Below are 47729 nucleotides of genomic sequence, written 5' to 3'. Positions count from 1 at the left end.
AACGTCGTCCAGGATCCTTTTATCGCTCTGAGCATTTATCGGGCCCGCAACATTGTCGAACAGAGCTTCCAGCAGTTTAAGAATCAAACTGCTGGAGATCGTCTCTACGCGACCTCAAGCACCTACATGGGCAAGCTGTTTGTCCAGGTATTGGCCCAGTCACTGCGCCTGATGATGCGTATGGCATGTCGGCGCAACGAAACGGCAACGAACCGTTTGCCCAGCAATTCTTTGACGAAGGCCTTTATGCAGCTGCGTTATCTGAAGGCCAATAAACCAACTGATCGCAACGCTTGGAAAACAAAAGAGATCCCGAAGAAAATCCGAGATCTCTTTACCCTGTTAGGTTTGCCCTTGCCACCGCGAGTGTTCCGGGACTAGGTGCATCCCCGGGAGTTTGGGTGCAAGCGGCTTTACCGGCCGCTATTTCTGCTGCGCCGCTTAATCAATGCTGACGGCGCTTGTCGGCTTCCTCAACTACGCTGCGGCGGATCGTATCAAACGATTCCGTAAGGGCAGCCATGACGTCCTGATTCGTGCGTGTAACGATCAAATTGCGCCCGGATGCGACGAGATCCACACGGATGGTGAAAGGTCCCATCGTTTGGTGCCCTTCCTGTGTCACCGTAACCTTGCAAGGTCCGATTTGGTTGTCGAACTTTGCGAGCCCTTCGAGCTTTTCATTCACAGCCGCTTCAACGGCAGCAGAGCGATTGATGCCATGAAAGACGATCTGAGCGGTCATATAGGAACCTCGCTTTTGGTTATTGTTTTCTGCAGAAGATGGAATCGTATTGCTTGTGTAATGCGTTCCTTCCTCTTGCTTTAAGTGTATAGTTTTCCGCCTGCTCTGAGATAGGCGGATGATTGGAGCTTATCCCAAGTCGACAGGTGGCCGAATATTCCATGTATGGTCAAGTGCAATCGGGTAAAATAGCGCTCGCGCACGATAGGCCAAGCATGCGGCCTGTTTATGCGGGTTGACCGTTGATGACGGCTAAGAGACAACTTTTCAAATGCATACTAAAGATGCTCTGAGCCGTCGTTGAAGATTTTTGATTCGTGCGTTGCCGATGTTCATTAGCAGTGCGTAGCATTTCTAATGGGGTTCTTCGGCCGGTCTCCGCCCAGCCAGATTGTTTTGATTGAATGCCCGGGATGAACCTGAGGCAGCGTGTGCCTGAATAATGAATGGTGCACGTGGATTTATTCGTTTCCACTCTTTCGACGGCCTTGTCGTTTTGAGGCGTCGAGTTTTTTTAACGTGCAGTTGCAGCACGCAGTGCAATCACCCGCGAAACCGACCTGTCCAGCCTGAGCAATAAGACGCTGATTTTTTTGAAACCATAAATGCGCTTTGACCGGCATGCTATTGAATGGAAAGCGCGAATTTTTTTTGATATTTAAAGGAAAAAACATGATGGATCGTAAGCCCTGGCAGGACAAAGGTCTGCGCCGTTCTTTTGATGGCGATGAGGGCGGAGAACGCCGCCGCTTTGGCCGTTTCGATCGCTTCGATCGTGAAGAACGCTCCGATCGACGCGAGTTCGGTGATCGCCCGCGTCGCGACTTTGGTGACCGTAAGCCTTTTGGCGACCGTCCGCGTTTTGATCGCTTTGACCGCTCGGATCGCAGCGACCGCTTTGACCGCTCTGAACGGCGCGACTTCGGCGATCGTCCTCGCCGCGATTTTGGCGACCGTCCGCGTTTTGACAACAAGAAGCCTTTCCGCAATCGCTTTGACGGACCGCGTCAGGATTTCGGCACTCGTTCGGGACCGCGCGCCCGTGCCTACGATACGCGCCGCTTTGCCGAACGCTCTGAATTTGCCCGCAATGCCATGGTCAAGATTGATTCGGACATCGCCGATTTCTTTGGCAGCCCCGAAGCAGTCAACCAGGCTCTGCGCCTCTTGATCGATGCTGCTCGCACAGTGAAATTCCCGCAGGCCGCCGCAGAGACGCCGAACGCAGAGCTCGAACCCGCTACTGCCGCTCAAATCTTTGGCGAGACCGATATCGATGACGACGATGTAGAAGATTCCGAATACGGTGACGGCGCGGCCGACAGTGCCGATGATGCCGACATGGAAGGCTGCGATGAAGTGTCTGTGGAAGAGGACAAAGCCGACAAGTAAGTTTTGTCGGTTGGATTTTGGCTGAAGTGCCCGTTAATGCTTGATGCAGCTTTCCATTACGTCGGAAAAGTTCTTAAGGGGCAGCGGCCCTAATCACTCTTAGAATGGGATACGTATTGTCCCGTTCGTTCCAAGAAAGCCCCGGGATCTCTCGGGGCTTTCTGTTTTTCGCTCCATTTACATGCCTCAGTACATTCTTGCGCTCGATCAAGGCACCACCAGCTCCCGCGCACTGTTATTTGATGCTGCGGGTGAGGTGGCTGCCCTTGCGCAGCAGGAGTTCCGGCAGAACTATCCTCGACCGGGATGGGTCGAGCATGATGCACGTGAAATTTGGTCTGCGCAGTATGCCGTTGCCCGCAGGGCGCTTGAGCATGCCGGCGTGGATGTTAAAAGTGTTGCGGCAATCGCCATTACCAACCAGCGTGAAACAACAGTTCTGTGGGATCGCTTTACGGGAGAACCCATCGCCCCCGCGATTGTTTGGCAGGATCGTCGAACGGCCGAACGCGTTGAAGCTCTGGAGGCTCAGGGGCTTGGTCCTTTGGTGAGCGGCAAGACCGGCTTAAGGCTGGACGCTTACTTCTCTGCCACGAAAATCGAATGGCTGCTCGATCATGTGTCAGGTGCCCGCCAGCGAGCGGAAAAAGGCGAAATCCTTTTTGGCACGATAGACAGCTGGCTCATTTGGAATTTAACGCGCGGTGCGGAGCACGTCACCGATACGACCAATGCTTCCAGAACGCTGTTGTGCGACCTCCGCAGCGGTCAGTGGGATGACGAATTGCTCGACATCTTTCGTATTCCTCGAGCCATGCTGCCGCGCATCGAACCGAGTTCCGGTGTGGTCGGCTTTACGCATCCATCGCTTTTCGGTGCCGCTGTCCCGATTGCAGGCGTTGCCGGAGATCAGCAGGCTGCGGCCTTTGGCGAAGCCTGTTTTGCACCGGGATCCGTGAAAAACACCTACGGCACCGGTGGATTCCTGCTGATGAATGTCGGCGGGGATCCTCGCCCAAGTGAAAATAGGCTGATTACCACCGCTGCCTGGAAGCTTGGCTGCGCACCGACTCAATATGCGCTCGAAGGCAGTGTTTTTATTGCCGGTGCAGTCGTGCAATGGCTTCGCGACCAAATGGGCTTTATTGAATCCGCTTCGGAAATCGAAGCCCTTGCCCGCGAAGTGCCTGACTCGGGCGGTGTATGGTTTGTCCCGGCGTTTGTTGGCCTGGGCGCCCCTTATTGGGATCCGGATGCTCGAGGCATGCTTATTGGGCTCACTCGCGGAACCAATCGGGCACATATTGCTCGGGCAGCATTAGAGGCGATTGCTTTTCAAAGCGCTGAAGTGCTCACGGCTATGGCCAAGGATGCAACACGCCCAGTGCGGGAACTTCGCGTTGATGGGGGCGCAGCAAGAAATGATCTCCTCATGCAGATGCAGGCTGACATTGCCGGCGTCCCTGTTATTCGACCGGCTCAGACGGAAACGACGGCATTAGGAGCCGCGTTTTTGGCTGGACTGGCGTCGGGCTTTTGGCAAAGTACCGACGAAATTGCCTCACTCTGGCGGGCTGAGCGGGTCTTTGAACCTGTGATGAATGAAGATCAGAGAGGATTTTTGATGAACCAATGGGCTCGAGCCGTCGGCCGTGCCCGCAAATGGAACCAGTGATATGGCAGCAGCAGAAGTAAAACCGACCGTCAAAGGGCTCAACCGCACAGAAGCTCTGGCATCGATTATGCAGGACCCCGTTTGGGACGTCGTGGTTGTAGGCGGCGGCGCTACCGGCGCCGGCGTTGCGCTTGATGCTGCTTCGCGCGGGCTCAAAACGCTGCTTCTGGAAGCGCAGGATTTTTCCGCAGGAACCTCGTCGCGCTCGACAAAGCTGATCCACGGAGGCGTGCGTTATTTAAAAAATCCCAGAGACTGGGGATTGGTGCACGATGCGCTGGTTGAACGCAAGCGTCTGATTGACAACTGCCCGCAGCTCGTGCATGCCGAACCTTTTGTGCTGCCCTGCTTTAAAAAGTGGGAGCGTGAGATCTACATGGCCGGTCTTGGTTTTTACGGCGCAATGGCTGGGAAGGATCAGATTGGCCGTACGCGGATGCTTAAGCCCGAAGAAGCTGAAAAAGTGCTCCCCGGCGTCAAAACCGAGGGGCTCTTAGGCGGCGTGGAGTTTTTCGATGCTCAATTCGATGACGCGCGCCTCAACATAGCGCTCATTCGTACAGCAGCCACACACGGAGCCGTCTGCCTCAATTACATGCCGGTGGTCGGACTTGAACGGATCGGCGGTCTGATTCAGTCGGTGATGGTCGAAGATAAGCACACCGGTGAATCGCACCGCATCCGCACCAAGATGGTTTTCAATTGTGCCGGTGTCTGGGCGGATCAGATTCGCCGTCTCGCAGATCCGCAGGCTGCGCAGCTTCTGCGATTCTCCCGCGGGACTCATGTTGTCGTCGACCGTTCATTCCTGCCGGGAGATGCAGGCATGCTGATCCCGAAAACACGGGATGGCCGCGTGTTGTTTGCTATTCCTTGGCACAACGCAGTACTTCTCGGCACCACAGATGTTGAGGTCCGCGAGGCGGAGTTCGATCCGCAGCCGTCAGAAGACGAGATTGCCTTTATTCTCGAGACGGCTTCCGGGTATCTGGCAAAGCCTCTTTATCGCAGCGACGTGCTTGCTGCTTTCGCTGGTCTGCGTCCGCTTCTGCGGGTGCCGGCAGGTCAATCCTCAACCGCTCAGGCTTCGCGAAGCCATTCCGTCATTTCGGAATTCGGCAATATGATCACGATTGCCGGCGGCAAGTGGACGTCGTACCGTCGAATGGCCGAGGATGCCATGCTCGAGGCGACGCTGCGTCATCTTATTGAGCCTCGGCTTTGCATCACTAAGGATCTGCCGATTCTCGTGGACGAAACGTTTAATCCCGAAGTCATTGAAGAAGCTGCTTGTCAGGGGTCTGAGAATGATGCCAAGGTGATTGAATATGCACTCTATGCGCGTGACTTTGAAGGAGCCTGTACTGCCGAGGATATTCTTTGGCGCCGTTTGCGTGTAGGTGTTCTCAATGCCGTCCGCGCTCAGGAACTGCTTCCTAAAGTGGCTGCGGCGCTAGAAGGTCGGGAATATGCTGCACCTGCCGCATCAGTTGCCAATGAGGCTGAAACGCATGCTGAAGAGGCTGCTGTGCAGTGTTCGGGAAAAGCGGCGGATGAGGTGGCAGAAGTGTCGACGGAACCGTCTTCGAAGAGTGTAAAGCCCGAGGTCTCGGCGGAAGCGCTGGAAACGCCGACGGCTGCTGAAGAAGTTGTCAAGTCAGCTGAAGCGGACGCAGAGGTGCTTGCGGAACCATCCTCGAAGAGTGAAACACCTGAGGTCTCGGTGAAAGCGCTGGAAACGCCGACGGCTGCTGAAGAAGTTGTCAAGTCAGCTGAAGCGGACGCAGAGGTGCTTGCGGAACCATCCTCGAAGACTGAAACGCCAGAGATCTCGGTGAAAGCGCTGGAAACGCCGACGGCGGCCGAAGAAGTTGTAAAGTCTGCGGACGCAGATGCAGAGGTGCTTGCGGAGCCGTCCTCGAAGAGTGAAAAACCCAAGGTCTCGGTGAAGGCGCAGAAAACGCCGACGGCGGCCGAAGAAGTTGTAAAGTCGGCAGATGCGGACGCAGAGGTACTTGCAGAGCCGTCTTCGAATCGGAAGTCAAAACGGTTCTGGCATCGCTAACACTCTTTATGAAAAATGGCGCTTGACGGCAAGAACCGCAGCGCAAATAACCACAGCCGGCATGGAGCGTTAAGTACCGTGCCGGTTCCTTAATTCTGAAATACGCGAAAACAAGGCTCCCTTTATGGAATACAGTTTTTGGGGTGGACTCATGCTGATGGTGCTGATGGCAGATCCTCTCGGCAACATCCCGATCACCATATCCTGCATGAAGAATGTGCCGAATAAGCGGCGGACCTTTGTACTCTTTCGAGAGTGCATGATCGCAATGGGGATGCTTCTGTTGGCGATGTTTTTCGGCAGACCCTTCTTGGCTGCCATTGGACTTTCCGATGCGGCATTGAGCATCGGCGGATCCGTGATCGTCATGCTGATGGCGATTCGTATGGTCTTTCCGACTCAAGAAGGTGTCTTTGGTCAAACGCCTGGCGGAGAGCCATACATTGTTCCCATAGCCATACCAGCGATTGCCGGCCCTTCAACGCTCGCTACCATCATGATGCTTGCTGCGAGCGAGCCCAACAGACTTTTTGAGTGGGGCGCGGTTGTTGTAATCACCTGCGTGGTGAGTTTCTTTGTGCTGGCTTCCGCCGACTGGTTGGAGCGACATATGGGGGAAAAGCTCACGCTCGCTTTTGAGCGCTTAACAGGACTTCTTCTGGCAATGATGGCCACGCAGATGTTCTTGGGCGGGGTGGAGGCATTTCTGGCCAAACTGCCGCACTGAATCGAAAGAAATTTTGACTTTTTAGTGGACGAAGTTCGGCAAAATGCGTAAAATCCGCTTCCTTGACTGGAAAGTGTCGGCGGTTTGCTTACCCCATCGTTTCCACTGGCGCCGCCCTAAAAAGCGCTTTTCGGTTGAGTTTTAAGTGCGAGGCGGTTCGGGGAATCCGCGCCGCCCGATTCTATTTTTATTCTGAGCAGCAGCGATTGCACCGCGTTCGCCCGTAAGACGGCGGACGGAGTCTGCCGTCGGCGCCATCCGGCGGAACGTGTGCTTTAAGGGCATGAGCTGAGCTCGCAGTAACCATTAGGTGAACGCAATGAAGACCTTCTCGGCCAAGCCGCTTGAGGTTAAGCGCGACTGGTTCGTGGTCGATGCCAGTGATAAGGTGCTCGGCCGTCTGGCCAGCGAAATCGCGCTGCGCCTGCGCGGTAAGCACAAGCCCGAATTCACGCCGCACGTCGACACGGGCGATTTTATCGTCGTGATCAACGCCGACAAGCTCGTTCTCTCCGCTGAAAAAGCGGGCAAGAAGACGTACTATCGTCACACCGGCTACCCCGGCGGCATCATCGAAACGACGTTTGCTCAGATGCAGGAAAAGCATCCGGGACGCGCTCTCGAAATCGCCGTCAAGGGCATGCTTCCGAAGGGCCCCCTCGGCTACGCAATGATCAAGAAGCTCAAGATCTACGCCGGCGCCGAACATCCGCATACGGCTCAGCAGCCCAAGGTTCTTGACCTCTAATAAGGTGTGACAAAGATGATCGGCAACTACAATTACGGCACCGGCCGTCGCAAGAGCTCCGTCGCTCGCGTCTTCATTAAGCGCGGCACGGGCAAGATCGTTATCAATGGCCGTCCGCTCGACCAGTATTTCCAGCGTGAAACGGGCCGCATGATCGTCATGCAGCCGCTGCAGCTCACCGAAAATGTCGAAACGTTTGACATTATGGTCAACGTCGTCGGCGGCGGTGAATCTGGTCAGGCTGGCGCTGTCCGTCACGGTATCACCCGCGCCCTGATCGACTACGATGAAGGCCTCAAGAGTGTTCTTTCGAACGCCGGTCTCGTCACTCGCGATGCTCGCGAAGTCGAACGTAAGAAGGTTGGCCTTCGCAAGGCCCGCCGCGCCAAGCAGTTCAGCAAGCGCTAATACTGCGAAGCAGAAAGATTCCCGTGTACTGGCGGCTTCAGAGAAGTCCGCCGGTTTGGCGGGGGTCAGGCAGACCGCCCTGTGGTGCTTTACGGCATCCGGGCGGTTTTTTCATGCCTGGGAACTGTTAATTAGGAAAGATATTAAGGAAATCCCTTGCATTTCGGCGCTTCTGGTGTAGGATGATCGCTTCAAAAATGAATGCGATGAGCGTACGTCTACCCGGAGCAGGTTCCCCGCCGGGGCCCCGCGTGCGCGGCAGAATTCCAGAAAGAAAAAAGGATTTTTAGTCATGACTGAAGCGACTACGACGGCTCCTGTTGAGACGAAGAATGAAGCTGTTCCCGAGCTGATGCCCGATCCCATTACCTTTACCGATGCTGCGGTGGCTAAGGTGAAGAGCCTGATGGACGAAGAAGGCAATCCTGACCTGAAACTTCGTGTTTTTGTTCAGGGCGGCGGGTGTGCTGGCTTCCAATACGGATTCACATTCGATGAAACGCAAAACGATGATGATGCCGTGATGCAAAAGGGCGGTGTGACTCTGCTGATTGACTCGATGAGCTACCAGTACCTGGTGGGCGCGAAGATCGACTATAAGGAAGGTCTTTCGGGCGAACAGTTTGTGATTGACAATCCCAACGCTGTGACAACCTGCGGCTGCGGATCATCTTTCTCGGTCTAAGCTGCCTGAAGGGCTCGATAGCCGCGGCGTCGATGGCGCCGCAAGCAAAAGGCCGCGCATATGAGAGTGCGCGGCCTTTTGCTGGTTAAAACCGATTGAAATCAGCTGGCAGGGTAGAGACATCCTAATCGACGAGGGCCTGCGGCATGGGTTGCTGCCGGCAGGTTCCCCGGCTGCCTGAGGAACCACTGATGGGCAAGCCAGGCAAAGGCTGCGCCTTCCACAGCCATAGGGTCGATCCCGCATGCAGCAGTAGAGCAGAGCGCTACGGTATGAGCGCCTGCTGCATCGAGTGCGATGCGGATGCGTTCACAAAGAAAGCTGTTTAAGGCACCGCCTCCGCACAAATAAAGCCGTTGTACATCAGGCAGCCACCGAATGAGGGCGTCGACGGCTGACCGCGCCGTCAGTTCCGTGAGTACAGCGGCGATACTGCGCCGCCGTTCATCAGGCATGTCCGCAGCACAGCGGAATTCCCCCGAGGCATGAAACTTCTCATCAAGCCATGAGGGTGAAAAGTATTCTCGTCCAGTCGATTTGGGAATGGGGCGATCGAAATACGGATCAGTAAGCATCAGCGCGAGAAGCGCTTGATCGATTGAGCCGCTGCGCGCATAGCTGCCGTCAGAATCGTAGGGGAGCCCTTGCGCGGTCTGCATCCAATGATCGAGGAGCATGTTCCCTGGACCGCAATCAAACCCCAGCACATCAGCGGCGAAGTCCTGCGGAATCAATGTGAAGTTAGCGATACCGCCGATATTGAGTACTGCTGTACTGCACTCGGCGCTGCGAAAGCAGGCAGCATGAAAGGCCGGCACGAGCGGTGCGCCTTCGCCACCGGCGGCAACATCGCGTGAGCGGAAGTCGGCAATGATGTCAATGCCGGAGAGTTCGGCAACGAGTGCAGGGTGATTGAGCTGCAGCGTAAAGCCGCGTTCCGGGCGATGGCGAATAGTTTGACCGTGAACACCGGCAGCAGCAATAGGCTCGCTAAGCCGCTGCTGCAAATCTTGGAGCGTCCACGCATAAAGATGCGCGAGTGCAACAGACGCATCTCCCATGCGTTCAATTTCATGGTCAGTGCCAAGAGCAAGCGCAAGTAGTTCGCTGCGAAGGACGGATGGCATTGGCAGGGAGGCCTGGCCGACTACGCGCATGCCGCCGTCGTCGGCAAAGTCTACGGCGACGGCGTCAATACCATCGAGGCTGGTGCCGGACATCACGCCCGCGACAATCACGAATGACCTCCGGTTCGTACGATGGAGGCACGTCCAACTTCTTGAGTGCTGGAGTCAGTCAGATCATCAATTTTTACTGGACGCAAACGCACGCGACCGGCGGCGTTCGCCGCCTGATCGGCCTCTTCATCGCGCTCAGCGGCACTCTTTTGAGCCTGCTTGGCCATGAGTGCTTGCGGGGAAGGACGTCCCTCGTCGAGCGCAGCGCGTTCGAACCGTTCAATGAGCGGCTGTGCCGAGGCTCGCAGCTGCGCGAGCTGATACGCTGAAAGATTTTCTGTATCAGGGAGATCAGCCGTAGCCGGGTTAATTTGTACGCCGTCGATTTGCAGCTCGTAATGGAGGTGTGGGCCCGTGGCGAGCCCCGTCATGCCGACATAACCGATCTCATCGCCTTTCTTGACGATGACGCCCGGGCGAATGCCCTTGGCAACACGGCGCATGTGCGCGTACAGCGTGGTGCGATTAAGGCCGTGGTCGATCTGCACGTAGTGCCCGTAGCCTCGAGCTTCATAGGCAACGCGCGTGACGCGTCCGTCAGCGGCGGCAAGAATACGCGATCCCGATGGCGCCCGGAAGTCGGTGCCGTTGTGGGGGCGCAGTACGCCGGTGACGGGGTGGCGGCGAAGCGGCGCAAATTCTGAGCTGACGTCTTTGAAATCAAGCGGAACGCGTAAAAAGGTTTGAGAGGCGGAACGTCCGTCAAGCGTATAAAAACTGCCCGCACCTCGTCCATCGGAAAACCAAAAGGCCTCGTGAACACCGGAGGCATCGACGATTTGTGCGGCAAGGAGCTGTCCATTGCGGACGAATCGACCGTCGGCATACTTTTTCTCATAGACCAGCCGCAAAGAACTGCCTGCAGTGAGATGTTCAACGGGATCGTCGGCACCGACCCAAACTGCGCGAAGCTGATCTGTGACGCTTTCAGGAATGTGAAGCTCGCGGGCGGTTGCGTCAAGATTCCCAACGGCGTCTCCCGAAACGAGCGTCTCCATTGTCGAAAAAGTAAAGGGAAGCACATTGCTGATGAGTTCTCGGCCGATGCGCGAAACTTCAATTGTGCGGGAATTATCCTCACGTGCGCCGTCGAGATAGAGCCGCATGTATTCGAGTTGTCCAGCATTGGAAACGCCTGCCGTTACATGCTGTCCCGGCTGCGGAGCAAGGAACGGTGTCAGACGCTGCTGAGTGAATATGTAGTCGCGGGCTTGGTCGTCATGAATGCCGAGTTTTGCAAAAAGCGAGAAGATTGTGTCGCTTGACGATATTTCGTAGTGTTTCGGTGTATAGGTACCGAGTCTGGATACAGCGCCGATTTCCCCGGAGAGATCGGGAGCGGCAACCGCAATTTCCATGGGATGTGCCTCTACAGTGTGAGGCGCAAGGGCTGGACCGAGGGCGGCGAGAAGACTCACAGAAAGCGCAGTTCCAACGGTCAGCAGACCGGCGGCAAGGGCTCTGGAGCGGACGGCTTCAGGTTTAAGACCAAGGCGCACAGCAATACTTCGAGCGAAGGTGAGTGCTGCACGGCCAAGTCGGGCAAGTGCGCCCGCAACGAGTGTTTGTGCCGGCATGGATGCAAAGAATCAGTAAAAACCGGAAAGTTTTTTTCGAAAACCCCTTATTTTAGGCTCGCGGCAACCCTGCATGTTAAAGTTTCCCCCTTGAACTTATTCCAAATTCGGCGCGGCGCCGAGACAATGCTCCCGCCGGCCACGGCATCAGACGCTCCCGCAGACCGGGTACTTCACACTTTCCACTTTCGTTTTTTGCAGAACTCCGGATGATGTTGAAGTTCGCCGCCGACGGGCGGGCGGGGCTCCCTGATGCACCTGTCGTTTTACTGCATAGCACTTCAATCATTTCCAATGACGCAAAACAACTCACAGGCCGCAGAGGCTCAGAAACAATTTCCCGTGACCGACGATATTCGCGAAGCCATGGCACTTATCGCGCGCGGAACCGACACGTTCCTCATTCAATCCGAGTTTGAACAAAAGCTCGCGCGTTCCAAGGCTACCGGTGAACCGCTTCGCTGCAAACTCGGGCTTGACCCGACGGCGCCGGACATTCATATTGGTCACACGGTAGTGCTCAATAAGCTTCGCCAGCTTCAAGATCTCGGCCATACCGTAATCTTTCTGGTGGGTGACTTTACTGCTGCCATTGGGGATCCTTCTGGCCGCAACACCACCCGTCCGCCCCTGACGCGCGAACAGATTGAAGCCAATGCTCAGACTTACCTGAACCAAGCCGGCATGGTGCTTGATTTGGACAAGACGGAAGTTCGCTACAACTCTGAGTGGAGCAATGCGCTGGGTGCGACCGGTCTCATTCAGCTCGCGAGCCGCTACACGCTCGCCCGTCTCTTGGAGCGCGATGATTTTGCCAAGCGCTTCAAGGAAGAACTGCCGATCGCGATGCACGAACTCCTGTACCCGCTCATGCAGGGCTACGATTCGGTCGCCCTGAAGGCTGATCTGGAACTCGGCGGATCCGATCAGCGCTTCAATCTGCTCGTCGGGCGCGAACTGCAGCGCCAGTATGGTCAGGAGCCGCAGTGCATTCTGACGATGCCGCTTCTGGTGGGGCTTGACGGCGTACAGAAGATGAGCAAGAGCAAGAAGAACTACATCGGCATTACGGATCCGGCCAACGATATGTTTGGCAAAGTGATGTCTATTACGGATGATCTGATGTGGAATTGGTACGACCTTTTGAGCCTGCGCAGCAATGCCGAAATCGCGCAGCTTAAGAAGGAGTGCGCTGAAGGTCGAAATCCGCGTGATGCAAAGGTGCTGCTTGCCCGCGAAATCATCGAACGTTTCCATGACAAAGCTGCCGCAGATGCAGCCGAAGCGGAATTCAATGCACGGTTTCAGAAGGGAGCCGTGCCCAATGACATCAAGGATGTGACCGTTGCCGCCCCAACGGGGGAAATTGGCATCATGCAGCTCATCAAGGCAGCCGGACTTGCACCTTCCAATGCTGAGGCTGGCCGCAACATAGATCAGGGCGGTGTACGCATTGACGGCGAATCGGTGCGTGACCGCACGCTTAAGATCCAGGCGGGCGCCGAGTTTGTGCTGCAGGTAGGCAAGCGCCGTTGGGCGCGCGTTAAGGTGACCGCGTAATGATCGTTCTGCTCCAACGCGTCCTGGAGGCGCAGGTCGTGCGACGAGCCGAAGGCGGGCAAGCCGAAGAGCCTCTTGGGGCAGTCGGACGAGGACTGCTGGCCTTCGTCTGTGCCGAACCGGGCGACAGCGCAGCAGTGATCGCTAAAGCGGCACGCAAAACGGCTCGTCTGCGGATTTTTGAGGATGAGAACGGCCGCATGAACTTGTCGGCAGCAGATATTGGCGGTGGTGTCCTTGTCGTGTCGCAGTTCACACTCGCAGCAGACTGTACGGGCGGGAGTCGTCCGAGTTTTTCAAACGGCGCATCCCCCGCGGAGGCACAAAAGGCCTATCTTGCCTACGTTGAGGCGCTTCGTGCCGAAGGGCTGAAAGTTGAAACGGGGTCATTCGGCGCACACATGCACGTGCGGCTTACGAATGACGGTCCGGCAACTTTCTGGCTGAAGTTTTAAGGGTTTGACATTTTTGCTGGAGCCGGAATGCATGCGTTGACGGCTCTTTCATCAATGAGGTAGGAGGTTCAACGATGGACATTTCATCACGTACGTTTTCTGAAGGAGAAATGATTCCTGAACGCTGCGCCTACGGGCGCATGGGCGAAGGCGGACAGACGGTTCGTTCTGCCAACCTCTCCCCGGAACTCTCGTGGTCGGGCGCCCCGGCAGGCACAAAATCATTTGCGGTGCTCTGCATCGATGACGATGTGCCGACGGATCTGAAAGCGCGGGATGCTTTGGGCGAACTCCCTGTTGATCAGCCCCGCCGCCGCTTTGTGCACTGGGTGCAGATTGAGGTGGCTGCTGACGTATCGAATTTCCCTGAAGGTGTTTTTGCGCAGAAGAATGTACCGGCGGCTTACGGTCGGCCAGGATTGAATGACTACTGCCGCGGCGAAGGAAAGCCCGAAGCCGATGGTACGGGACTGGGCTATGACGGTCCATGCCCGCCTTTTTTTGATGCTCGTCGGCATTACTATCGCTATCAGGTATTGGCGCTCGATTTAGAAACGCTGGATCTCGATAAGCACTTTACCCTGGAAGATTTTGAGAAAACAGCAAAAGGACATGTGCTGGCAACCGCTGAAGTAGTCGGCCGCTATACACTGAATCCTCGCCTGCGGAGCGCATAATGCAGCAACACTCAGAGGCTCCGCTTCCTAAAAATTTCTTTTGATTAATGCGTTGGCGCGGTCTTTGCTTCTTCTACAAGGAGAAAAGACTGCCGGCGCTCCGGCATGACTGCCTGTGGCTAGTACGTGTCACAGCAGACTCTTCCCTATAAGTATTCTTCACGACAGAAGGAAACAACCCATGTTCAATTTGTCCGAATGCCCCGCCAAGCGCGATCCCGAACTCTGGCAGTGGATTGATGCCGAGGCTAAGCGCCAGGAGCAGAACATCGAGCTGATTGCGAGCGAAAACTATGCTTCGCCGGCAGTGATGGCTGCTCAGGGGAGCTGCCTCACCAACAAATATGCCGAAGGCTATCCGGGCAAGCGCTACTACGGCGGCTGCGAATTTGTTGACGAAGTTGAACGTCTTGCCATTGAACGAGCCAAGAAGCTCTTTTGCGAACCCGCCGGTGTTGAAATGGCGGTTAATGTGCAGCCTCATTCGGGTGCGCAGGCTAACTCGGCCGTGTTCTTTGCGGTTCTCAAGCCCGGTGATACTTTCATGGGATTGTCGCTTGCTGACGGCGGGCATTTGACCCACGGCATGCATCTGAACTTCTCGGGCAAGTATTTCCACTGTGTTCCTTACGGCCTTAATGACAAGGAAGAGATTGACTATGACGAAGTCGAACGCCTTGCCAAGGAAAATAAGCCGAAACTCATCGTCACCGGCGCTTCTGCCTATTCGCTTAAGATCGATTTCAAGCGTTTTGCTGAAATTGCCCACTCTGTCGGCGCGCTTTTGATGGTCGACATGGCTCACTATGCCGGCTTGATCGCTGCGGGTGTCTATCCGTCGCCCTTCGGCCACGCCGACATTGTGACGACAACTACCCATAAGACCCTGCGTGGTCCGCGCGGCGGCATGATCTTTGTGCGTCCGGATCTTGAAAAGGCAATTAACTCTGCCGTCTTCCCAGGGATGCAGGGGGGGCCGCTTATGCACGTCATCGCCGCCAAGGCCGTGGCGCTCGGCGAAGCGCTGCAGCCGGAATACAAGACCTATCAGGAACAGGTGATGAAGAATGCGCATGTGATGGCCGAGCAGCTGATGGCGCGCGGTCTGCGCATCGTTTCCGGCCGTACGGAAAGTCACGTCATGCTCGTCGATCTTCGTCCCCTGAAGATCACCGGCAAGACCGCTGAGACCGTGCTTCATTCGGTCGGCATCACCGTTAACAAGAACGCCATCCCGCACGATCCCGAGAAGCCGTTTGTCACGTCGGGTATCCGTCTCGGCTCGCCGGCAATGACGACACGCGGTTTCAAGGAAGATGAAGCCCGTCTCACGGCCAATCTGATTGTTGACGTTCTTGAGGCGCCTGAAGATCAGGCGGTTCTTGACCGCGTTCGCGGCGAAGTCGCGAAGCTCACCGCTAAATTCCCCGTCTACGTTCACGATTAAGGCTTAATCCCTCAAGGCAATCCTTTAATCGATGCCTTGGGTGCTGTCAACATAAAGCAAAAGGGTCTGCAGCCAAAGATGCAGACCCTTTTGCTTCTTGTTATTCGGCTGCTGATCATTTTTCTCGTTTGGCGTACACAGTTCACCAGACCGTGGTGCATACCAGAGATCGGCTAAAATCATCTCCACTCATCAATCTATTGGAGAACAGCCGTCGATGCGCTGCCCCTTCTGCCGTCACCCCTCGACGAGTGTCGTTGATTCACGCGCTCCAAAGCCCGGTTTCGTCATCCGCCGCCGTCGGCAGTGTCCAGCCTGTGGCAAGCGCTTTACGACCTTCGAGCGTGTAGCCATTGCTATGCCTTGGATCATCAAGCGCGGCGGCGGTCGTGTGGAGTACAACCGGGCAAAGCTTCGCGGCTCTATGCAGCTCGCGCTGAGAAAGCGGCCGGTTTCTTCTGAGCGTATAGATGCCGCAGTAGGAGCTATTGAACATAAGCTTTCTGCCATGGGCGAACGCGAAGTGCGTTCTTCAAAATTGGGCGAACTTGTGCTCGAAGCCCTGCGCGGCATGGATACGATCGCGTGGATCCGTTTTGCGTCTGTTTATCTCAACATCAATGATCCGAAGGCGTTTGCCGAGATGATTGAGCAAGCACTGCGCGAAGCCCCTGCTGCCGCAGATGAGGATGCTGCAGGATTGGAAACCGGAGAGTTTTACGGTGTTCCTGAAACCGACGAATCCGTCGAAGTGGCAGATTCGCCGATCGAACTGAGCGATGACTCTGATCCTAAGGGACAGCTTGCTTCAAGTGATCCCGACGGATACATCCGGAAGTATCGCTGATGACGACATCTGCATCCTCTTTGAGCGAAGACAACGCTCAGAATACTTCGTCTGTGCTGCCGGCCATTGAAACGCTGGTCGACCCGGAACGCCTTGCCTGCGCGCAGAAACTTGAAGCTCACGCTGCAGTCTCGAACTCAGAAGCGGCACGTTCCGCAGCAGACGACGCATGGATGGATCTTGCTCTCGCTCAAGCGCGAAAGGCCTGGCGGATTTCGCCGCCTAATCCGTCAGTGGGGGCGGTGATTGTGCGCAACGGCCGGCTGGTTGGTGCGGGTCATACGCAGCGTACCGGCGGACCGCACGCGGAAGTGATGGCTTTGAGAAGTGCCTTCGAGCGCGGCTTATCTGTTGAGGGCGCCACCGTATATGTGACATTGGAGCCCTGCTCGCATTATGGCCGTACTCCGCCTTGCGCTCTTGCACTCATTCAATCCAAAGTCGGACGTGTGGTGGCCGCCGTCGGAGATCCAAATCCTAAAGTACACGGCCGCGGCATTCGTATGCTCCTTGAAGCTGGAATTCCGGCTGAGCTTGGTGTCCGAGAAGCAGAGGCCCGAGAGGTCAATATTGCTTTTTTAACGCGGATGACGCGGGGGACGCCGTGGGTACGAATGAAAACTGCTGTGACGCTCGACGGCCGTACAGCATTTCCAGACGGACGCTCTCAGTGGATTACCGGTGAAGCGGCTCGTGCCGATGTGCAGTTTTGGCGCGGTCGAGCCGGCGCAGTACTGACCGGTATTGGAACGGTTTTGGCCGATGATCCGCAGATGAATGTGCGGCTTCCTGATCAGGAGCGTCAGCCGTTGCGCATCGTAATTGATCCGCGCATGGAAACGCCGCCCGCAGGAAAACTCTTGACGTCGAAGGGCGGTAAGGTATTCATTGCGGCGGCGGCCGAGTATCCGACCCGCCGAGCAGCTCTGGAAGCAGCTGGCGCAGAGGTATGGGTGCTCCCTGATGCGGCAGTGCCCGGGCGGGTAGATCTTCGCGAACTGATGCGTGAACTTGCCAAACGTGAGGTGAACGAAGTTCATGTTGAAGCAGGTCCGCGGCTTTCAGGGGCACTCTTTGCTGCAGGGTTGATTGACGAGATGCTTTTCTACTATGCCCCCTGCCTTTTTGGTGCGGGGATGGGGCCAGCGGCTGTGCCGCTTCCGGCCGAACCGGGTGCGGCATATCGCTGGCGCCTTCAGTCGCTTGACCAGATCGGCGGCGACTTTCGAGTTCTTTTGAGGAGATAGTTTATGTTTACTGGCATTGTGCAGGCCGTCGGCAAGGTTCGTGAACCGGAGAAGCTCGGCAATGGCGTTCGTCTGACGATTCTTGCTCCCGACCTTGGCTTAAACGAAGTGAAGGTGGGCGATTCGATCGCTGTCAATGGCGCCTGCATGACGGTAATTGAGGTGGGCGAGCGTGAATTCAAGATTGACGTTTCAGCCGAAAGCCTCTCGAAAACAACGGGACTCGACACCTTTGGTGAAGTGAATCTGGAAAAGGCTATGCGTCTTTCCGACCGCATTGACGGGCACATCGTGAGCGGCCATGTCGACGGTGTTGGACAGGTTGAGTCAATGGAGCCTGTGGCGGAGTCCTGGCGTTTGGTGGTGCGTGTGCCGCGCGTGCTTTCTCCCTATGTCGCCTACAAAGGCTCCATCACCATCAACGGTGTATCCCTCACGATCAACAAGGTCGAGGATACGGCGCTCGATACACTTGTTACCATTAATCTCATTCCTCATACGCTTGAAGTGACCACCTTGAAGCATCTCAAAGCGCAGTCCTACGTTAACGTCGAAATCGACACGATTGCTCGCTATGTCGAGCGCATAATGTCGCTCAAGAACGAAGACTCGCTCTTCTGAGAACGCCCGCTCCCCTGAAGGCCTGCCGGAGAAAAGAATCCGCAGGCCTTTCTTGATGGATCAAAGATGCTGCTGAGCATTGCCGGTGTAGTCTTGAGGAGCTTTTGAGCAGGAAATTTTCAACAATGAACACAATGCTCTTTACGCCGATTTCGATCGGCCCCGTAGAACTGCCTAACCGTATTGCTGTGCCGCCGATGGCTATGTACAGTGCGCGTAGCGGCGTGGTGCAGCTTTTTCACAAGATGCACTATGGTCACCTTGCCGCTTCCGGCGCCGGCCTCGTCTGCATCGAATCGACCGCAGTGTCGCCGGACGGCCGCATTACCAACTACGACTTGGGTCTCTGGTCCGATGAGTGTGAACAAGGGCTTAAGGAGCTCGTCGACCTCATGCATGAGATCGAACCGGAATGTCGGGTGATGGTGCAGCTTAATCATGCTGGCCGCAAGGCAAGCTCGGTGCGTCCGTGGCGCGGGCCTGCCCGCACGTTGCCGCCGATGGAAGGCGGATGGCGTGTGCGTGCGCCGAGTCCGATACCGTTCTCGGACACCTACACGACGCCGCGTGAAATTGAGTTTGGGGATTGCCGGCAGATTGCTGAGGATTTTGGTGCTGCCGCTGCTCGTGCAGCGCGTGCCGGTGTGGATGCGGTGGAAATCCATATGGCACATGGCTACCTCATTCATCAATTTTTGTCGCCGCTCTCGAACCATCGAATTGATGAGTATGGCGGTGCGCTCGACAATCGCTGCCGCTTTGCCAAGGAAGTGATGAATGCCGTGAAAGCCGCTGTTCCGGCTAATGTCGCAGTGGGCCTTCGCGTTTCCGCCACCGATTGGGTGCCTGAAGGCTGGTCGATTGAAGACACCATTCACCTCGTTAATCTGGCTAAGAAAGAAGGCTGTACGTTTGTCGATGTATCGACGGGCGGCAACACGCCGGATGCGCCTATCCCCGTCGGGCCTGGTTATCAGGTTCCGTTTGCCTCACGCGTGAAGGCTGAAACGGGTATGACGACTTTTGCTGTTGGACTTATCCGTGATGCTTGGCAGGCGGAAACTCTGCTGCGCGAAGGTGCGGCAGATGTGATCGATATTGGCCGCGCAATGATCGATGATCCGCATTGGGGATGGCATGCAGCTAACCGGCTGCATGTTGAGAAGGTGCCGAAGCTTGTCGTGCCGCCGCAGTATCTGAGAGGCTTAAGCTATTGAGCGCAAGCGTTGCGGATGGCATAGAAAAATCCCTGAAATAGTGAGCAGTTCACCGTTTCAGGGATTCCTTTTTTGGCTGTTGGCAATCCTCAGCAGCTAACTGAGTTTCATGCGGCCGGCCAGCCAGGCCGGGAGCAATGCGCAGACCGCTCCGGCGGCAAGTGCCGTCAATGCGAGCCAGATTTCTCGCATGGAAAAGCTCGGCGTGATGCGCGCTCCGGTTTCGAGTTCCAGAGCTCCGGCGCAGAGTTCGGCAGCACCCCATCCAAGGATTAGACTGCCCAAGATGCCGGCAGTCGCCGCTGTCATGACAATAGACCAGGTGAGTGCTGCTGCATAGCGGCGAGGAGCTCCCAGTGTGCGCAGCAGCAAAATCGTTGGCAGTCTCAGGCGGCCGAGCAGAACGCTCGCCAAAAGCACCGCAGCGAGCGCGACGATGCTCGTGAGCAGACATACAAAGGCGAGCGCCTGCGATGCGCCGCCAAAAGCGGCGTAGAGATTAACGAGCACCTCAGCAGAAAAGACGCCCATGAGCGGCACGATCTTGCCGTCATGACCTGCAGCATCGATCTCATTGAAGCGCTGACGCAGTCGATAGGCCGAGGAGACTGAGGCGGGTTTCACAATGACAGCGGAAAAGCCCGGCAGTTCTTCAAGATGTGTTTTGTTGGACAGCATCCAGGATTCAAACAAATGCGCGGATGGCTGCTCACGGTCATGTGCTTCCTCGGCTTCGTGGTCATGATCGTGATCGCCGTGCACATCTGCATGTGCTGCCCAGACACTTTCGATCGGTACCATTACCGCACGGTCCCATGGCGTTCCGGTGGGCGGCAGGATGCCGACTACTTCGTAAGCAATGCCCTCATGTGCGTGGCCAGCGCCATGAACTCGGCCGTGCATAGGGGAAAATTTGTCTCCGATGACATAGCCTGAGGAGGCGCCCGCAACGGCTTCAGTCGGCTTTGTGAAAAATCGTCCGGCAGCGGGTTCGCGGCTCTTGCCGCGGTCTAAAAAGGAGCGTGTTGTGCCGACAATCGTGCGGCCGGAGGGTGTGCGGTCGCCGAAAGCAACTGGAGCAGCCCAGCGGATGCTGCTTTTAGCCGTTTGAGCCTCTCGGATATTCGCCCAAGCGGATGCCGGCACGATCGGCAGCATTTCATCGCGCAAGAAAACCGTGCCGAGCAGGAGCGCCGAACTGGATCCGCGAGCACCGATCAACAGATCGAAATCGTCGGCAGACTGTGCAGCGGAAGCCTTTACCATTCGTTCGCAGATGCCGGCAGCAACAGCGATCGAGAGTGCCAGCGCAATGATGAGCGCCATTCCGGCCAGGATGCCGGCGGAGCGTCTGAGTTCGCTCTTGAGCAGCAGTGCAATATTCATGGCGCAGCTCCAATCAAGGGATGGATCGTGAAGGGGTGAGTTCGTCCGGCGTGATAAAGCGTCCCGCGCGGATTTCTGCGGTGAGCGGCAGGCGTTTGAGGACGCGGTCGCTGTGGCTGACGAGAATGAGTGATGCCGAAAGACTTTGTGCAGCTGACATCAGGTCATCAACCACGATGTCACCGCGAGCTTCGTCAAGATTGGCAGTAGGTTCATCGGCCAGAATGACGGCAGGACGGCCCATCAGAACTCGCACGAGTGCGGTGCGCTGCATCTCGCCGCGTGAGAGGTCTCCTGCACGGGTATTGGTGCGGATGCCGCGAGCAGCAAGCATTTCGCGGGCGGTTTCGCGGTCATGCGCGGCAATGGTGCCGCGGAAGGTGAGCGGCAGCAGAACATTGTCGAGTGCTGTAAGGTCTTCAAAAAGCCGAAAGTCTTGAAAAAGAAAGCCGCAATGCTGTCCTCGCCAGCGGTCGCGAACCGATTCCGTGCACTGCGAAAGAGCAAGTGTGCCCCAGCGCACAACACCTTCTGTGGGCGTGATGATTCCCGAAAGACATTTCAAAAAAGACGTTTTCCCAGCGCCTGAGGGGCCGCGGATGCCAAGCATGGCGCCTTGAGGCAGCTTGAAGTCAAAGCACGAGAAGATTGTTCTCACGCCTGTGCCATCAGGAACATCGAGTCTGACGGTTTCCAGTGATAAATCGAAAGGCTGAGGATCCGCGCAGCAGCCGGTATCACTGCTGCATTTGCGTCCAACATCGGCAGTGGGGGAAGCAGAGTTCATGACGACGGGTTCTCCAACCGGGGAATGAGAATTGCGGTGAAAAAAGTGTTAATGCACGATGCATCCGGCCCGCAGGTCAGCTCACACAACCTCAAAACGGGCGTTTACGATTCGTACGAGACTGACGAATCCGGTTTCCTCATCCATACGGCTGCCGACTTCGAGCGTACCGACCACTTCAATGAGGCGGTTGGCCTGTACGAACTCCTGTTTGTCGCTGAGAAAGACGACGACGATGTTGTCTGGCCAGTCAGCATCCGTGCTGCAGAACGGACAGAGACTTACCGGTGATTCCGTGAGGACGAAGAAATGGGCATCGGCTTTTAGTGGCGGCGCCATGAAACCCTGCATGCGAACCCTTTTCCCGGCGAGCGACTTGAGTTTGTCGGAAAAGGTGAGCCCGAGGACGGAAACGCCCGAGTACATTTCGGGAAAGGCAAGCTGCGGAAGATCCGCAGCCAGAGCTGCCGATGAGGCAAGGGAATAAAGCGTCGGGAAAAGTATTCCGGCAGTAAGTACCGTTCTGCGATGCATGAGAGCTCAAGCCTGGTGGCAAATAAGGAAAACTTAAAAGGGCGTCTTCCCTTGGCGGGGAAGACGTCCTTTGCAGGCGGATCGCAGGTGTCAGAGAGAAGTCCTGCGGTCAATTCGCTTAGTGGCCAAGCGCGAGCGCTTCAGCCATGACGCGGAAGATTTCAGTCGAATTCATGAAGCCTTTGATTTCTTCAGACTTCGGCCCGCGGGCAGTAACGACCAGGTCATCGACGGTGTGAACGCCCTGGCTTTCATTGCGGGGCAGGTTTCCTTCGACGAAGTGACCGCCCTCGACCGACTTGTAGGTTTCGTCAGCCACATACTCGCCCTTTTCGTTCTTGACGGCCGGATTGAAGGTTTTATCCGGGTAGGCGCGATAGGTTTCGTAATAATCCGGGTGTGCGCCGAAGAAGACGGCCAGACGCTTGGAAGGTGCGAAGTCATCCGGGAAGCCGTCCTTGTCCGCATCAACGTAGTTGGGATAACCCGCATCGGCATAAACGCCCACTTTCTCACGCATGTCCTTGCCGGGCTTATTGTCGTCGACCGTACCGGCAACCGAGATGGAGTGCGTGTGGTCACCCGTTACGATCAGAAGCGTATCGGGATGTTCGTCGACATACTTCTGAGCACGTTCAACCACCTTATCGAAGGCAATCGTGTCGCCGACGGAGCGCGTCCAGTCGAGCGGGTGCGAGAACTTGTCGACCAAGCCGGCTTCAAGCATCAGGAAGAAGCCTTCCTTGTTCTGGCCGAGCACTTTGACGGCAGCATCAAACGCATCCGTCAGGTCGGGCTGATTCGGGAACTTCTTCACCGTGTTGCCCTTCCACTGGTGGCGGTCAATCCAGCCGTCCATATTGCCGGTATGGAAGAGCCCAAGGAGCTTTTGCGGCGCCTTGCCGTCAACGGCGGCAAGCAGTTCGGTACGGTCAGAGACGAACTTGTAGCCGTCCTTCTGGAAGAGTTCAAGATAGTTGGTTGAATCCTTGCGCTTGCTGCCAGGCGTACCCTGCGGGAGGAAATAGGCAGAGCCGCCGCCCAAAATCACTTCCGGACGAACTTCGTAGAACATGCCGACGATATCGGCCTTGTCGGAGCGGCGACGGGTATGCGCGACGACAGAAGCGGGCGTTGCATCTTCAATTTCAGCATCGGACACGACGCCGATGGCTTTGCCAGTCTTGCGGCGGAGCAGTTCGGCAATCGTTTCCTGACGCGGATCGTCTTGGCTGGCCTTGGTGCGGTCTGCGTAGACGCCGAGCGCATTAACGGAAGACTTGTGGCCGGTCATATAGGCCGAAGCTGTATTCGCACTGTCAGCGGCGATCGTGTCAACTGAACTCGTACCGAGGAGCGCCATGTGCGGCATATTGTCCATGGCAAGCGGCGCCTGATACATGCCGTTCTTTACGCCCTTGGAGAGAATGCGGGCTGCAGTGCGGTGTCCGACGGAAAGACCGTCAGCGAGCAGAATGATCACGTTCTTGGCCGCGGCTTTCTTGGGCGTAGAGTAAAGATCCCAATCTGCGCGCATTTCACCTTCGGGCGACTTCACTACAACGGTGTACTTGCCGGGCTTCTTGATTTCGACGTCACGCATGATGAGTGCGGAGCCTTCGGAATCGATTTCTTCGGGAACCCAGATTTCCGAACCCTTGAGCACTTTCTTATAGTCGGCGCCGTTGATTTCGACGACGACGTTCTTGCGGTCGGCCTTCTTGTCAAGTTCAATCTTGAAGTCGAATTTGGCATTGGTCATGAAACGTGCCTGATCGACAGGATAGATCTGCGCGGCAGAGACCGGTGCGGCAGCGAGTGCACTGAGAACGCCGACGGCAGCCAGTGCGGCGGATGCGGTGCTCAATATGAATTTCTGCATGGTGATGTGGTGTTCCTGTGGGGGAGAAAATTGGCGCGTGAGAGTGCGTCTACAAATAAATGGACAAATGGCGGACGGGAAAGGTGAGGATTCCTTTCGGCCGCTGCGGAGCAGTCTAGGAAGTACATGTGACGGGTTTGCAACGCGGCTGCGGCAAAGTGATGTCAGTTGTATGACGTTTTGGTGAAGCGGACGTCAGTTTTAAAGAAGGGCGGCGGCTCGTGCCTTTGAGATGCCCTGAAAACGGCGTTGGTGAAGAAAAGGCAAGCCTGTCATGAGTGAAGAAGATTTTCCGTAAATGCCCGTTCGCAAAGAGCTGAAGTTTGGACACGTTGATGCGCTAAAATGATCCCTTCAAGATTTAGAAGGGAGATTCGGACGCCGCCCCTCATAGATGAGCAGCGGCCGAACCGCTTTCTCGTTCTGCCCAGTACCAAGGAGCTAAGCAAATGGCAGTTGACATCATCCCGACCTCTACCGACGGCACGGATCTGCGCATCGGCATCGTCGTATCCCGCTTCAATGAATACGCCGGCCGCGGCGAATTCGAGGCCTGCATGGATGAACTTCGCAAGCTCGGCGTGATGGATGAGGATGTGACAAAGGTCTCCGTTCCCGGCGCGCTTGAAATTCCGTTCGCGCTGATGAAGCTTGCACAGACCGAGGAATACGATGCCCTGATTGCGCTCGGCGCTGTTATCCGCGGTGAAACCTATCACTTTGAACTCGTCTCGAATGAGTCCGGTGCCGGCATTACCCGTATTGGTCTTGACTATGAAATTCCGATCGCCAATGGTGTGCTTACGACGGAAAATGACGAGCAGTGTCAGGAACGTATTGAGATGAAAGCCCGCGACTGCGCTCGCTGCGCTGTTGAGATGGCCAACCTCGCCAAGGAATTCGTTTCGGCTGACGATTTTGAGGAAAATCCAGAAGACTAATTCCGATCGGTCAAGGCAGAGGATGAAAAGGCGCGCTAGAATGCGCGCCTTTTCTGATTACTCTGAACAAATAAGAGCATCCAGGCGGCGTGCGCCGCTTGGGTTTCTCAATATCAGGCTCTCTTTATAGAGAGCGGACAGGACAACTATGACTGAAGCCCATAAGCCCGGCCGCCAGGCGCATGCACCGCGGCATCTCGCCCGCGTCTTTGCGCTGCTCGGCTTCTATCAGTGGATCGCAGATCCGACGCTTAAAGCCCAGAAAATTGAAGAAAATCTTCCTGCGCTCCTTGCCGATGATGAGGAAGGCACGCCCGTTGAAGATCTCGGTCTTACGTCTGAAGACTGGGCGCGCTGCGACCGTGAGCTGCTCACGACACTGCTTTCTGGAGCGATCGGCGAGCACGCTGCGCTTGAAGCTGAGTTTTCGCCTTTTGTCGACCGCGACCTGAAGCGCGTATCGCTCGTTGAGCGTGCGATTCTTTTCATCGGGACGTATGAGCTGCTGCGCTGCCCGCAGACGCCGTACCGCGTCGTTCTCAACGAGACGATTGAGTTGGCCAAACATTTCGGCAGCGGCTACCGGTTCACTAATGCTGTTCTCGAACGCGTGGCCGCTAAGGTGCGCGCAGCTGAGTTTGCAGCGGATCACGCCCAGAAGAAAGCCTAATCAGCAGCAGTTTTGTTGCAGCTGTTGGATCGAGCCGCTTGTGAGGAAACTCTGGGCGGCTCTTTTTGCAGGACTTTAAGAAAACAGGATGCGTGTTTAGACATCCTCTGCATGCTTTGGTGCAAAGTGCAGTGAGGATCTTGAAATCTTGTGCTTGAAGGCAAAGTTAGGCGCGTTCGTTGGGAGCGCTGCACAGGATAATTCGCAAAATGGAGGCTTCTTTATGAAGCGCAGAGACATCAAGGAGGTGTGTTGTGTCTGAGGCTGGTGAATTTCAAATCATTGAGCAGTTCTTCACGTATCCGTCGTTCGGAGCCTGGAAGAGTCAGGGGGTGGGTGACGACTGCGCCATCATTGATACCGGTGCGGGGCGTCTCGCGGTGACCTGCGACATGACTGCATTAGGCACGCATTTCTTTCCCGATGCCGATCCGGAAGATGTGGGCTATAAGGCGCTCGCTGTGAATCTTTCGGATCTGGCAGCAGCGGGAGCCGTTCCGCGAGCCTTTTTCCTGTCCATCGGCCTGCCGCGTCGAGACGACGGATGGCTGGCTGATTTCTCCCGCGGTCTGATGGCGCTTGCACATGAATCGGGCTGCGCGCTGCTTGGGGGAGATACGACACGGACGCCAGAGATTGACGGCAGACATGCTCCTGCAACGATCAGCATTACGGCGATGGGCGACTTGCCGGCCGGAATGGGGCTGACAAGAAGCGGCGCTCAGCCCGGTGACGATATCTGGGTGTCTGGTACGGTGGGCGACGCTTATGCGGCTTTGATGTGCCGGTGGGGTCGCTGGCAGGTGATGCCCGATGCGGAACCTCGGCTCTTTGCTCGGATGGATCGGCCGACACCGCGTATCGCGCTCGGTCAGGCGCTTCTGGGCGCAGCGACAGCCTGTGCGGATATTTCAGACGGTCTCCTTGCCGATCTGGATCACATCCTGACGAGAAGCGGTGTTTCCGCAGAAATCGAATGGGAGCGTATACCGCTCTCCCCAGTATTGTCGACGCTCACCGTTGCACGCCAGCATGAGGCAGCGCTTGCCGGCGGTGACGACTACGAACTGATTTTTACGGCGCCTCCAGCGGCAGCCGAGCGCATCTTTGAGGCCGGACTGCTCTCCAATACGCCCGTTTCCCGCATCGGCCGTATTTTAGAAAGAGAAGAAACGGCTGTTGTGGTGCGCACGGCAGACGGCCTGCCTGTTGCAGTGCCGAGCACTGGTTACGATCATTTCAACGCGGAAGATCCAGAATAATGGAGTCTGTCTGGCGGCTGCAGTGCAGCCGCGCGAAGATTCATTCGCCTTAGGACGACATGTTTGAAAAATACGCTCCAGATGCGCCCGCCAATCGCGTGCGCATCACCCGAAACTTTGTTCTTTCTCATCCTGCGCACTGGATTGCCACGTTTTTCGGCGTCGGTGCTCTGCGGCCTGCTCCCGGTACATGGGGAACGCTTGCGGGAGTGCTCGTCTACGGGCTGCTCGATCCCTTCATGACGCGCGAAGGCTGGGTAGCACTCACTGCCGCTCTTTTTATGCTTGGCGCATGGGCGTGCGAACGTTCGGGCCGCGACATCGGCGTTGTCGATCACGGCGGTTTTGTCATTGATGAGGTTGTAGCTGTTTGGGCCGTATGCATCATGCTGCCCGCCGGCTGGGGCTGGTGGTTGGCCGCATTCCTTGTGTTTCGACTTTTCGATATTGTGAAAATTTGGCCAGGCTCCTGGTTCGACCGCAGGATGAAGTCGGGTTTGGGGGTGATGCTCGACGATATCGCCGCTGCGGTCTATGCTTGGGCACTCATCGTTTTGCTGTCAGCAGCCTGGCAACGGTGGGCCTAACGAAGAATATTGATGGGTGAGGAATTCTCATGAGCACACTGCTTGAGCAAGCTGAATTGGCAGCGGATCTGCTTGGGGCTGCCGCACATGAAAACGGACGTATTGTCTGCACGGCAGAAAGTCTGACGGGCGGCATGGTGAGTGAACTCATTACGAGTGTCGCCGGATCGTCGGCATGGTTTGACCGCGGTTATGTGACCTATCAAATCTCCGGCAAAGAAGAGATGATCGACGTGCCGGCAGAAGTTATTGCAGAATTCGGCGTTGTGAGTGAACCCGTTGCTGAAGCCATGGCGCGCGGTGCACTCGCCTGCAGCCATGCGGATTTGTCTGTCGCCCTTACGGGGGTTGCAGGGCCGTCCGGCGGCACTGCGCAAACGCCGGTCGGCACGGTTTGTATTGGGTGGGCAGAACGCGATCCTTCCGGAGCGATCGCAACAAGTGTGCGTACCATTCACGTCACCGGTGATCGCCGAACAGTGCGGCTGGCCGCTTCTTTAACGGCGCTCCAAGGTCTGATCGCCCTCATTCGCGGCGGCGATCCGATGAGAATGCCGTCGCCCTTTGACTGATGCAATCTTTCGCATTCATGCAGTTTAGGCCGGCCTATTCAAACTGCGGCTGGTCCCGCATGTGATAATAAAAAATTCTTCTGACTTTTTTACTAAGTCGGATTATCTGGCGATCTGCGGCTGCAGATCGCTCATTTCATTTTTTTGACCCCTTTCAGATTTTTTATGTCCAGTTGGTTAGATGTGGCGCTTCTCGCCGTTCTGATCGTTTTGAACGGCGTTTTCGCCATGAGTGAAATTTCGCTCGTTACGAGCCGTCGTGCTCGGCTCCAGCGTCTTATTGATGACAAGGTTGCTGGAGCAGAGCGTGCTCGTGAGCTCAATGCGGATCCGAACCGTGCACTTTCAACGATTCAGGTGGGTATTACGTCCATCGGCATTCTTTCGGGCATTGTGGGTGAGTCGGCGCTCGCCCGACCGATGGAGGCGTTTCTGGTGATGGTTGGACTGTCGCCGGAAACCGCTAAGGCTATCGGTTTGTTTGTTGTTGTTGTGCTGATCACCTACTTTTCGATTGTGATGGGCGAACTGGTCCCCAAGCGCATCGGGCAGATTTCGCCCGAGCGCATTGCCTGTCGTCTCGCGCCTCCTATTCACTGTCTTTCCATTATTGCCGCTCCTTTTGTCAAACTCCTGTCGGTCTCGACGCACCTGCTTTTGAAGCGTTTGGGCATTTCGGAAACACAGGGGAGTTCCGTGACGGAAGAAGAGATTCACGCCATGATTGAAGAAGGGCAGGAATCCGGCGTTATCGAAACGGCAGAGCGCGATATGGTGCGCAACGTCTTTCGTCTTGATGATCGGCAGGTTGCCTCTTTGATGACGCCGCGCTCCAATATTTCTTGGATCGATCTTGAAGCGCCGGATGAGGAAAATATTGAACTGATCCGAACGTCAAAGCGATCGCGGCTGCCGGTCTGCGTTGGCAGTCTGGACAATGTGAAGGGCGTCTGCTCAACCAAAATGCTTCTGCAGCAGATTTTGGATTCTGGCAAACCGGACTTTGCTAACAATCTTATGCCGGTTTCTTATGTGCCAGAGTCGCTTACTGGGATGGAGCTTCTTGAGCATTTCCGTAAAACCGACGTGCCGCTCGCGCTTGTCGTGGACGAATACGGCGAAGTGCTCGGTCTGGTGACGCCGCGTGACGTACTGGAGGCTATTGCCGGTGAATTTAAGCCCGAGCAGCCCGATGACAGCTGGGCCACTCGACGCGAGGATGGTTCCTGGCTGCTCGACGGCATCATTCCGATTCCCGAAATGAAGGATGTGCTTTCTCTCAAGCACGTTCCTGAAGAGGAAGCCGGCCGATACAGCACGCTTGCAGGCATGGTGATGCTCCTTCTGGGAAGGTTGCCCAAAGAGGGTGATGCGGTCGAGTGGCTGGGGTGGCGTTTTGAGATTGTCGATATGGACGGTCGGCGAGTCGATAAGGTGCTCGCTTCTCGTTTACGCGCTGCGCACGGCATGGCAGAAGTTGTCCCCAAGGGGGAGGAGCTGAGCCCTCAAATTGAGAGGGGAGTGGTCGACAATCCGCATGATGGTGCGGATTCTAAGACGATTAAGTCTGTGGATAAGTCTGTTGGCAACTAATAGGCCGCTGCGGCACACTTGTGAACAACTTTAGAAAAAGCGGCATGGGTACTCACGGTATTGTGAGCATTCAAAATAAATTCAATCACTTCTAATTAAAGCAGGAAGGAAGGCATGGGAGCAAAAGTGTGGGGTACGGCCGCAGTCGTGATTGCGGCCGCCGCAGCAGCAGGTGCGGGCATCATCACTTGGGAGGGACGTGTTTGGGACGAACACGCTCAGGATCTCGCAAGTTACAAGGAGGCTCCGGTAAAGACGGTCATCTTTACGGAGACGGCTCGTACGTGGAGAACGCGCGCCTTTACGGTGGAAGTGGAACTCCTCAATGGCCTCAAAATGGTCTGGCAGGGCGGTGCTGAATTTGGATTAGGCACCAAAACGAAGGCGTCGCTTGATCTTACGCAGGGGATCGGAGCACAGATTGCGGCCGATAAAAGTGTGGAAGGGTTCGGCGACGAGCTCGTGATTGAAACTTCAATGACAGGAACCGTCAAACCTGTGGTGTGGCGGCTGAATCCAATCACCTATCGCGCTCCCGAAAACGCATTTGTTTGTCAGGCTGAGGTGGCGAGCATTACGGGCGAAAAGATCGGGCAGGATATTGTCGCTCGCTTCGTTCTGGGCGGCTGGAGCTGCCGAACGGCGGAAGAAATTGCGGCAAACGCTCCCTCCACGGAATCCATGAAAGATTTACGGGCTGAAATTCGCGTGGGAGAGAAGCCCATTGCGGACTTTACTTTTACGAGCGGGCCTTTTGTGAGCGGGGAGCTCTCCGGCGACGGAACGCGTGCGGCATTTATCTCAGCACGGTCGGCCGGACCGGCGCCAGAGGGTAAGGACGGAAAAGCGGCTCAGCGCTGGGATGAGCGGGTTGAGCTTTCCGTTACGAACCCGAAAGCGGGTGGGGAGTCAGCATCAGAAATTGGTTTGGATTTGACGATTACGAATCTTTCGGAAGCATTCCTGACGGAACTCCAAACGGCCACGCAGGAGACGGCAGTGAATCCGGACGCTGCTTTCCGGGTTCTCGGTATTTGGAGCCGCGCCTTTACGAAGGACGGCATTGCGTTGAATCTGACCGATGCAAGATATGTGCGGGGAAAGGATTCGGCGCATTTGAAGGGGGCATTTGCTTACAAGGCGGCGGATCCGAATGCGCAGGGTCAGGAGCTCGCTCGAGGAGCAAGCTGGGGCAGTTTTGAACTGGCTATTCCGCAAGCTTTGATTGCCAAACAGACAGCAGCTGTTTATACAGCGTCGGGTGATCTTCGGCTCATTGACGGCGTTTACCAATCTAAACTCGAAATTTTTGAGAATGCCTGTTTTGTGAATGGGAATTACAAAGGGAATCCGATTGCACTATTGAGTCTCTTCTGAGGCTGCAGCAAAAGACTGTGATAGAAAGCGGTTCGATTAAAGATTCGGACCGCTTTTTTTGAAACGAATACGGCAGATATTTGAGCGGATCAGCACTTTTTTCGGCGAGTACATCATAGAAAATGAAATGGACTCAATATTTTTCGGAGAATTCAGATGCACAAGCCGGTCAAACATCTTGCTGTCGCTGCGGCTAGTATCGTCGTCGCAGTAGGGAGTCCAGCCGCACAAACCATCGACATGGTTGTCGACGGTGCAATTTATGCCATTGAACTGAATGCCAGCGCAGCAGCCGAAAATTTCGCCAAACGCCTGCCGATGAAGGTGGTGTGGGAGGATTTTGGAAAGCTTGAGCGAATTGCAAGACTTTCTGAGCGGCTCGATGTGGGACGCGATCCTGTCGTCAAGTCGCCGGTAAGAGGTACATTCGCCTACTACGTTCCGTGGGGAAATCTTTGCCTCTTTCGCATAGGCGGAAATGCGCCAAGCCGAGATTTGGTGGAGTTGGGGGCCGTGGATGAGACAGCGCTTCAGGCGGTCATCCAAAGCGGCGGGCGCGAAGTGGAGCTCCGCGCCCGCTGAGTCAAGCAGCCCCAAAAATTAGAGTTCGCGGGCGCTGTTGATGGCGTCGCGTGTGGCAATCGCAGAACGGCGGGCTGCTTCGCGCCAGTCGGCACCGCTGCTGGCGTATAGGATTGCGCGGCCTGAATTGATGACCATACCGGCCCCTTCCGTGTCCATACCGGCTTTGACAGCAGCATTAATGTCGCCTCCCTGGGCGCCGATGCCGGGCACAAGGAGCGGTATGTCCGGCGCAATGCGGCGTACCGCAGCAAGCTCATCGGGGTAGGTTGCGCCAACAACGAGGCCAAGCTCGCCCGTACGGTTCCACTCATGTGAGACCAAGCGGGCTACGCGTTCAAAAAGACGTTCACCGCCGCCGAGGTCGATCATTTGCAGATCATCGCCGCCCTTATTCGAAGTGCGGCAGAGAACGAAAGCGCCTTTCTCGGCATATGCCAGATATGGATCCAGCGTATCGCCGCCCATATAGGGAGAGAGCGTCACACAATCGGCACCATAGCGATCAAAAGCTTCTTCGGCGTAGTGCTTGGCCGTCGAACCAATATCGCCGCGCTTGGCATCAAGGATGACAGGAATGCCGGGATGATTGGAATGAATGTAGGCGACGACACGGTTCAGCGCGTCTTCCGCGCCTTCGGATGCGAAGTAGGCAATCTGGGGCTTAAAGGCACAGACAAGGTCTGCTGTTGCATCAACGATGCCGGTACAAAAGGAATAGATGGCATCGGGTTTGCCGGCTAGTTCTTCAGGAAGGCGTGCCAGATCGGGGTCGAGACCGACGCACAGAAGCGTGTCGGCATTGCGCCAGCGGGCGCGCAGCATCTCGGTGAACTTCATGTCAACTCAGTTTTCTTTAGAGAGGCCGGCAGACGTCCGTGAAATCATAGCTTTGGGCGCCGCCGAGCGGTAATCAAGGAATAGACAACATTGTCCTTGCCGGCGTGCGGGCGGTCAAGGAATCTTGCCGACAAAGGCACAGAAACGAGAAGCTTTAGCTCAATTCATCGCTCGGATATCGTTTCAATGATGGCAATACCGCAAAATAAATGCTCAACAAGTGTGTCGAAACATTTTTTCTGCGCTTTGCTGTTCAAGCACATCGGTTGCGGTGGCGTAGGATGGAAAATGGACTTCGCGGGTTGTTGACCCTCGATCAGTAAAAAAGGAAAAGAGACAGGAGGAACATTTATGACTGGACTCTGCAGCCGCCGCACACTTTTGACGATCGCCGGCGCCGCCGCCGTTTCGTCAATCACCGCCGCCCATGCAGCTGACGGTAAGACGAGTAAGCCGGCTAAGCGTACCTGGCCCGACATGCCGACAGTGCCGACGGACTTCAATGCCGAACGCTGCTTTGTTGAGCTTCAGGATGCCGGTGACGGTGTTGTTTTCCAAGGACCGAAAAACGGACCGGTGGTTCGTCTGGCATTTGACACGCAGTGCCCGTGGTGCGTCTGGCAGTATGAACAGCTTAAGCCTTTCCTTAAGCAGGTGACCTTTATCTGGCATCCGGTCGCGGTGCTCAACCCCTGGAGTGAGCTTCAGGGCGCAGCAATTCTCTCTGCTAAGGACCGCAAAGCGAAGTTCCTGGAGCATGAAGCGCATTTCCACGACAAGGATTTCCGAGGGCTCGATGTCCGCAATGTCGAATTGCCCTTTGATGCGCGAAAGAAGGTCTGGGACTACTCCAAAGCCTTCCGTCGTGCGTGCGGTATCTCGGTGCCCTTCGGTGTCCTGAAGACCACCGATGGACGCTATATCCCGGTGCCTCAGGTGACCACGGAAGAGTTTGCCAAACTTTCGGGGCTGAAGCCCGAATAACGAGGAAGCGGATGTCCAATCGACGCTGCGTTTGAACGCGGCGCCGGTTTTGCGCGATCCTGAATAAAAAATCCTCCGCAGCCGTGCACGCTGCGGAGGATTTTTGCATTGTCTGCGGCCACGTTTGAGCGGTTTGTTCAGCCGCCCAAACGTGTCAGGGCATTCTGCAGTTGATTACATCATGCCGGGCATGCCGCCCATGCCGTCCATGCCGGCGGGGACAGCCTTGTCGTCGGCCGGAAGGTCGGCAACCATGCAGTCGGTCGTGAGGATCAGCGAAGCGACAGATGCTGCGTTCTGAAGTGCCGTGCGGGTCACCTTCGTCGGATCGAGTACGCCCATTTCAACCATATCGCCGTACTTGGCGGACTGAGCGTTGTAGCCGAAGTTGCCTTCGCCCTGAGCGACGGTGTTCACCACGACGCTCGGTTCATCGCCGGCATTGGCGACGATCTGACGCAACGGCTCTTCCATGGCGCGCAGAACGATGCGGATACCAGCGTTCTGTTCGTCATTGTCGCCCTTGATGTCCTTGATGGCGAGTTTGGCGCGGATGAGCGCGACGCCGCCGCCCGGGACGATGCCTTCTTCAACGGCAGCGCGAGTGGCGTGCAGAGCGTCTTCCACACGGGCCTTCTTTTCCTTCATTTCAACTTCAGTTGCGGCACCGACCTTGATCAGTGCAACGCCGCCGGCGAGCTTAGCCACGCGTTCCTGAAGTTTTTCACGATCGTAATCGCTCGAGGCGCCTTCGATCTGCGTGCGGATGTTCTTGACGCGGTTTTCAATGGCCGCGGCATCACCGGCACCGTCAATGATGGTCGTATTTTCTTTCGTGACTTCGACTTTCTTGGCACTGCCGAGCTGGGCAAGCGTAGCCTTATCGAGCGAAAGGCCGACGTTGCTCGAAATAACCGTACCGCCCGTAAGGACTGCGATGTCTTCGAGCATGGCGCTACGGCGATCGCCGAAGCCCGGAGCCTTGACGGCCACAACCTTCAGGATGCCGCGGATGGAATTGACGACCAACGTGGCAAGGGCCTCACCGTCGATGTCTTCAGCGATGATGACGAGCGGACGAGCAGCCTTAGCGACCTGTTCAAGCACCGGCAGAAGTTCGCGAATGTTGCTGATCTTCTTGTCGTGGAGCAGGATGAACGGGTTCTCAAGAACTGCAGCCTGCTTTTCAGGCTGGTTAATGAAGTAGGGCGAGAGATAGCCGCGGTCGAACTGCATGCCTTCGACGACTTCGAGTTCGTTCTTGAGGCTCTTGCCGTCTTCAACCGTAATCACGCCTTCCTTGCCGACCTTATCCATGGCTTCGGAAATGATCTGACCGATTTCTTCATCGGAGTTGGCCGAAATGGCGCCAACCTGAGCGATTTCCTTGTTGGTCGTAGTGGGCTTGGAGAGCTTCTTGAGCTCAGTGATGGCGGCGGCAACAGCCTTGTCGATGCCGCGCTTAAGGTCCATCGGGTTCATGCCGGCGGCAACGAACTTCATGCCTTCATCAACGATGGCCTGAGCGAGAACCGTAGCAGTGGTCGTACCGTCACCGGCGTTGTCGCTCGTCTTCGAGGCGACTTCGCGGACCATGGCGGCACCCATGTTTTCAAATTTATCTTTGAGTTCGATTTCTTTGGCGACAGACACGCCATCCTTCGTGACCGTCGGGCCGCCGAAAGAGCGTTCAAGCACAACGTTGCGACCCTTCGGGCCGAGCGTTACCTTGACAGCATTGGCGAGAACGTTGATACCGCGAACCATTTTCGTGCGGGCATCATCACCGAAAAGAACCTGCTTAGCAGCCATTTTGTAATTCCTTAATTATTTAGAAATCTGTACGTGGAGTGCTTTCGGGGGCGGCTTATTCGAGCACGCCCATGATGTCTTCCTCGCGCATCACGAGGAGCTCTTCGCCGTCGACCTTGACGGTCTGGCCGGAGTACTTGCCGAAGAGGACGCGGTCGCCGACCTTAACGTCCATCGCCACAAGGCGGCCGGCTTCATCACGTTTGCCGGGACCGACGGCGATCACTTCGCCCTGATCAGGCTTTTCGCCGGCCGTGTCAGGAATGACGATGCCGAAGGCGGTCGTCGTTTCGGCCTCAAGGCGCTTGATGATGACGCGGTCATGCAAAGGACGGATCTGCATCTGGGAAATCTCCAAAAGATTCTTTGAAAAGCTTGGATGCCGTGCTCAAATCGCACTGCCTAATTGATGGCGGAGAGCTCGGCATGCAACAAATTCATACGGGCGGAATGTCCTTAGAGGCACATCCGCTACCATTACTTGCCTATATGGGGACGGCTCTTTCGATTTCAAGGGCTGGAGATAAAAATTTTTTCATCCGCTGCGAGGATCCATTGATGTGTGCAGGGAAATGCTTGAGTGAAAGCGCGAAGTTGACGCTGAATCGCCGGGTGCAGCTGTTTGCTGCAAAAGCGCTGACGGCTGCAGCACTGCTTTCGTTTACGATTGCGCTGCCAACGGCGTCTGCGGCAACTTCGGCTGCGGGCCGAACTGCCTCGCAGTCGCAGTTGCCGGCTCCGCTCGCAGCAGCGGCCAAGCGGCTGAGAATCAATCCTGACGATATTGTGATTTCAGTAGTGCCGGTTGAATCGCCGAAGACCGCTGTCTTCGCTTGGAATGACCGCCGCATTGATCGACCGGCCTCGGTGGCCAAAGTTGTGACGACTCTGGCTGCGCTCGAAACGCTGGGGGCTAATTATCACTGGTATACGGGTTTTTATACGCTGGGAGAACCAACCACAAAGGGGCTTTTGAAGGGCGGTCTCTTTATTCGCGGAGGCGGTGACCCCTCCTTCGTGGTTGAGGATTTTTCCATGGCGGTAGACAAACTCGCTCAGACCGGCATCAAGCGGATTGAAGGCAACATCGTCATTGACCGTTCCTACTTCAATATTCCTCAGGTGGATCCAGGAGCGTTTGACGGCCGCAGCTCTCGTCCTTACAACTTGCAGCCCGATCCGGCGCTCATCAATTTTCGAAATCTAAGCTTCGAATTTATCCCCGACAAGGAGACCCAAACGGCCCGCATCGTGACTGTGCCAAAACTGGCTGGTATTTCTTTCCCAGAGACAATCCCGCTCGGTCGAGGCGGATGCGGTGATTGGAAGACGTCAATTGGTTTCCAGCTGAAGGATCTGGGCAAAGGCCGCAAGCGTGTGACCTTTACCGGCAAGCTTCCGGCAGCTTGCGGGCCGAAAAATTTCAATGTCATCGCCTTAGAACCCAACGAATACCTCGAGCGGCTCTTTCGTGCGCTCTGGGAGCGCGACGGCCGCACCTGGACGGGGCATGTGGTGTCAGGAAACGTACCCAAAGATGCTCAACGGCGTTTTTCCCGTGTTTCGCAGCCTTTGGGCGAAGTGGTGGCGCTCACCAATAAGTGGTCTAACAACTTAATGGCGCGGCATATCTTCCTTTCCTTGGGGGCTGATCGGGTTCGAGAGGCTTTTAATGAAGCGCAAAAGAATGAGCCTTCGACAGGAAAGCTTAAGTCCGCGGGAAAGGCTGCCGCACGGGCGGAATTGGTTTTCCCAAGAGGCGCAACCCTTGAAGATGCGCGTGCGGCGCTCGACGAATGGCTGCAGTCGAAAGGCATCACGTCTCAGGAGATATGGATTGACAACGGATCGGGACTCTCGCGTGAAACCCGTGTGACCGGCCGAGCAATGACCCAACTTCTGGCGGCCGGGTGGTCCGGTCCCTACATGCCGGAATATTTGGCTTCAATGCCGATTAGCGGCAGAGATGGGACCATGGCCAAACGCAAGGTGGCAGAGGAACGCGGCCGCATCAAGACGGGGTTCCTCTCTGATGTGCGAAGCATCGGCGGATTTATTCAGGCGCAAAACGGTCAGCGCTATGCTGTCTACGCAAGTGTGCGGGGCGCTAAAAACGTGCCCAACGGGATTCCCTTCCTAAACATCGTTATCGATTGGGTCTACGACTATTCCGAAAACAAGATGCGATAAATAAGAATCGGGCCTGCAGAAGAAACGCTTCGGCAGGCCCGATGGATCTTATTAATTAATCTTTTGGCATACGCCGAACTGCGGCGGCAGTTGATTTATTTCAGTGCATCCAAGACCGTGCCGGTTGTGAGGAGTTCAGGGAGCACTTTGACCGTGCCGTCCTTATAAATAAGAACGTAGAGCGGTACGCCGGTGCGGCCATACTTGGCCAGTTCCTTGGTGATAGCAGGATCCTTATTAGTCCAGTCGGCGAGAAAACGAACGTAGCCGAGTTCACTCATTCGTGAAACGACTTCCTCACGGTCGAGCACAGCAAGCTTATTGGCTTGACAGGTAATGCACCAGGCAGCAGTAAAGTCGATGAAAACAGGGCGGCCTGCTGAGGAAGCACTCTGTACGGCTTCGGCACTCCACGTACTCCACCCCTCCTCTGTTGAAACGGAGTGGCGGTCGAAAATGCCGCAAGCTGTCAGCGCCAGTGAAGCCGCCGTAAGTGTTCCGAGTGCGGCCATAACAATGGTGCTCGAGGACCGTCCAAACTGACGTCTTCCTAATAACCAGCAAAAGGCGGCAAGCGCGGCGAGTCCCAGAAGTACGATCAAGAGACCTCGATAGTCAACCTGCTTGGTAAGCACCCAGGCGAGCCAAAGGAGTGCGAGCAGCATGGGGACAGCCATCACCTTCTTGAAGGTGTTCATCCAAGGTCCCGGTTTGGGGAGCTTTTTGGCCCAGGCGGGGAACAGGCACAAAAGCAGCCAAGGCGTTGCCATGCCGAGACCCAGCGAGAGGAAGACGAGCATTGCTTCTGCGGCGGGCTGGGTGAGTGCATAGCCGATCCCGGCCCCCATGAAAGGAGCGGTGCAGGGACTTGCCACAATGACCGCCAAAATGCCGGAGAAAAAGGACGAGGTGATTCCGGATTGCGGCAGGCTGCGCACGACTTTGAGATCTGCGGCACGGCTTCCGAAGGTGAATTCATAAAGTCCCAGAAGGTTGCAGGCGATGGCTCCAAATAAGAGAATCAGGGCCGCAACCACCCAAGGCGACTGCAGCTGAAATCCCCAGCCTACGGCATGACCGGCAGTGCGAAGCGCCATCAAGGTGCCTGAAAGAAGCACCATAGAGAGCAATACGCCTCCCGTGAAAGCCAAACCGTGCCCAATGAGACGCTGCGACTGGTGGGCGCCTTGGACGAGGTCGAGGAGTTTGAGCGAAAGAACAGGAAAGACGCAGGGCATCAGATTGAGGATCAGGCCGCCCAAAAATGCAAAGAGAAGCGCGGCGCCGGTTCCTGCCGTCATCTGGCCGCTGTTATTCAGGTCGGCCGATGCCGCCTTGGCCTGTGCAGTATTGACTGCCGGAGGCGGTGCTACCGATCCGGTTTGCAGCGGCATGGACGTGTCAATCGCCCAACCGCCTTTGGCTGGGCCGCCATCAGCGACCAGGACGCCTTCGAGTGCGGGCTGAGGTGTTTTGGCAAATCGTTCAGTCGCGGCAAGCCAGAGTGAGGCAGAAGGCGGTTCGTTGCCTTGCGTGATGCCAACAACGGTTTGCGGGGCCTGACGCAGATCGATTACATTTTTTTCGGACGGAAGAAAATCAAGCGACCTGCCGACAATCGCGTTCCCCGCAACATCAATGCGAATTCGATTGCCGTCAATGGTCGCCTTGATGCTGCCGTCGTTTTGAACACGTTCAGGGATGGCGCGTACAGCAGCAGCAACGGCCGCTGCGTCATCTGAATCTTTTCCTTTGATGTCAATTGGAATGGAGAACTTGACGTCGGCCGACTCAGGAACGCACATGTCCTTACAGGCCAAATATTCGACGTGCAGCGCGATTTGAGCGTGTCCGGATGCACCGCGCGGCAATTCCACATTAAAGGGGAAAAGCGTTTCGCCGCCATAGCCAAAGGTGATGAGCCCGGAGGTTACTGTTCGCTCTGGCAGCGGGAATAGCGGTGCTGAGGCTTTCAGTTCACTCGGTGAGAGCGTGAAGGTAAATTCTGGCGGCAGCCCGGCATCCCCCGGCATCTTCCAGTAGGTATGCCAGCCCTCTTGATGACGGAAACGAACTGCAAAGCGGTTGACCGCCTGCGGTGTCAATGAGGTTTTTTCGGCAATGATGTCAACCGTGACATGCGGACCGGCTTTCTTTTCTCCGCGGCCGGCGTCAATGGCGGAGAACCAGCCGTCATCGCTTGCTGCAAGGGCGCAGTTCGATGTCAGCGCTCCGGCAGAAAGTGCGGCGGCGATAACGAACGCAGTTCCCAGACGCCCAAAGGCAACAGAAAATTTGGCATGTTTCAGGAATGCGGACAGCAGGGACATGGGACGGATTGACAAGATTGGATCGAATAAGTGGAAGCATTCCCTCTCTTTGGTTCTGCGGCTTGAGGCTTTGTCAGTGCACGCAGAACCAAACGGTGCGAAGCAGCGATATTTTATTTCGCCATTGAAGCGAAGACTTCGCGGGCGTCGGCGATCGTCTTGTCGATCACTTCATCCGTGTGTGTGATAGAGACGAAGCCCGCCTCAAAAGTGGACGGCGCAAAGTAATGGCCGCGGTCGAGCATGCCGTGAAAGAACGTGTTGAAGGCATTTTTGTCGGCCTTCATTACGTCTGCAAAGCCCTGAGGACGCTGCGGCAGGAAGTAGAGACCAAACATACCTCCGACACTGTCGGCGGTGAAGGGCACGCCGGCGGCTTGAGCGGCAGCCTGAAGTCCCTCGACCAGACGCTTGGTCTGAGCGCCGAGACGATCGTAGAAGCCAGGCGCCTGAATTTTCTTCAGGGTCGCCATGCCGCAGGCGACGGCAACAGGGTTGCCCGACAGGGTGCCGGCTTGATAGACCGGGCCGCAGGGCGCAATCTTTTCCATGATTTCACGACGCCCGCCAAAGGCGGCGACCGGCATGCCGCCGCCGATTACCTTGCCGAGCATGGTGATGTCGGGCGTGACGTTGAAGAGCGACTGAGCTCCCTTCAAAGCGACCCGGAAGCCTGTCATGACTTCGTCAACGATGAGGAGTGCTCCGTGCTTCGTGCAGAGGCGGCGCATCGTATCAATGAATTCTTGTGTGCCGCGAACGAGGTTCATGTTGCCTGCGAATGCTTCAACGATGACGCAGGCGATTTCGTCGCCGTACTTGGCAAACGCATCTTCAAGCTGTTCGGGGTTGTTGTATTCGAGCACCATTGTGTGTTCGGTCACTGAAGCCGGAACGCCCGCAGATGAAGGATTGCCGAAGGTGAGCAGACCTGAGCCGGCCTTCACCAGAAGTGCATCGGAATGACCGTGGTAACAGCCCTCAAACTTGATGATGCGGTTGCGGCCGGTATACCCGCGGGCAAGACGAATCGCCGACATGCCGGCCTCCGTGCCGGAGGAGACGAGACGAACTTCCTCCATTGCAGGAAGAATGTTCGTGATCATTTCGGCGATTTCAACCTCAGCACGCGTGGCAGCGCCGAAAGAAAGGCCGCGATCCACTGCTGCATGAACCGCCTCAACGACTTCCGGATCATTGTGGCCGAGAATCATCGGCCCCCAGGAGCAGACATAGTCCGTGAAGCGCTTGTCCGTCACATCCCACATATAAGGGCCCTTGGCGCGCTCGATAAAGCGCGGAGCGCCGCCGACAGAGCCGAAAGCTCGTACGGGGGAGTTGACGCCGCCCGGAATGACGTGTTGGGCGCGTTCGATGAGCGCTTGATTGAGATCCATGACTGCTTGTCCTTTGGGAAATGAAATGTGGGGTGAAGCCGAAGTGCGGAAAACGCTCATCCGTTTTGGATCAGAGAGCGCTTCCGGGCACAACACAAAGGCGCCGCCGCAGGCTTTGCAGGGCGCCCATTAAATTGGGTCAGAGTGAATTGTATGGAGTTGGCCTTTTCTAAGTGTTAAGCCGGAAAAAGAAACCGTCTGGAAATGTGATTCCAGACGGTTTGTAGACGGTGCTGAAAGCGTGGCCGTTCGTCAGAACGCGAAACCGAGGCCGAGCGTGAAGGCGGTCGGCATGGACTTCAATACATATTCGCTGTCGCGGTCGGCAAGCACGCCTTTGTAGCGCGGGAAGTTCGTATCCATCGACCCGGTGAGCCAGAAGTGGTCTGTAAGGGCCCAGGTACCGCCGAGCGTGAGCGCAGGGAAGATGCTGGTGTCAGAGTTGTAGGGCCCTTCGGCTTTGCCGTAGCCCACACCGGCGCCGGCAAATAGGCGCAGTGATTTAGTCACGTCGATGTTGTAGGAGATGGTGAGTGTATAGGTGCGGAAATCGATGGACTGTTTGCCTGAGCCGTCGGCATAGGCGACATCGTGCTGAGCCCGAGAATATTTGAGATCCGTCTGCCAGCTGCGCCCAGAGTAACGGCGCAGACCAACATTCCAAATCGTATCGTTCTTTATCAGGCTCTTGGAATACTCTTCCCCATTGTCGACATACTGCCAGCCATAGGACCCGTAGAGCAGATTAGGCGACTTCACCCAAGGACTGTCAGATGCGAGCGGCATCTTGCGGCCTTTCGCGTCGTCGACGGTAATCGTCGAGTAAAAGAAGAAGACGTTGGTGAAAGGAATGAAGGTGCCATAGAAGGACACTGTATCGGTGCCGATCTTGGCGACGGGCAGCGGCAGAGGCAGCGGCGCCCACATATAGTCGCCGCGCATCGTGATGCCTGCGAGATAGCCCGCCCCTACATGGAGTCCGGTAGAGCCGATCGGCCATCGAGCGAGCCAGGAGTAGCCCACCATCGGCTCTATGCGGTAGTTGGAATCCACAAAGTTAACGGCGAAAAGCAGGCGTTCATTGCCGCGATTGTCAATCACTTGCCGTGCGTAGCCCATGCCGAAGGGATAACCGTTTTCTTCATGCCGTTTTTTCCAAGCCCAGGTTGGATGGTTGGTATAGGTTGGAACGATCCAGACCGAGTTGCCCTCCTCAAAGATACGCTTGGTTCCTTCCTTGGTGTCACTCCAAAAAGAGGCCCAATCGCCCGGACGTTCAGACGACTGACGGGCGTAGCCTGCCGGCGTCGTGTCTACTACGGCTTCCCAGAGGCCTGCCTGAGCAGTGCACGCAAACGAAACGGCTGCGGCAAAGACTGCGCGGGCCAGAAACGTGGGACGAAAGAGTTGAGGGTGTTGCATGACAATGAGAGGGATCGACGAAAGCGCTCAATTTGCTCCGCCGGCAGAGACCTGTGTTTGCGGCTAAGCAGCCGAGAGGTCTTTCCTGCGTGGCGGTCGAGCGAGATGGATAGAGCCGAAAGCCGACATTGTCCCACAAGGCGCAGATGTCTATGTGCAATTAGACCTGCCGACAAAAGTTTTGCTGAATGCGGTTGGGTGAAAACCTTCGGAATCCGGCTTGCCACGCTGACGCATAGTCGGTAAAGTAGCGCCTCGCTGCAGTTCGACGAGAAGTTTTCCGGGCGGTCGTCGGCGGTTTTAGGCCGCGGGAGGAAAGTCCGGACTCCGCAGGGCGCCGTAGGAGGTAACGCCTCTCCGCCGTAAGGCGCGGATTAGAGCAACAGAGACGAGCCGGCCTCGGGCCGGGTGAAACGGGCAATCTCTACGGGGAGCAACATCAAATAGGCAGCCAATGGGCGGGCCCCGTCCGGCTGCGGGTAGATGGCTTGAGGCGGCGCGTGAGCGTCGTCCTAGATGAATGACCGCCGCCGAGGTCCTATAGGACTTCGCGCGACAGAATCCGGCTTACAAGAGAACTTCCGCCGAATTGCAGCAACAGCTTCCGCTGTCCCTATCCTTGTTGGACAGTACATACATCCAGACCCGCTCGTGCGGGTTTTTTCTTATGCGTTCCCGCAGACTCCTAAATAGGTCTGCGGTTGATTCAAGCTTCATTGGATTTTTACGCTTTAGACAAGATCTTTTGCCTATTTGGTACTGATTTTCATGATCTGACTATTGGCAACTGTGGGAAAATGTGGGAATTGGTGGGAGCGTCTCTGCGGGACGCTGGCCCAACGGGAATGAAGGATTGAAGACAGTTTGAGGATAGGAAAGTGTTTCAAGGCACTACGCTCATCACGCTCGACGACAAGGGGCGGCTTGCGCTTCCTAAGCGTGCGCGTGATGAAGCGGCCGCTGACGGCGTGATCGTTGCTGCGCGTCATCCGGACGGGTGCCTGGTGCTTTATCCCCCTTCTGCCTGGGCTCCTAAGCGCGATGCTCTCCTGAAGCTTCCTTTCTCCGCACGCGGTTTTGTCCGTTTAGTGCTGGGGAGTGCTGAGGAACTGAAGGTTGATCGTGCCGGGCGCGTACTCATCCCCGCGGGGCTGCGTGAACTCGCTGGACTTGAACGCGAAGCAGCTCTTGTCGGCTGGGGTGATCATTTCGAGCTCTGGGATCGTGCACGCCTGACTGCTGCCGAGGCGCAGGCCGTCGCGCAGACCGTTGAGGATCTCGACTTCACGTTCTGAACCCGCTTTCTGCCAAAGAAAATATTTCCAAAATTTTGGGAGGCCCGCACAGTGCTTCCCTGGCGCGTCGTCCGCAGCGGCGCTGCTTGACAGCAGAAAAAGAAACAAGCCATGTCCGCCTTCGTCCATCTTCCCGTTCTGAGCCGCGAAGCACCTGAAGCCTTGGTTGCTCGTCCAGATGGACTCTACGTGGACGGCACTTTTGGCCGCGGCGGCCATAGTCGACTCATTCTTGAGCGGCTTGCGCAGCAAGGGCGGTTGATTGCTTTCGATCGCGATCCAGAGGCGGTGGCGGCGGCAGCTGCCATTAAAGATCCTCGCTTTCAGATTGTCCATGCGCCGTTTTCCGCTATGAAAGAACGTTTGGGAGATCTCGGTATTCGACAGGTCGATGGGATCTTTCTCGACATCGGCGTATCGTCGCCGCAGATTGACGATCCCTCCCGCGGTTTTTCCTTCCGCTTCGAGGGGCCCCTCGATATGCGCATGGACACGAGCTGCGGCGAAACCGCAGCGGAGTGGCTTGCCCGAGCATCGGTTGAGGAAATTGCCGAGGTGCTTGCGGATTTCGGTGAAGAGCGCTTCGCACACCGCATTGCACGGGCAATTGTTGAAGCAAGATCTCGTGCGCCAATCACTACAACCGGAGCGCTTGCAAAGCTCGTAGAAGCGGCAGTGCCGAAGAATCGCCGCGATGCTGCTCAGCATCCGGCGACGCGTACGTTCCAGGCGGTGCGTATTCAGGTCAACCACGAGCTCGATGAACTCAAGACCACTCTGGAAAGTGCTGGGGCTCTTTTGGCGCCGGCCGGTCGATTGGCCGTCATCAGCTTCCATTCGCTTGAAGACCGCATTGTCAAGCGCTTTTTCGAAAAGCGCCTTCATCCTGACCGAGATCTCGATCCGCGGCTCCCGATGCCGGCGGGTTTCAATGCGCAGCCGTGGTTCTGCGATGTGATTCGTATTCTGCCGACCAAGAGCGAAGCAGAGTCCAATCCGCGTGCACGCTCTTCCGTACTCCGTGTTGGCACGCGTACTGCGCGTCTCTGGGAGGATTAGGCCATGCGTCCCGTCACGCGTGCGGAACTGCTGTGGACGGTCGTTTTAGGCATCGTCCTGGTGGGCAGCGCGTTTTGTCTGGTAGACCTTCATTTCCAAATGCGTCAGCTCTTTGTGGCTCACGAGCATGAAATGGATGTTCATCGCCGACTGCTCGACGACCAGGCCGAGCTGGAAATGAAAGTTCGCCGGGCTTCGCTTCCGGGGAGCATCTCAGCAGGTGCGGCCATGCTCGACTTGTCCGGGGCAACGGGTGCGGATACGGTGACGCTCGTGGAGGCGCCGGACGGACGAATCGACTTTTTGCCGGAAGTGCGCCGCGAACTTGATGCGCTGACGACGAATGGGGATGCTCAGAAGAGTAAGGCTGATCCAAAGAATGCTCAGCCTTCGGTTCGCGGTGCTGGGGCTGGAGGCCGGTCATGACAAACTTCATGAAGCGCGCGGCTGACGCAGTGGTCGATAAGCTCCTCGAGCTCATGCAGCGAGATCGGGCTGCACAAGAGGCCAAACCCAAAAGCGCCGAAAGTCCGCTCATCGTCATTCCGATTCCGAAATGGCGCACGTACTTTGCACTTGCCTTCATTACGGTCTTTTTTCTCGGACTCGTTTGTCGTGCGGTTTGGCTGCAGGCAGTGACGACGGATTTTCTTCAGGATCAAGGCGAGGCGCGTTATGCCCGGACGCTCACCATTGCCGGTGAGCGCGGGGAAATTCTGGACCGCAATGGCGTGGTGCTTGCGGCCAGTCAGCCTGTGCGCAGCATCTGGGCGGATCCCGCATTCGCCAAAAAACTTTCAGCCGATGACTTTAAGAAGTTGGCCGATGTCCTGCAGATGAAGCCAAAGGAAGTTCGTGACAAGATTTTCAAGGCTAAGTCAAAGAACTTTACATATCTTGCCCGTACTCAAGACGTGCGGACAGCAGAGGCCGTGAGGCTTTTGAAGCTTCCCGGCATCGGTGTTTCGCCAGAAGTGCTGCGTGAATATCCCGATGGCCCGGCTGTCGCTCACGTTGTGGGATTTACCGGCCGCAGCGATCATGGTCAAGAAGGTATTGAACTGGCCCGAGACAAGGATTTGACCGGGGTGCCCGGGGCGCGCCGAGTGATCCGCGATGCTCGCGGCCGGATCATTGACGATATCTGGCAAAAGGAAGCCGTGCCGGGACATGATGTGGTGCTGTCCATCGACTCCCGCGTACAGTTTCTTGCGTTTCAGGCTTTGAAAGCACAGGTCGAGAAGTCTGAGGCATTGGCTGGTGCCGCGGTAGTGGCTGACGTACAGACCGGGGAGATAATTGCGCTCGTCAACGTTCCGTCCTATGACCCGAACGACCGCTCCACGATGCTCTTTGAACAGATGCGCAACCGTGTGCTCACCGACCAGTTTGAGCCAGGATCCACTTTAAAGCCCTTTGCCATCGCCAAGGCGCTCGATATGGGAATTGTCGGTCCGAAGACGACCATTCAGACGGCGCCGGGAAAGCTCACCATCGGTGACCGCACCATCGGCGATACCCATGACTATGGACTGCTGACAGTGTCCGAGATCGTGGCAAAGTCGTCCAATATTGGTACGGTGAAGATCGCGCTTGAAATGTCCCCGCAGACATTGTGGGACATGTACACCGCTTTAGGTTTCGGGCGCGCTCCTGCAATGGGCTTCCCAGGCGCGGCATCCGGACGTCTTCGTCCGGCAAAAACCTGGCGGCCGATTGAACAGGCCACTATTGCTTACGGACACGGCATCAGCGTGTCGCTCATGCAGCTTGTGCGCGCTTATACCGCGCTGGCCCGAACGGGTGACGTTATTGACTTGACGCTCTATAAGCGTCCGGAAGGCGAACTGCCCAAGGGCGAGCAGGTTTATCGACCGGAGACTGTGCGGCTTATCCGCGCCATGATGATGAAGACGATGGCTGCCGGGGGAACGGCAAGCACTATTAAGGTGGCGGGCTATACCGTGGCCGGCAAGACCGGTACGGCCAACAAGGTTAAGAACGGGCGCTATACAAACGATACGGTGGCGAGCATCGTAGGCATTGTTCCGGCTGTCAACCCAAGATTCATTGTGGCGGTGATGATCGACGAGCCTAAAAAAGGCAGTCGTTTCGGCGGGCGTGCGGCTGGTCCGGTGTTTAGCGAAATTGCTGAAAGTACGCTGCGCATGTTGATGGTGAGTCCTGACCGAGAGTCCGTTTCGGGCGGCGGCTTCCTGGCGAAAATTCGCAATTGAACCTTATTGAAGCAAATGGACGGAGATTACTCATGGATCAGACGATCAAAGATTCGGTGGCGTGGCTCAAAGATCTCGCACATCCGGGTGCACATCTTCGGCTCGACAGCCGAGAGGTGAAGCCGGGCGATATCTTCTGCGCCGTACCGGGTGAAAAGGTCGACGGCCGCACTTTTATCCGTGTAGCAGCTGCCCGGGGAGCGGCGGGCGTGATCTATGAGGCTGAAACGAGCCAGCGTCCTGAACACTATCCGTTGCCCGCTAAGCCTGTGGAGCACCTGCGCGAGCGGCTCGGCGAAATCGCCGCGCGCTTTTACGATGAACCCTCGGCTCACATGACAGGCGTGGCCGTGACTGGCACAAACGGCAAGACGACCACTACGTTCTGGACGGCCTCGCTTTTGACCGCTCTGGGCTCTCCGTCCGGCATCATCGGTACAGTCGGTGTCTTCTTCGCCGGACGGCAAATCCCTGCTCCGCATCTGACAACGCCGGATGCAGCCTCTTTGCAGGGGATCCTCAAGGATCTTGAAGAGGCCGGTGCCAAGAGTTTTGTGATGGAAGCGAGTTCCGTTGGGCTCGATCAGGGGCGCATGAAGGGAACGCACTTTAAAGTGGGTGTATTCACCAATTTGTCTCGTGATCATCTGGATTACCAC

42 protein-coding genes, 1 other RNA gene and 2 pseudogenes (1 of these 45 only partly in view) are annotated in these 47729 nt (G+C 56.3%); 32 read left to right on the top strand and 13 right to left on the bottom strand.

Features of this window, described 5'->3' with window-relative positions; genetic code table 11:
• A pseudogene (locus DES29_RS02950) lies at positions 1-381 on the top strand (IS1634 family transposase); the annotation flags it as partial.
• A 64-nt stretch (positions 382-445) separates the two neighbouring features.
• On the opposite strand, the gene DES29_RS02945 reads toward DES29_RS02950, so the two are convergent.
• Complete coding sequence (locus tag DES29_RS02945; protein ID WP_005431024.1) at positions 446-745, bottom strand: HPF/RaiA family ribosome-associated protein; 300 nt, start codon at positions 743-745, stop codon at positions 446-448.
• Between the two features lie 672 nt (positions 746-1417).
• Between DES29_RS02945 and DES29_RS02935 the strand changes: the two genes are divergently transcribed.
• The 7 genes from DES29_RS02935 to erpA all read left to right on the top strand — a co-directional run bounded on the left by DES29_RS02935 (position 1418) and on the right by erpA (position 8445).
• Entirely contained in the window at positions 1418-2137 is a 720-nt protein-coding gene (locus tag DES29_RS02935) for a hypothetical protein (protein ID WP_016473515.1), read from the top strand.
• Between the two features lie 181 nt (positions 2138-2318).
• Positions 2319-3812 carry a glycerol kinase GlpK gene (gene glpK, locus DES29_RS02930; protein ID WP_021994557.1) on the top strand — a complete coding sequence of 498 codons (1494 nt, stop codon included), beginning with the start codon at positions 2319-2321 and terminating at the stop codon, positions 3810-3812.
• A 1-nt stretch (position 3813) separates the two neighbouring features.
• A complete protein-coding gene (locus DES29_RS02925) occupies positions 3814-5877 on the top strand; it encodes a glycerol-3-phosphate dehydrogenase/oxidase (protein WP_249031200.1) in 2064 nt (687 codons plus the stop codon).
• A 124-nt stretch (positions 5878-6001) separates the two neighbouring features.
• Positions 6002-6604, top strand: coding sequence for a MarC family protein (locus DES29_RS02920; RefSeq protein ID WP_005431020.1), 603 nt, complete (start codon positions 6002-6004; stop codon positions 6602-6604).
• Positions 6605-6923: 319 nt separating this feature from the next.
• Positions 6924-7352, top strand: coding sequence for a 50S ribosomal protein L13 (gene rplM / locus DES29_RS02915; RefSeq protein WP_005431019.1), 429 nt, complete (start codon positions 6924-6926; stop codon positions 7350-7352).
• 15 nt (positions 7353-7367) lie between these two features.
• Positions 7368-7760 (top strand): 30S ribosomal protein S9, encoded by a 393-nt coding sequence (gene rpsI / locus DES29_RS02910; protein ID WP_005431018.1) that lies wholly within the window; start codon positions 7368-7370, stop codon positions 7758-7760.
• 292 nt (positions 7761-8052) lie between these two features.
• Positions 8053-8445, top strand: a complete 393-nt coding sequence (gene erpA, locus DES29_RS02905) for an iron-sulfur cluster insertion protein ErpA (RefSeq protein ID WP_005431017.1) — start codon at positions 8053-8055, stop codon at positions 8443-8445.
• Between the two features lie 101 nt (positions 8446-8546).
• Here the strand turns inward: erpA and DES29_RS02900 are convergent, their stop codons facing one another.
• Positions 8547-9665, bottom strand: coding sequence for an anhydro-N-acetylmuramic acid kinase (locus DES29_RS02900; protein ID WP_201638826.1), 1119 nt, complete (start codon positions 9663-9665; stop codon positions 8547-8549).
• Positions 9666-9679: 14 nt separating this feature from the next.
• Positions 9680-11260: a M23 family metallopeptidase gene (locus DES29_RS02895; protein ID WP_113854411.1), complete on the bottom strand. Its 1581-nt coding sequence runs from the start codon at positions 11258-11260 to the stop codon at positions 9680-9682.
• 294 nt (positions 11261-11554) lie between these two features.
• Here DES29_RS02895 and tyrS point away from each other — a divergent pair, with 294 nt between their 5' ends.
• The 8 genes and pseudogenes from tyrS (at position 11555) to DES29_RS02855 (ending at position 19331) form a co-directional block, all read left to right on the top strand.
• On the top strand, positions 11555-12820 hold the full coding sequence (gene tyrS, locus DES29_RS02890; RefSeq protein WP_016473523.1) for a tyrosine--tRNA ligase: 1266 nt from the start codon (positions 11555-11557) through the stop codon (positions 12818-12820).
• Positions 12820-13275 (top strand): D-aminoacyl-tRNA deacylase, encoded by a 456-nt coding sequence (gene dtd, locus DES29_RS02885; RefSeq protein WP_021995044.1) that lies wholly within the window; start codon positions 12820-12822, stop codon positions 13273-13275. Before tyrS ends, dtd begins: the two co-directional genes overlap by 1 nt.
• A 74-nt stretch (positions 13276-13349) precedes the next feature.
• Positions 13350-13952: a YbhB/YbcL family Raf kinase inhibitor-like protein gene (locus tag DES29_RS02880; RefSeq protein WP_021995043.1), complete on the top strand. Its 603-nt coding sequence runs from the start codon at positions 13350-13352 to the stop codon at positions 13950-13952.
• A gap of 181 nt (positions 13953-14133) precedes the next feature.
• Positions 14134-15399, top strand: coding sequence for a serine hydroxymethyltransferase (gene glyA, locus DES29_RS02875; RefSeq protein ID WP_005431011.1), 1266 nt, complete (start codon positions 14134-14136; stop codon positions 15397-15399).
• Positions 15400-15616: 217 nt separating this feature from the next.
• Positions 15617-16075: pseudogene (gene nrdR / locus DES29_RS02870) on the top strand (transcriptional regulator NrdR); the annotation flags it as partial.
• 170 nt (positions 16076-16245) lie between these two features.
• Positions 16246-17493, top strand: coding sequence for a bifunctional diaminohydroxyphosphoribosylaminopyrimidine deaminase/5-amino-6-(5-phosphoribosylamino)uracil reductase RibD (gene ribD, locus DES29_RS02865; RefSeq protein WP_005431008.1), 1248 nt, complete (start codon positions 16246-16248; stop codon positions 17491-17493).
• Between the two features lie 3 nt (positions 17494-17496).
• Positions 17497-18114, top strand: a complete 618-nt coding sequence (locus DES29_RS02860) for a riboflavin synthase (protein WP_005431007.1) — start codon at positions 17497-17499, stop codon at positions 18112-18114.
• A gap of 125 nt (positions 18115-18239) precedes the next feature.
• Positions 18240-19331, top strand: a complete 1092-nt coding sequence (locus DES29_RS02855) for an NADH:flavin oxidoreductase/NADH oxidase (RefSeq protein ID WP_005431006.1) — start codon at positions 18240-18242, stop codon at positions 19329-19331.
• Between the two features lie 96 nt (positions 19332-19427).
• Here the strand turns inward: DES29_RS02855 and DES29_RS02850 are convergent, their stop codons facing one another.
• The 4 genes from DES29_RS02850 to DES29_RS02835 all read right to left on the bottom strand — a co-directional run bounded on the left by DES29_RS02850 (position 19428) and on the right by DES29_RS02835 (position 23920).
• Positions 19428-20717, bottom strand: a complete 1290-nt coding sequence (locus tag DES29_RS02850; protein WP_021995041.1) for an ABC transporter permease — start codon at positions 20715-20717, stop codon at positions 19428-19430.
• Positions 20718-20730: 13 nt separating this feature from the next.
• Positions 20731-21504 carry an ABC transporter ATP-binding protein gene (locus DES29_RS02845; RefSeq protein WP_005431003.1) on the bottom strand — a complete coding sequence of 258 codons (774 nt, stop codon included), beginning with the start codon at positions 21502-21504 and terminating at the stop codon, positions 20731-20733.
• Positions 21505-21585: 81 nt separating this feature from the next.
• Positions 21586-22038: a hypothetical protein gene (locus tag DES29_RS02840; RefSeq protein ID WP_005431002.1), complete on the bottom strand. Its 453-nt coding sequence runs from the start codon at positions 22036-22038 to the stop codon at positions 21586-21588.
• Between the two features lie 118 nt (positions 22039-22156).
• Positions 22157-23920 (bottom strand): alkaline phosphatase, encoded by a 1764-nt coding sequence (locus tag DES29_RS02835; protein ID WP_005431001.1) that lies wholly within the window; start codon positions 23918-23920, stop codon positions 22157-22159.
• A 449-nt stretch (positions 23921-24369) separates the two neighbouring features.
• Here DES29_RS02835 and ribH point away from each other — a divergent pair, with 449 nt between their 5' ends.
• The 8 genes from ribH (at position 24370) to DES29_RS02795 (ending at position 31504) form a co-directional block, all read left to right on the top strand.
• A complete protein-coding gene (gene ribH / locus DES29_RS02830) occupies positions 24370-24861 on the top strand; it encodes a 6,7-dimethyl-8-ribityllumazine synthase (RefSeq protein ID WP_005431000.1) in 492 nt (163 codons plus the stop codon).
• Positions 24862-25009: 148 nt separating this feature from the next.
• A complete protein-coding gene (nusB, locus tag DES29_RS02825; protein ID WP_016473530.1) occupies positions 25010-25531 on the top strand; it encodes a transcription antitermination protein NusB in 522 nt (173 codons plus the stop codon).
• A gap of 254 nt (positions 25532-25785) precedes the next feature.
• A complete protein-coding gene (thiL, locus tag DES29_RS02820) occupies positions 25786-26793 on the top strand; it encodes a thiamine-phosphate kinase (protein WP_005430998.1) in 1008 nt (335 codons plus the stop codon).
• A 59-nt stretch (positions 26794-26852) separates the two neighbouring features.
• Positions 26853-27380: a phosphatidylglycerophosphatase A family protein gene (locus tag DES29_RS02815; protein WP_021994572.1), complete on the top strand. Its 528-nt coding sequence runs from the start codon at positions 26853-26855 to the stop codon at positions 27378-27380.
• A gap of 29 nt (positions 27381-27409) precedes the next feature.
• Complete coding sequence (locus DES29_RS02810) at positions 27410-27952, top strand: CinA family protein (RefSeq protein ID WP_016473533.1); 543 nt, start codon at positions 27410-27412, stop codon at positions 27950-27952.
• Between the two features lie 165 nt (positions 27953-28117).
• Positions 28118-29545 (top strand): hemolysin family protein, encoded by a 1428-nt coding sequence (locus DES29_RS02805; protein ID WP_021994571.1) that lies wholly within the window; start codon positions 28118-28120, stop codon positions 29543-29545.
• Positions 29546-29659: 114 nt separating this feature from the next.
• Entirely contained in the window at positions 29660-30922 is a 1263-nt protein-coding gene (locus DES29_RS02800) for a hypothetical protein (protein WP_021994570.1), read from the top strand.
• A gap of 156 nt (positions 30923-31078) precedes the next feature.
• Positions 31079-31504, top strand: a complete 426-nt coding sequence (locus DES29_RS02795) for a cyclophilin-like fold protein (RefSeq protein ID WP_016473538.1) — start codon at positions 31079-31081, stop codon at positions 31502-31504.
• A gap of 18 nt (positions 31505-31522) precedes the next feature.
• Here the strand turns inward: DES29_RS02795 and pyrF are convergent, their stop codons facing one another.
• Positions 31523-32344: an orotidine-5'-phosphate decarboxylase gene (gene pyrF / locus DES29_RS02790; protein ID WP_005430992.1), complete on the bottom strand. Its 822-nt coding sequence runs from the start codon at positions 32342-32344 to the stop codon at positions 31523-31525.
• Positions 32345-32695: 351 nt separating this feature from the next.
• Here pyrF and DES29_RS02785 point away from each other — a divergent pair, with 351 nt between their 5' ends.
• Positions 32696-33328, top strand: a complete 633-nt coding sequence (locus DES29_RS02785; protein WP_016473539.1) for a hypothetical protein — start codon at positions 32696-32698, stop codon at positions 33326-33328.
• Between the two features lie 174 nt (positions 33329-33502).
• Here DES29_RS02785 and groL read toward each other — a convergent pair whose 3' ends face one another.
• Positions 33503-35140 (bottom strand): chaperonin GroEL, encoded by a 1638-nt coding sequence (gene groL / locus DES29_RS02780; RefSeq protein WP_016473542.1) that lies wholly within the window; start codon positions 35138-35140, stop codon positions 33503-33505.
• 55 nt (positions 35141-35195) lie between these two features.
• On the bottom strand, positions 35196-35483 hold the full coding sequence (locus DES29_RS02775; protein ID WP_016473543.1) for a co-chaperone GroES: 288 nt from the start codon (positions 35481-35483) through the stop codon (positions 35196-35198).
• A 269-nt stretch (positions 35484-35752) separates the two neighbouring features.
• Here DES29_RS02775 and DES29_RS02770 point away from each other — a divergent pair, with 269 nt between their 5' ends.
• Positions 35753-37330 carry a D-alanyl-D-alanine carboxypeptidase/D-alanyl-D-alanine-endopeptidase gene (locus DES29_RS02770; RefSeq protein WP_236578860.1) on the top strand — a complete coding sequence of 526 codons (1578 nt, stop codon included), beginning with the start codon at positions 35753-35755 and terminating at the stop codon, positions 37328-37330.
• Between the two features lie 95 nt (positions 37331-37425).
• Here the strand turns inward: DES29_RS02770 and DES29_RS02765 are convergent, their stop codons facing one another.
• The 3 genes from DES29_RS02765 to DES29_RS02755 all read right to left on the bottom strand — a co-directional run bounded on the left by DES29_RS02765 (position 37426) and on the right by DES29_RS02755 (position 42479).
• Positions 37426-39660, bottom strand: a complete 2235-nt coding sequence (locus tag DES29_RS02765) for a protein-disulfide reductase DsbD family protein (protein ID WP_113854410.1) — start codon at positions 39658-39660, stop codon at positions 37426-37428.
• Between the two features lie 113 nt (positions 39661-39773).
• Positions 39774-41057, bottom strand: coding sequence for a glutamate-1-semialdehyde 2,1-aminomutase (hemL, locus tag DES29_RS02760; RefSeq protein ID WP_016473546.1), 1284 nt, complete (start codon positions 41055-41057; stop codon positions 39774-39776).
• A 252-nt stretch (positions 41058-41309) separates the two neighbouring features.
• The gene (locus DES29_RS02755) at positions 41310-42479 is read right to left on the bottom strand and encodes an outer membrane beta-barrel protein (RefSeq protein ID WP_021994827.1); all 1170 of its coding nucleotides are present in this window, start codon (positions 42477-42479) and stop codon (positions 41310-41312) included.
• A 272-nt stretch (positions 42480-42751) separates the two neighbouring features.
• On the opposite strand from DES29_RS02755, the gene rnpB reads away from it, so the two are divergent.
• The 6 genes from rnpB to DES29_RS02725 form a co-directional block, all read left to right on the top strand.
• Positions 42752-43065: RNase P RNA component class A (rnpB, locus tag DES29_RS02750), an RNA gene on the top strand.
• A 292-nt stretch (positions 43066-43357) separates the two neighbouring features.
• The gene (locus DES29_RS02745) at positions 43358-43774 is read left to right on the top strand and encodes a division/cell wall cluster transcriptional repressor MraZ (RefSeq protein WP_005430982.1); all 417 of its coding nucleotides are present in this window, start codon (positions 43358-43360) and stop codon (positions 43772-43774) included.
• 111 nt (positions 43775-43885) lie between these two features.
• Entirely contained in the window at positions 43886-44833 is a 948-nt protein-coding gene (gene rsmH / locus DES29_RS02740) for a 16S rRNA (cytosine(1402)-N(4))-methyltransferase RsmH (protein ID WP_005430981.1), read from the top strand.
• Between the two features lie 3 nt (positions 44834-44836).
• Positions 44837-45259 carry a hypothetical protein gene (locus tag DES29_RS02735; protein WP_005430980.1) on the top strand — a complete coding sequence of 141 codons (423 nt, stop codon included), beginning with the start codon at positions 44837-44839 and terminating at the stop codon, positions 45257-45259.
• Positions 45256-47070: a peptidoglycan D,D-transpeptidase FtsI family protein gene (locus DES29_RS02730; protein ID WP_005430977.1), complete on the top strand. Its 1815-nt coding sequence runs from the start codon at positions 45256-45258 to the stop codon at positions 47068-47070. The genes DES29_RS02735 and DES29_RS02730 overlap by 4 nt, the downstream gene beginning before the upstream one ends.
• Positions 47071-47102: 32 nt before the next feature.
• A protein-coding gene (locus DES29_RS02725; RefSeq protein WP_021994830.1) for a UDP-N-acetylmuramoyl-L-alanyl-D-glutamate--2,6-diaminopimelate ligase crosses the window boundary here: on the top strand, positions 47103-47729 show its start. It continues 906 nt past the right edge of the window; only the first 627 of its 1533 coding nucleotides appear in the window; it begins with the start codon at positions 47103-47105; the stop codon falls past the right edge of the window.

This window comes from Sutterella wadsworthensis (genome assembly GCF_003315195.1).
GTDB lineage: Bacteria > Pseudomonadota > Gammaproteobacteria > Burkholderiales > Burkholderiaceae_F > Sutterella > Sutterella wadsworthensis.
Note: the sequence above shows the minus strand (reverse complement) of the source record. Positions and strands in the feature narration are given on the sequence as shown.

Excerpts from the sequence above, each read along its gene's own strand:
- DES29_RS02730 (WP_005430977.1), top strand. The coding sequence starts at position 45,256 with ATGACAAACTTCATGAAGCGCGCGGCTGACGCAGTGGTCGATAAGCTC.
- DES29_RS02735 (WP_005430980.1), top strand. The coding sequence starts at position 44,837 with ATGCGTCCCGTCACGCGTGCGGAACTGCTGTGGACGGTCGTTTTAGGC.
- DES29_RS02840 (WP_005431002.1), bottom strand. The coding sequence starts at position 22,038 with ATGCATCGCAGAACGGTACTTACTGCCGGAATACTTTTCCCGACGCTT.
- erpA (WP_005431017.1), top strand. The coding sequence starts at position 8,053 with ATGACTGAAGCGACTACGACGGCTCCTGTTGAGACGAAGAATGAAGCT.
- DES29_RS02805 (WP_021994571.1), top strand. The coding sequence starts at position 28,118 with ATGTCCAGTTGGTTAGATGTGGCGCTTCTCGCCGTTCTGATCGTTTTG.
- DES29_RS02855 (WP_005431006.1), top strand. The coding sequence starts at position 18,240 with ATGAACACAATGCTCTTTACGCCGATTTCGATCGGCCCCGTAGAACTG.
- DES29_RS02835 (WP_005431001.1), bottom strand. The coding sequence starts at position 23,920 with ATGCAGAAATTCATATTGAGCACCGCATCCGCCGCACTGGCTGCCGTC.
- DES29_RS02920 (WP_005431020.1), top strand. The coding sequence starts at position 6,002 with ATGGAATACAGTTTTTGGGGTGGACTCATGCTGATGGTGCTGATGGCA.
- DES29_RS02775 (WP_016473543.1), bottom strand. The coding sequence starts at position 35,483 with ATGCAGATCCGTCCTTTGCATGACCGCGTCATCATCAAGCGCCTTGAG.
- rpsI (WP_005431018.1), top strand. The coding sequence starts at position 7,368 with ATGATCGGCAACTACAATTACGGCACCGGCCGTCGCAAGAGCTCCGTC.
- glpK (WP_021994557.1), top strand. The coding sequence starts at position 2,319 with ATGCCTCAGTACATTCTTGCGCTCGATCAAGGCACCACCAGCTCCCGC.
- DES29_RS02755 (WP_021994827.1), bottom strand. The coding sequence starts at position 42,479 with ATGCAACACCCTCAACTCTTTCGTCCCACGTTTCTGGCCCGCGCAGTC.
- DES29_RS02795 (WP_016473538.1), top strand. The coding sequence starts at position 31,079 with ATGCACAAGCCGGTCAAACATCTTGCTGTCGCTGCGGCTAGTATCGTC.
- DES29_RS02860 (WP_005431007.1), top strand. The coding sequence starts at position 17,497 with ATGTTTACTGGCATTGTGCAGGCCGTCGGCAAGGTTCGTGAACCGGAG.
- DES29_RS02815 (WP_021994572.1), top strand. The coding sequence starts at position 26,853 with ATGTTTGAAAAATACGCTCCAGATGCGCCCGCCAATCGCGTGCGCATC.
- rsmH (WP_005430981.1), top strand. The coding sequence starts at position 43,886 with ATGTCCGCCTTCGTCCATCTTCCCGTTCTGAGCCGCGAAGCACCTGAA.
- DES29_RS02900 (WP_201638826.1), bottom strand. The coding sequence starts at position 9,665 with ATGTCCGGCACCAGCCTCGATGGTATTGACGCCGTCGCCGTAGACTTT.
- rplM (WP_005431019.1), top strand. The coding sequence starts at position 6,924 with ATGAAGACCTTCTCGGCCAAGCCGCTTGAGGTTAAGCGCGACTGGTTC.
- tyrS (WP_016473523.1), top strand. The coding sequence starts at position 11,555 with ATGACGCAAAACAACTCACAGGCCGCAGAGGCTCAGAAACAATTTCCC.
- pyrF (WP_005430992.1), bottom strand. The coding sequence starts at position 32,344 with ATGAAGTTCACCGAGATGCTGCGCGCCCGCTGGCGCAATGCCGACACG.
- nusB (WP_016473530.1), top strand. The coding sequence starts at position 25,010 with ATGACTGAAGCCCATAAGCCCGGCCGCCAGGCGCATGCACCGCGGCAT.
- ribD (WP_005431008.1), top strand. The coding sequence starts at position 16,246 with ATGACGACATCTGCATCCTCTTTGAGCGAAGACAACGCTCAGAATACT.
- glyA (WP_005431011.1), top strand. The coding sequence starts at position 14,134 with ATGTTCAATTTGTCCGAATGCCCCGCCAAGCGCGATCCCGAACTCTGG.
- dtd (WP_021995044.1), top strand. The coding sequence starts at position 12,820 with ATGATCGTTCTGCTCCAACGCGTCCTGGAGGCGCAGGTCGTGCGACGA.
- DES29_RS02845 (WP_005431003.1), bottom strand. The coding sequence starts at position 21,504 with ATGAACTCTGCTTCCCCCACTGCCGATGTTGGACGCAAATGCAGCAGT.
- DES29_RS02785 (WP_016473539.1), top strand. The coding sequence starts at position 32,696 with ATGACTGGACTCTGCAGCCGCCGCACACTTTTGACGATCGCCGGCGCC.
- groL (WP_016473542.1), bottom strand. The coding sequence starts at position 35,140 with ATGGCTGCTAAGCAGGTTCTTTTCGGTGATGATGCCCGCACGAAAATG.
- ribH (WP_005431000.1), top strand. The coding sequence starts at position 24,370 with ATGGCAGTTGACATCATCCCGACCTCTACCGACGGCACGGATCTGCGC.
- DES29_RS02850 (WP_021995041.1), bottom strand. The coding sequence starts at position 20,717 with ATGAATATTGCACTGCTGCTCAAGAGCGAACTCAGACGCTCCGCCGGC.
- DES29_RS02800 (WP_021994570.1), top strand. The coding sequence starts at position 29,660 with ATGGGAGCAAAAGTGTGGGGTACGGCCGCAGTCGTGATTGCGGCCGCC.
- DES29_RS02925 (WP_249031200.1), top strand. The coding sequence starts at position 3,814 with ATGGCAGCAGCAGAAGTAAAACCGACCGTCAAAGGGCTCAACCGCACA.
- DES29_RS02945 (WP_005431024.1), bottom strand. The coding sequence starts at position 745 with ATGACCGCTCAGATCGTCTTTCATGGCATCAATCGCTCTGCTGCCGTT.
- DES29_RS02765 (WP_113854410.1), bottom strand. The coding sequence starts at position 39,660 with ATGTCCCTGCTGTCCGCATTCCTGAAACATGCCAAATTTTCTGTTGCC.
- DES29_RS02880 (WP_021995043.1), top strand. The coding sequence starts at position 13,350 with ATGGACATTTCATCACGTACGTTTTCTGAAGGAGAAATGATTCCTGAA.
- hemL (WP_016473546.1), bottom strand. The coding sequence starts at position 41,057 with ATGGATCTCAATCAAGCGCTCATCGAACGCGCCCAACACGTCATTCCG.
- DES29_RS02895 (WP_113854411.1), bottom strand. The coding sequence starts at position 11,260 with ATGCCGGCACAAACACTCGTTGCGGGCGCACTTGCCCGACTTGGCCGT.
- DES29_RS02935 (WP_016473515.1), top strand. The coding sequence starts at position 1,418 with ATGATGGATCGTAAGCCCTGGCAGGACAAAGGTCTGCGCCGTTCTTTT.
- DES29_RS02810 (WP_016473533.1), top strand. The coding sequence starts at position 27,410 with ATGAGCACACTGCTTGAGCAAGCTGAATTGGCAGCGGATCTGCTTGGG.